Source organism: Streptomyces sp. NPDC047981 (assembly GCF_040653315.1).
Classification (GTDB): domain Bacteria; phylum Actinomycetota; class Actinomycetes; order Streptomycetales; family Streptomycetaceae; genus Streptomyces.
In genome coordinates, this window is sequence record NZ_JBEZNQ010000059.1 from 1 (window position 1) to 50,208 (window position 50,208).

A 50,208-nucleotide genomic window follows, 5' to 3' on the forward strand; every position below is an offset into this window, starting at 1 on the left:
GGGAGCTCCACCCGTGGGCGATCCCGCGGCGTCGGCGCGCGCCCGTCGCGGCGGCGAGCGGGACCGCGGCCGGGACCGTCTCCTCGCTCCCCGCACGTCGGGGCCACCGCGCGCGTTCGAGGACGTCGTCGCCACCGTGCACCGCCTGGTGGCCTCGCCCGACGCGGCCACCGCCTTCGTCTTCGAGGACGTCGACCACCATCTCCCGCCCGGGCAGCCCGAATCACAGCAGGGGTATCTGCGCCTGCGTGCCGCGATGACGGACGCCGTGACGCCCCGCTCGGCCCCGGGTCCGGCCCCGCACGCGCGCAACGCGGTCCTGTGCGCGGTCGGTGATGTGGGACGGCTCCCGGGCTGGTTCCACCTGGAGGACCCGAGGATCGCCGCGCTGCACATCGGCCCGCCCGACCCGAGCGAGCGTCGACTGTGGCTCACCTGGCTGCGCCGGTACTTCAACGGGGCCCAGGACTCCACGCGGACCGAGCTCGAAGCCCTGGTGGGGGCGACCGACGGCATGGCTGCCTGGGACATCGAATCCCTGGCCAGGACGTCGTGGCTGCGCAACGCGCCCTTGCGGAAGCCGGACAAGCTCCTGGAGCTGCACCGGCTCAACGTGAGCGTCGACCCGTGGACCCAGCTCGACCGGGAGACCGTCGCCGGGGCCGCCGAGGTCCTCGGCACCCGGGTGGTCGGCCAGTCCACGGCCGTGCGCGCCGTCGCCTCCGCCCTCCAGTCCGCCTTCGTCGGGGTCGACTTCGGCAGCTCGGGCGGCGCGCGCCCCCGGGGCTCGTTCTTCTTCGTGGGTCCGACCGGTGTCGGCAAGACAGAACTCGCGAAGTCCGTGGCCGAGTTGATGTTCGGTGACCAGAGCGCCTACGCCCGCTTCGACATGAGCGAGTACCAGCAGGAGCATGCCGCCGAGCGGCTGGCCGGGGCGCCGCCCGGCTTCATCGGGCACGAGCAGGGCGGCGAGTTGACGCGCCGGGTGCAGGAACGCCCGTTCAGTGTGCTGCTCTTCGACGAGATCGAGAAGGCCCACCCGAAGGTGCTGGACAAGTTCCTGCAGATCCTGGAGGACGGGCGGCTCACCGACGGACGCGGCCAGACGGCGTACTTCTCCCAGTGTCTGATCATCTTCACGTCCAACACGGGGGCGGAGCAGGTCCGGAGCCTGCTGGAGGAGCGGGGCGAGCTCTCGTACGCGCAACTGGAGGCGCACTTCAGCCGGGCGGTGGAGGAGAAGTTCCGGCAGATCGGCCGGCCGGAGATCTACGGCCGGCTGAAGCCCGGGGTGGTGGTCTTCGACATGCTGCGCCACGAGCACGTGGTGCGGATCGCCGACAGGCTGCTGCGCCAGCTCGCCGAGTCGGTCCGGGAGCGTCATCAGGTGGAGCTGGTCCCCGACACGGACACCCTCCACCCGTGGATCACGGAGCGCATGGCGGACCCCGAGCACCAGGCGTACGGAGGCCGGCAGATCCGCAACGAACTGGAGCTGGTGCGGGCGGCCGTCGTCAGCCATCTGCTGACGCACCGCCCGGAGCCGGGCAGCCGGATCCGGGTCGGCGTCGGGACCGACGGCACGGTACGGATCGCCCCCGACGGCACGGCCCGGTTCACCGACGAAGGGAGCGTACGAGCATGATCGCCATCGATCTCGGGCACCGCTTCGGGCGCCTCGCGCGGGTCGGCCCCGAGGGGGAACCGGAGGTGACCACGACCGACCTGGCCGGGGTGGACGGTGTCCTCGACCCTGGCCGCGCGCTGCCCCTGCTCGTCCCGTCCGGACCGGTCGACGCACGCGCCCTCCCCGTGGACCCGGACCACTCGATCGCGCTCGGCATCCCGGTCTCGGGCGGCCGGGAGGACGAGCTCCGGTACGCGGTGGAGCGGGCCGGCCTCGACGTCGCACGCGTCGTGCCGGAACCGGTGGCCGTGGCCCTGCACTACCGGGCGGTCGCGGAGGGCGTGGACCACACGGTCCTCGTCTGCGACCAAGGGGCGACGACGCTCGACCTGAGTGTCCTGGCGATCTCCCCGGACCTGACCGTACGCCTGGTCCGCGCCGTCAGCCTCCCACTCGGCGGTGTGCACTGGGACGAGGCGGTCGCCACCGGGCTCGCCGAGCGCCTGCCGACGGGGGTCGATCCGATGCGGGCGGCCGAGTCCCTCCGCCGGGCCCTCGACGGCTCCGACCGGGCCGTCGAGACCTTCGAGGACAGCGCGGGCGTGCGCCATGAGGTGACGCTGCACCGGAGCGACTTCGAGCGGGCGGTGACTCCGCTGCGGAACCGTCTGTTCGCCGCCGTCTCCGATCAACTGGCCACCGCGGAACCGGCCGTGGACACCGTACTGATGGCGGGCGGTATGTGCGCCGAGCCCAGGATGCGGGCCGAGATCGAGGAACTGCCCGCCGCGCAGGGGCTGACGGTACGCTGCGACCGCCCCGAACTGGCCACCGTTCTCGGGCTGTTGGCCCTCCACGACTTCGGCATCCTGCGGGTCGTCGCCGGGCCGGCCGCCCGGCCGGGGCGGGCGGAGACCGGATTCGCCGACTGGCGCGACACCTACCCTCGGGTGGGCGTCGGGCACTCCGAGGACTCCTCGCTCGACACCGAGCCGGGCGGTGCCGCGACCGACCCGGAGCCGCGCGCCGGGCGCCGGCGGGCGGAGGACCCCGAACCCAGGGGACGGCAGAAGGGCTCCCCGGTCGGCCGCGGAACAGAACAGGCACCGCCCCCTCCCCCGTCGGCCGCCACGACCGGGCGCGCGCCCACGGCGGACACCGGCGCGAGGCCGCCCGCGGCGGCCCCGTACGCCGGCCCGCTGAGCCCGCCGCGCACCGAGACGCCGCCCCCTGCTCCCCCGCCCGCCGAAACCCCGCCCGCCGAAACCCGGCCCGCCGAACCGTCGTACACACCGCCCTCGTCCGCCGACTCCCCTCACACCGTGTCCCCGCCCACAGAGGCCGCCACCGCCGACACCACTGGCACTGCCAGCACTGCCAGCACCACGGGCAGCAGCCCCGGCGGAAGCGACCCGTACGATCCCCCTGCCACGGCCCCCGCCCCCGCCGGCTCTCCTCTCGATCCGCAGACCGCGTTCGCGGTCCCCGTCGATCAGCTCCAGGCCATCCGGCGCGGCGACCATCTGCTCGTCCTGTGGGCGTGGCCCGCCGGCGCCCTGAGCGCGCGCGTCCGCTGGCGCCGGGAGGGAACCCTCGCCGGGGCGGGCCCCGGCCGAGGCGACGAGGTGTGCCGGCGCCGGGTGTACGAGCACGACGGCGGGTTCGACCTGGCCGTCGGCCGCGGGGCCGTCACCGTCACGGTGGAGGCCCTGGTCGCGGAGCTCGGCGACGGCTGCGAAGGAGCCTCGTCGCTGCTCGTCCCGCCCGCGCCGACGCTCGTGTCCTACGAGCCCAGCGTGCGCCGTCGGCTCACGGGCCGGTCGGCCTCGGTCACCTTCACCTCGGAGACCGGCTGCGACCTGCCCGGTGTCCGGATCGTCCACAGCCTCGGCCGGTTCCGTCCCACCAGCACGGCCGAGGGCACCGTCCTGCACGAGGTGCCCGCCCAACGTCTCCCGGCCGGCACTCCCCTGACCGTGGAGTTCCCGCTGCCCGCCACGCGCGGCCCGTCCTGGCTGGTCTGCTTCCCGGCCGACGCGGACGCGGGCACCGACACCGGCATCGACATCCGCCCTACGGCGCTGCACAGACTGCGAGTCACCTGATGGCCAAACGTCTCACCTGCCCCTACTGCTACGAGCACTTCACTCCGCGCGAGATCCGCTTCCGCTGCAACAGCCGTCTGAGCAAGACGGGCAAGCAGTGCGAGCGCCGCCGCGACGAGATCCTCGACCAGCGCAAGGGTCCGCGCCGCAGCCACGACCTCGGCCCCGACTTCGCGGCGGACGGGCGCAGGCCGACAGCGGTCTGCGCGGGCTGCGACGGCGAGACCACGTACCGGATCTGCCCGGTGTGCCACTCCGAACTGCCGGTTCAGTTCGGCATGGTGGACAACCGGCTGATCGCCATGGTCGGGCCGAAGGCGTCCGGCAAGACCGTCTACATGACCGTGCTCCTCCACGAGATGCGCAACCGGGTCGGCGAGGCGTTCGGGGCAGCCCTGATGGGTTCGGACGACGACACGATGCGGCGCTTCGGCTCGGACTACGAGGACCGTCTGTACCGCGACAACCAGATGTTCCCCGGCACCCAGACCGCCTCCACCACCCTCAACCGGGTGGACCCGCTCGTCTTCCGTTTCGGGCTGCGCCGACGCACCCTTCTCGGGGAGCGTCCGCAGCACACCGTCCTCTCGTTCTTCGACACCGCCGGCGAGGACTTCAGCTCCCGGGAGAACGTGGAGCTCAACACCCGCTATCTGGCCGGCGCCGACGGCATCGTGCTGCTGCTCGACCCGCTCCAGATGCCGGGTGCCCGCGACAACGCGCTGCCGGGTACGCCGCTGCCGGGGACGGAGGGCCTCGACACTCCGATCAACGTCCTCTCCCGGGTCACCAACCTCCTGCTCGCGCCGCGCTCCGGCCGATCGGCGCAGAAGATCGACACACCGATCTCGGTCGTCTTCTCCAAGATGGACGCCTTCTGGCACCTGCTCGATCCGGGCAGCCCGCTGCGCGACTACGCGCCCCCGCGGGACCGTTTCGACGTGAGCGACAGCCTCGACGTCCACGAGGAGGTGCGACGGCTCCTCAAGGACTGGGACGGGGTGGCGATCGACCAGCTGCTGGACAACCACTTCACCCGCTACCGCTACTTCGGGGTCTCCGCCCTCGGCCGCAACCCCACCCCCGACGCCCGGGTCGCGCCCACCGGCATCCAGCCGTACCGGGTGGCCGACCCCTTGCTCTGGCTGCTGAGCGAGTTCGGCTCGGTGCCGAAGGCGGGCCGGGGATGACGCGGTTCGAGCAGCTCTACTACACCTCCTGCGAGCACGGGCTCACCGGGTACTCCGGGTTCCAGTTCAACGCCGTGAGCGCGGGTGTCACCGTCGAGACCCGGCAGGCCGTGGAGGCTCTGGCCGGGTACGAGCCGCCCCGGGCCCTGGTGGAGTCGGACACCCCCGAGGAGCTGGAGCGCTGCCCGGTCAACCTCTGTTACCGGCCGTACGACCGGGCGGGGCGCCGTGCCACGGCGGTGTGTGTGCGGTACGTGGGCCGTGACTCCGCTCGCCGCTTCGGCAACTACTTCGCGCACGGCCTGCACAGCGAGGACTTCGCCACGGCGGCGGACGGAGTGCTCCCGATCGAGTGGTGGAACTCGCCGTCCTGGACGCGCGAGGTGTCACCGAGCACGGAGATCCCGGCCCTCGAGGCGCCCCTGCCGGGGCCGATGGACGTCCGGTCCGTGCGCGAGTTCCTGCGCGCCCATCCCCACGCGGACAGGCTGCCGGAGCTGCTGGCCGCCGTGTTCGCCGCGCTCGGCGAGCAGGGCTCGGTGGTGGTGGTCGACCGTTCGACCGACCGGATCGCGCACTGGTTCGCCGCCATCTCCTACCTGCTGCCTCCCCCGCTGGCCCGTGGGCTCTCCTTCGCCACCTACGTCTTCCGTCCGGCCACCAGTCGGCTGCACCTGATCGGCACGGTGCCCGAGGCCCCGCTCGTCTTCGGCCCCGACGACGAAGCGGCCTACACGGTCTTCGACTTCGCGCGCGGGACCTTCCCCGAGGTTCCCGTCGACTCCCTGGCCCGTCTCCTCACCAGGATCGGTGTCGGTTCGGTGCGGCCCGTCTGGTCCTGGACCGCGGACTACGTGCGGGGAGGGGAGGAGAGCGTGGAGGACTGGCACGCTCCCGTCGCCGCGGCGGCCGCCTCGGGGGGCATTCCGCTCACGGCGGTCGACGCCCACGCGGTGATCGACTGGCTGACCGGGGCCGAGCACCTGGGGGCGCGCCGGGCGGCCGTCGCCGCGGACATCCATCGGGAGCACCGCGACCTGGACGACCGCCGGCGGTCCGCGCTGAGCGCCGCCGCGAAGGCCGGTGGGGATCTGGCGGTGCATCAGGAGATCGAGGGCAAGCTCCACGCCTCGCGCATGGCGGCCTACGCGGCCGCCGCCGAGGACGCCGTCAGGCCCGTGCCCATCACCGACCCGGTGACGCGCGACCGGGCCACCGCGCTCTGGGGGCGTCTGATGGACGCCCCGGGTCGGACCCCGCGTGAGCGGACGCGCCTGCTGCTGTGGGCCGTGGGCGCCGGCCTTCCCGTACCGTCGGCGGTCCTGATCGTGCAGACGCTCACCCTGGCCAGGGCACTGCTCGGAACCCTCAACGCCGCCCCGAAACTGCGCTCGGAGGTGACCGACCTCCTCGCCTCCCTCCCGGTGATGCGGACATCCCTGGCGACAGCCGTGGAAGAGGTGCTGGAGCAACGCGCGGGACAGGAGCAGCTGTTCTCCCAGTTCCCCGCCGAACTGCTGCGGGAGGCCGACCTGGCGGACCGCCCTCTGCTCCAGGAGCACCATCTGCGCGCCCGGGCCGAGCGCCGGCCCGCGGAGACGGTCCCGATCATGTTCAAGATCCTTCGGATCCGTGCGCAGGCCTCGCCCGACGAGGAGCTGCTCCGCGGCCTGTGGCGGCAGTCCACGCGAACCTGGACCCATCAGGAGGCGGTCCGCATCGCCTCGGAGCTGCCGGCGGAGGGCCCGGTGGACGAGGCGGTCGGGAAGTGGCTGGAGCGCGCCCTGTGTCAGCCGATCGCGGACGACGACGCCTTGGAGGACTGTCTCCATCTGTGCCGGCTGCTCACCCGTCCGAGCCGCTTCGCCTGGCTGCCGCAGAGCGCCGGGGAGTACGTAGGGATCACGCTGGAGCTGGACGACTGGCTCCATGACGCGCGCGAGGCCACGGAACTCGTGGACGCGTTCGCCGTCCCGAAAGCCGGATCGTGGGCCGCCCCCGCGGCGCTCACACGCCTCCGTCTGGTGCCCGCCATGCTGCGCCTGCCCGCCGACTCCGCACGGCTGCGCGGGCGACTGACAGCGTTGAGCAACCGCGAACTGGATCGATACCTGTCGGCCGTGGGCCGGAAGGCGACGGGCGACAAGCCGATCGACGACATCGCGCTCAGCCATGTCGCAGCCGTCGTCGCGCTGCCCAGGGGGGCCATGGTCTCCCAGGCCCACGCCCAGCGGATCGAGGAGATCCGGACGGGGCCGGTGGGGCGCTGGCACGTCTCGGACCTCGCGCGGCTGGAGCGCGCGGTCCGGCCCCTGAGGGCCGAACTGGCCGACCGCTATGCCGAGGACGTCGAGGAACGACGGCGCCGCCCGTGGAGCCTGCCCCGGAACTTCCCGTTCGCCACCCGCCGTACGAAATCCGTGCCCTCCTCCGCCTCCACACCCGCTCCCGGAGGCGCACCCGACTCCCCGGCGGACGAGAACTCCCGGCACGAGAAGGAGCGGTGACCGGTCATGGCTGAGATCGTCACGTTCGTCCTCGTCCCCGCCGTCTACCTCGTCGCCCTCTGCGCCTTCCTGCCCTTCGTCCCGCTCATCGCCGCCCTGAGGGGCCTCGCCCTCGTGGTGCAACTGCTCGCCCGGTACGGGAACACGGTCGTCGGAGTCCTCCACCGGCGCACCCCCGAGTTCCGGACGCTGCCGCCCTACCGTCCGCAGGACGAGGAGGTGAAGGCGTACCGCAACTACTTCTTCGGGCCCGCCTTCCGCGACCTGCGCCAACTCCTCACACTGGCGCGACGGTCGTACGCCACCACCGTCCGCGACGCGTTCCGTGCCGTGACGTCACGGCAGTTCGTCGCTCCGACGCGCTCCCGCGCGGTGACCGTGCCGTACGGTGTGGCGCTGTACCTGGGGCTGAGCGTGGGCACGGTGCTCGCGCCGCCGCTGATCGGTCTGCTCCTGCTGCTGCACGCCACCGTCCTGACGCTGCTCTCGGCCGGGGCCCGGCTCATGGCCGGGGCCCTGCGGACGGTCGACCGGGCGTTCCTCGCGATGAGACGGCTTCGCTCCGGAATGCTCTGCCCGCACTGCTTCGAGCGCGTGCCCTACCCGGCGTACGACTGCCCCGGCGCCACCTGCCGCCGTCGGCACATGGACATCCGGCCGGGACGGTACGGCATCTTCCGGCGCCGCTGCGAGTGCGGAGGCCGCATGCCGACGCTGCTGATGCTGATGAGCCGGAACGCGCGGCTCCAGGCCTACTGTGTCCACCCGCACTGCGGCAAGCCGATGAACACCGACGCGGGCCACATGCCCGAGGTGGTGATCCCGCTCATCGGCGGACAGGCGGCGGGCAAGACCCAGCTGATGGCGGCCATGCTGCTGTCCCTGGAGCACGCGGCGGCGCACGGCGGCCCCTCGCTGAGCCTCGCCGACGAGGAGTCGGACGCCCACTACCAGGTGCTCCGCGAGGTCCTTCGCATGCGGGGCCACACCCGTGCCACCCAGCGGGCGCTGCCCCGGGCCCACTCCTTCGTCCTCGGCCGAAGCCGCTCCCAGCGGCTCGTTCACCTCTTCGACACGGCCGGCGAGAGGTTCGTCGATCGCGAGGACACGGACGCGCTGCGGTACGCGCGAGCGGCGCGGACCTTCGTCTTCGTCCTGGACCCGATGGCGGTCAAGGCGTTCTGGACCACGATGGAACCCGCTCCCGGCCCGCTCCTCGACCGCACCCTCGGCTCCACGGTCGACCCGGAGGAGGTCTTCGCCCGCTCGGTCCAGGCGGTGGCCGCGATGGGCGCGCCGCTGGACCGTTCCCGGCTGGCCGTCGCGGTGAGCAAGACGGACCTGCTCAGCGAGCACGGCCTGGCGCCGGCCCGCCCGGAGGACAGCGACGCCACCCGGACCTGGCTCCGCGAGGCCCTCGGCCTGCACACCCTCGTCCGGGCCATGGACCTGCACTTCCGCGAGGTCCGCTTCTTCCGCACGGCGGCCGTGGCCCACGAGGAGGCCGGTGTGGACGCCAGCGTCACCGAGTTCGTCGACTGGTGCCTGCGCGGCTGACCGCGAAGGGCCCGCACCCCCGTGGGGTGCGGGCCCTTGTGGCCGTGTGCGGGCTCTACGAGGCCGTCCAGTCCGCCGGGACCGGCAGGCCCCAGTCCTCGCAGGCGCGGACCATCACGGCGCGGACCTCCGGGCCCGCGTGGGCGTAGGAGAGCGGTCCGTCCCGGCCGATCAGGTAGTCGCCGGTCAGGCCGCCGAGAAACTCCCGTACGACCGGCTCGGGCGAGGCGGCGACCCGCTCCAGGAAGGAGAAGGAGCGCCGCAGCACCTCCGACCGCTCCGGGCCCGGCTCCGCCGCCAGGGCGGGCAGCAGGACATCGTTGAACAGGTCCCAGAGCAGGCCGTACACGTCCGTCCTGACCGTGTCCCCGTCCGCGGGGTCGCCGGTCAGCTCGACGGCCGCGCGGACCTTCTCCGCGACCGGCTCACGCATCTCGGGGAAGACGTCCAGCATCTCCCCGAGAAACGTGCGCGATGCGATCGGTTCCGTCACCACGTGCTCGATTTCCTTACGCGATACAGGCGGCCGGGTTGGCACACGGATCGGCGTTGAGCTCGTCCGCCATCCCCAGGGGGTCGAAGATATCCTCGACGGTCTCCCACAGGCCGTCCTTCACTCCGTGTTCCTTGATGTTCCCGGCCGCCCCGCCCACGCCGGTCAGAACGCCGCCGGCGATGCCGAACGACTTCATGAAGCCGCCCAGTCTGCTCGGGCTGCCCGTGGCCCTCGGCCTCGGTTTGGGAGACCGGTCCTTGGGATTGACGGCGAACTTCTGGCCGGTGATGTCGGACATGGCCTCGGCGCTCAGGGCGGTCTTGCGGCTGGCGAGGAGGCTTCGCTCCTTCTCCGGGTTCGCCTTCACGTTCGCCGTCATCCTGCCGTCGATGTCCTCGAGGTTCATGGCGTTCCAGAGGTCCTTCGCCTCGGCCATGGCGAGCTTGCGCTCGGAGTCCGTGAGGATGCCCTTGCCGGTGTCCATCCGCGCCTTGCGGTCCGCCTCCACGAGTTTGGACAGACGCGTCATCAGGTCGGGGACCTTGGGGACGTGCCACCTGCCGTTGACGGGCTTGCCGTAGTTCAGCTCGTGGATGAACGCCGTCGCGGCCTTTCCGTCACCGGTGATCTTCGACCCCGGCCTGACCTCCCGAAGGTAGATCGAGTTCAGGATCTTCTGGAACTCCGTGTGCTTCACCACCGGAGGCTTGGCGAGCGGCTTCTTCAGGCCAGGGTTGGCGTGCAGACCGATGCCGGTGAGCTGCATGAACATCTTCTTGACCTGCTTGAAGAGGCCGAAGAAGAACAGACCGGTCGGGTCGCTGTTGGTGATGGGGCTGTTGTTGCTGTACGCGTACCCGTTCATCTGCAGCGGGTCGGACAGGTCCACCACGGGGTCGGCGGAGATGAAGCGCCCGGTGGACGCGTCGTACTCACGCGCCCCGATGTGGGTCAGACCGCTCGGGCTGTCGATGCCGACGCCGAGGTACGACCGGCGGTCGACCCAGGCAGGCTTCGGTCCGCGCACCTCGCCGTAGGGCTTGAAGGCCCTGCGGGTGACGGGCTGGTTGGTGGTCTGCTCGACCGCCGTGGTGGCGGTGCCGAGGTGGTCGGAGAGCAGCACGGTGAGCTTGTGGCCGGTGGTCGCGCCGTTCACCGTGGACCGGACGACCGTGGGCGCGCCCTGCTGGGCGTAGCCGCGCGTCGCGCGGGTGATCTTCCCGGCGGCGGTGGTCAGTTCGGCGCCGTCCAGGTTCAGCACGCTCCCGGAGGGGGTGCTCTCCAGGATGCGGTTGCCGTCGGCGTCGTAGACGTACTTCGTCGTGACGCCGCCCTCGGTGAGCGTCGCGAGCTTGTTCTCGCGCGTCCACGTCAGGTCCTGCGTGGTGGTGGCGAGGTCGCGCTTGGTGGTGTTGCCGTAAGCGTCGTTGACGTACGAGCTGCCGCCGCCGGCCGGGGCCGTCGAGACCCAGGACAGGGTGTGGGGCTGGGCGGTGTACGACGGCGAGGTGCCGTTGCCCGTGACGAGCTTGCCGTACCCGTAGGTGAACGTGACGTCCTTGGTGGCGTCCTTGGTGTCGTGCTCGACCAGCGAGGCGCGGTTGCCGAGCAGGTCGAAGCGGAAGGACTGCCAGTAGGAGGTGGCGCTGGTGTCGAGGGTCCCGGTGGCGGGGGCGCCGGAGGCCAGCGAGGCCGTCAGCACGCTGTCGGGGCTCTCGCCGTCGGTCACCTGGTCGGGAGCCTCGGCCACCGGGCCGGTGGAGGGCCAGCCGTCCGTGCGCGGTCCCCAGGTGGCGCCGTTCGCCGCCTTGCAGCCGGTGCCGTCGCCCTGTGGCGTGAGGCTGGACGTCCAGGCCTGGGTGAGTTCGCCCATCGCGTCGTAGGTGAAGCACTGGGTGTCCCGCGTCGTGACCGTGCCGTCCGTCACCTTGCGGGCGAAGCCGGTGATGTTGCCCGCGATGTCGTACGCGTAGGTGCTGTCGGAGATCCGGTGGGAGTTCGCGGTCTCCCGGTCGGCGACCGTGCGCTGGAGGCGCCCGGTGTGCTGGTCGACGAAGTTGGTCGTCCACACGCGGTAGGGCTGCGGCCCGGTGACCGTGCGCAGCGGCTCCCCGTACGGCGAGTAGGTGATGTCCGAGGTGTACCAGGTGTGCCCGGAGGTCGACTCGGCGAGGCCGTCGCTGTTGTAGCGGGTGATGACCTTCTCCGTGGCGAGGCCGCCGGCGGCCGGCAGGGTCACCGAGAGCGGCTTGCCCGTCGGGGTGTAGCTGTAGGCGTAGCCGTACGTGCCCGAGACGCCGGTGGTCATGGCGTTGGCGGGGATCACGACCTGACGGCCGGTGGGCTGGTAGCGCGCGTCGAATCCGGTGACGCGGGTGATGTAGTCGCCGCTCGCGTCGTGACGGATCGAGGAGGACCGCTGGCCGATGCCGCCGGTGACGTCGTCGTAGGTGTACTCCTTGGTGGGCGCCGAGCCCGTCGTGCCCTCGCGGACGGCGACGACGCGGCCCAGCTGGTCGTAGGAGGTGTGGATCGCGCCCCGGAGGTCGGTGACGCTGGTCTGGCGGTCGGCCTTGTCGTAGCCGTAGGAGATGTCCCCGGTGTCGGGGTCCGTGGCGGAGGTGATCCGGCCGCGGGCGTCATGGGTGTAGGTCCAGGCGTTGCCCGCCGGGTCGGTGACCTTGGTGCGGTTGCCGCGGGCGTCGTAGCTGTAGCGGGTGTCGCGCCAGCGGCTGGTGGCGGTGTTCGTGTAGTGCTGGATCAGGGTGATCCGGCCACGGGCGTCGGTCCAGGTGTTGGTGGCCGGCATGGCGCCGCCGGCCGGCCGGCTGTAGGTGTTGGTGTCGCCGTAGGTGGTCGTCGACCAGAACGCGGTGTCGCCGCCGTGGTAGGTCGTCGCCCTGACGGGCCGCTCCAGACCGTCGTAGCGCGTGCGGACCAGGCTCGGGACGAGCGCGTCGGACACCCGCTTGAACTGGGCGGCCTCCGGCTCTCCCTTCGCCACGTACGCGCCGGTCTGCTCGCCGACCAGGCCGTGGTCGTTGTAGCGCGTGTCGACGATGATCCGGCCGGGGCCGTGGGCCTCGCGCTGGGTCTGGACGGCGCGCATCAGGCCGTCGTAGACGGTGACCTGCTTGGCGTAGGTGCCGTCGTCCTTGATGCTCTGCGTGGTCACGGCCGTCGGCCTGGTCACCGTCGCGGAGGTGTCGGCCATCTGGTAGCCGATCATGACGTCCGGCGTCTGCGTGCCGGAGGAGCGGCCCGTCGACCAGCCCTTGACCAGCCGTCCGAAGGCGTCGAACTCGCTCCGGACGACCTTGCCGTTGGGGTCGGTGACGGTGAGCTCGGAGCCGCGGCCGGGGTCGAAGGTGCGGACGGTCGCGTGCCCCTTGGGGTTGATGACCTTGACGCTCGTGACCGCGCCGCCCGTGTCGCCGGGGGTGTACTGGGTCTCGGTCGTGCCGACCTCCGGCTCGGTCACCTTGCGGGTCCGGCCCAGCGGGTCGTACGTCGTCGTGGTGACGACGGAGTGCGAGGTGCCGGCGCCGTCGATCTCGGCGCTGGAGGTGACGAGTCCCTTGGACGGGGGAGCTCCCCATGCCTGGTCGTCGTAGGAGATGCGGACCGAGCTGATCAGCTGCGTCGCCGGGTCGGCGGACGCCTGGGTCGCGCACGAGGTCGCCGTCTTACGGGTCGACGAGGGAGCGCCGATGATGTGCGCCGTGGTGTTGTGGAGCAGCGTCGTCGTGGTGCAGTTGTAGTCGCTGAGCGTCTCGCCCGTGCCGTTCGGCTTGACGACGGCCGTCTGCATCTGGACGGGGATGCCCCAGTCGGGGTCCGCCTCCGTCTCGGTGCGGACCGCCTGCCAGCCGCTGCCGACCGTCTGGATCGCGTCGGAGCGCTGCACGCCGGTGCGGTACGCCTTGAGCGGCGGCAGGCCGCCGTCGCGGGTCCGCGAGGCGGTCTCCTTGGACCAGGGGAACGTCAGGGTGCGCTTGACGATCCGGCCGCCGGATCCGTCGTACGCGATCGTCTCGGCGGGCATGCCCGCGTACTGCGCGGCGTCGTCCGCCACGAGCGTGACGGCGTCCTTGGAGTCCTTGACCACGCCGCCCGCGCCGCGGAAGTACCGCACGACGGAGCGGGACTGGGTCTGCGGGCTGCCCGTGGTGGGGGTGTTCTTGCTGCCCTTGACCGTGGAGACCTGCCGGTAGCCGCGCCATTCGCTGTAGGTGCGCAGGGCGGGCTTGGTGAACTCGTCGTCGCTCTTGGCCCAGGCCGCGTCGGCGTAGTCGTAGCGGTGGGTGATCCGGTCGGAGACACCGGTGATGCGGTCGGTCTCGGTCACCGTGTGCACGACGTACTTGTTGAACCAGGCGAGGGCCGGCTTCTCCACCTCGCCGTCCGGGGACCAGCGCAGCGGGAAGCAGGTGCCGTGGTTGTCCTCGGGTGCGACGGTGGGCTGGACCTTGCAGCCGCCCTTGTACGTGACCTCGATGTCACCGCCGTGCTCGGTGGAGACGGCGCCGATGCGCGGGCGGGTGAAGCCGGGGCGCGCGTCGGTGCTGCTGCGGGGGACGAGGTTGGGGAGCTGCTTGTCCTTCAGGTAGCCGCTCAGCGGGTGCGCGGTTCCGGTGCCGACGATGTACGGCTTGAAGGAGACGCCGGACTTGGAGAGCAGGGTGCCGCTGGTGTCGCCCGGCTTGAAGCCGTAGCGGGTCACGGAGTTCAGCCACAGGCCCGGCGCGGTGTCGTACCAGTCCCGGGGGAACGAGTGGTTGAGCAGGAAGGTGTCCACCTTGGCCAGGCCCGTGGTGCCGGGCCGGTGGGCGTAGGTGGTGATGCCGCCGAGCCGCAGACGGTTCCAGAACGAGGGGAAGCCGGGGCAGAGCTTCGAGCCCGACTTGCAGTTGAGGTTGCCGGGGCTGTCCCACCAGGGGCGGTAGGAGGCGGGGTTCTTGGTGTCGTCGAACTTCTCGGAGGCGCAGACCGTGTCGTCCTGCACGCACCGCTGCCAGAGCAGGAAGTCGATCTTGGCCGCCGGCTCGGCGCCCAGCGCGCCTTCGCGCAGGCCGTACTCGATGGAGTCCGGGAGGCCGCCGCGGTCGTACTTCTCCGGGGTCTTGAACTTCTTGTTGACGGCGTAGTAGTTCGTCGACTTGTGCCAGTTGACGATCATCACGTTGCCGTGGACGTCGACCACCTTGTCCAGGCCCCAGTGCCAGGCCTGCTGCTTGGTGGCGTCGTCGTTGCAGCGGGAGGCCGCGAAGGTCTCGGCGTGGCACGGCTCACCGGGGTGGTTGCCGAAGACGGGGACGGTGAAGACCGACTGGGTGTCGGCGTGACCGTCACCGATCTTGTTCAGGCCGTAGTAGTACCGGGTGCCGTCGGTGGTGGTGACGACCCAGTACTCGCCGTTGTTGTCGCCGTTGGTGCCACCGGTCTTCAGCTCGACGCGGGTGCCGTCGTCGTGCTGCGGGCGGTAGATGTTGCTGGTGCCCTCACGGACCAGTTCGAGCGTCCGGCCCTGGTGGGACATGACGGCGTTGTACGAGACCCAGCACAGGTCGGAGGTCTTGGCCTTCTTCGCCGTGTTGTTCGGCTCGCCGGCCGAGGTCGCCTCGCGGTCGTCCTTGCAGGTGCGGTAGCGGCGCTCGATGTGGCCGGGGTCGTAGTCCCAGCCCTCGCCGATCCAGGAGGCCTGCGGGGAGGAGGTGGCCGTCCTGCCGTCCACCGCCTGGGAGTTGTAGTCGAAGGAGATCTCCGGCGAAGGACCGGCCGGCGCGGACGGCACCGCGACGGGGTACGACCAGGTGAACGCGCCGGAGGAGGTCCCGGCCTCCCACTTGCCGTTGGAGATCAGCGGGGTGGCCCGGAAGGAGCCGCCTTCGCCCATGCCGGAGTCGACGGCGCCGACGACGGCCCGGTCGCCGCTCGCGGCGACCTGCCGCACGCCGGCGGAGCGGACGTAGGAGGCCTGGAAGACGCCGGACGGCGGGGTCACGGCGCGCGGGGCGACGGCCGGGGTGACCGTGCCGTCGGCGGCGGTGTCGACGGTCGCCGTGATGGTCCTGGTCCTGGTGTCGTTGACCGTCTCCAGCTCGTCGTAGGTGCGGCACTCCTCGACGTCCGGGGTCGTGAGGTAGCACTCGGGGAACTGGACGAACGTCAGCCGGGAGGCCCAGTCGGCGCCGTAGAGGTTCTGGTACGCCTTGTAGTCGAGCTGCACGGAGACCGGGACGGAGCCGGTGGCGGGCGCGGTCACGGTGACGACCGCGCCGTCGACGCTGTCGGCCTCGGGCGCGGTGCGGGGGTAGACGCCGACCTCCCACGTGCCGGTGGGCGTCGCGGCGCCGGGCGCCTGGCCGAGCTTCACGGGCAACGTGCCGACCGGCTCGAGCTCGGCCTGGGTGACGGTGGAGCCGGCGGTGGCGCGCGCGGTGGAACCGGTGATGGAACCCGCAGTGGCGCCCGTGGTGAAGGCTGCCTGACGCACGCCGCCTTCGCCGGAGGCGGCGGAGACCTGCTGCGGGGCGGGGTCGCCGAAGGTCACGGCGGCCGTGCCGCCGGCCGGCGGGGTCGCGGTGCCGGCCGGAGCCTCCTCCTGGTCGGCGGGCGGCGCGGCCGCGATCGTGTCGAGGCCCGCGTTCCGGGTCGCCCCGTCGACCTGCTTCTCCTCGGGGAGGTTCTCCAGGACCAGTTCCTCGCGAGGCACTTCGGCCTTGGACGGGTCCGGCGGCAGGGCGGCGGCCTGGGTCGGCAGAAGCGTCAGCAGCAGAGCGGCGCCTACGGCCGGAACCACTGCGGTACGCAGGCGCTTTCGGCGCGCGGACAGGAAGGCAGGCACGGGTGGGGTCCCCCCGGACGACATGAAGCGGCGCCTGGGCGGACCGCAGGTGAGGCCAGTGAACGCGGCAATTCTGTGTGTGAGTTGCGGATAAAGACCAGACGGAAAGTGATCACGTGGTGATGATCACAGCCATACTTCGGTCGAATGGGAACAGCACCGCTCGAACCATTTCAGGGGACCCGCAATCGCCAGTCCGACGAGGTAAGCGGCGTTTCCCGCCGCGCCGGACCAAGCGCAATCAACTGCCTCAATTCCCGGAGATTTTCGTCCGGATATCGGGCGGGAACGTCCCTCTCGTCCGTCGCCCCCCGCTCCTCACGCCCGGTCGCACGGCCGACCGGGCCTGGCGAAAGGCATCCGCCCCCGTGCGGAGATCTTGTGAGCGTCGCGTGACGACTGATCCCCCGTAAGCCATGATCTGCAGGCATCCGTCACGCCGTGGCGCGCTCCGCCGCGCCCGCGTGACCAGCCACAGGAGCCCGGTCGGCCGTCTGCCGTACGCCGGTTCTCGAGGGGGAAGGAACCTCGCTCATGACGAGCAGATGGCGCCGCGTGCCCGGGCGTCGACCGGTCGCGGCCGTGGCGGCCGCCGTCGTGGTGGCCTCGGGCCTCACGTACGTCGGACTCGACAGCGGTCCCGAGGACCGTCGTGCGGACGCGGCCCCGCGCACCAGGACCGGCGCTCCCCTGAGCGAGTCCGACGCCGGCGCGCTGGCCCGGAAGACCGGCAAGGCCGTCGAGGCCACCGCGATGCGCACGGCGTACTCGACCACGTGGGCCAGGCCGGACGGCCTGATGCAGCGGCGGATCCACGCCAGCCCGATCCGCGCGAAGGTCGACGGGGTCTGGAAGGCGATCGACACCGATCTGAAGCGGGTCGACGGCGGCTGGGCGACCGAGGCCACCAACGTCGGCGTCCTCTTCTCGGCCGGTTCGAAGGGCAAGGGCGGGCAGGGCCAGGAGGGCGAGCGCGCCTCGCGGGCCGGTGCGCAGCGCGTCCCGCTGCTGCCGGGCACACCGGCCGGCGCCCCCATGGCGGCCGCCGCCGCGGGCAACGTGCTCGCCACCCTCACCGTGAACGGCCACGACATCGTGCTGACCTGGCCCGACGCCGTGCCCACCCCGATCATCGACGGGCCCCGCGCGCTCTATCCGGAGATCCTGCCCGGCGCCGATCTCGTGCTCACCGCCGACGACGGGGGCTTCGCCCAGCTCCTGGTGGTGAAGAACCGTCAGGCCGCGGCCGACCCGCGCGTCGCACGGCTCGCGTACGGGCTGTCCTCGCCGGACCTCAGCTTCAGGCTGGACCCGACCACGGGCGTCGTCTCCGCCACCGACACCGGAGGCCAGGACATCGCCGAGTCCCCCACGCCGCTGATGTGGGACAGCTCGGGCACGCCCACGTCCACCGACGGCGGGGGCGGCACCAGCGCCTCCCCCACGGCCTCCGAGGTGATCCCCTCCGAGTCGCCGGTCCCGACCGGTGAGCCCGAGGAGACACCGACCGCCTCTGCGGAGCCGACGGACGGCATGAACGACGGCGACCAGGGCGACACCTTCAACGAGGTGCTTCCGGAAGCCACCGACGAGGCCGCGGATCCGTCCGTGATCGGGGAGATCGAGGGGTCCGCGCCGCCCGTCCCCGCCGAGCCGACCCCCGAGCCGACGCAGACCGGCTCGGCGGCGACGCTCACGCTGCCCGGGGTCAACGGCCCCCAGCCCGACTCCAAGGGCACCCTCGTCGGGACGGACCTGGAGGGCTCGGACTGGGTGATGACCCCGGACCAGGACTTCCTCGGCGACCCGTCGACGGTGTACCCGGTCTTCATCGACCCCTCGGTCAAGAAGCACACGAACGACTGGACGACGGCCTACAGCCGGCACCCGAACGCGAGCTTCTACAACGGCAAGAACTTCAACAAGGGCGGCACGCACGAGGCCCGCGTCGGCTACGAGTCCGACACCTGGGGCACCTCGCGGTCGTACTTCAGCATCGACTGGGACCCGGACCTGAAGGGTTCCACGGTGCACAGCGCCAAGCTGCGCGCCCTGGAGACGTACTCGTGGTCGTGCAGCGCGCGCAGCATGACCGTGCATCTGACCGGCTCGATCAGTTCGAAGACGAACTGGAAGAACGCGCCGTCGATGAACAGCGGCAACAAGATCGGCGGCGGTAGCTTCGCGCACGGCTGGAAGTCCTCCTCCTGCCCCGACGAATGGGTCGCGTTCGACGTCAAGTCCTCGGCGAAGAAGGCCGTCGACGGCGGCTGGAAGACGATGACCGTCGGGTTCAAGGCGTCCGACGAGGGGTCCCAGTACTCCTGGAAGAAGTTCCAGGCCAACGGCGGCCAGGACCCGTTCGTCGACCTGTCGTACAACCGCCCGCCGACGACCCCGACCGGTCTGGTCCTCGACCCCAACGAGGTGCGCTGCGACACCACGTCCCCGTACCTCAACGTGGGCGCCTCCTCGATCACCCTCTGGGCGAACAGCACCGACAAGGACGGCAACCTCCAGTCGCTCCACTTCGAGCTCTGGCCGACCGGCGGCTCCACCACCAACCTGCTCGGCAGCAAGGGCAAGGTGTCCGTCGGCAGCCAGACCGGCTCGGCGAAGGTCCACACCGATCCCTTCTCCACCAGCGGGCTGAAGAACGGGACCACGTACTCGTGGCGGGCCAAGGCCGTCGACAAGTTCGGCGCGACCTCGTCGTACTCGCCCAGCAAGACGCCGTGCCGCTTCGTCTTCGACAACTCCAAGCCGTCGTCGCCGACCGCGACCTCGGCGCAGTTCCCGGACGCCGACGCCAAGGACAACGGCTTCGAGAACGACTCCGAGGACTCCAAGTGGAGCACGGTGAAGTTCGGCACGGCCGGCTCCTTCACCTTCAAGGCGGCCCAGACGGACGTGGTGAAGTTCGAGTACGGCTTCAACCAGGCGTCGTACCCGTTCTCGGTGGCCCGGACGAACGGCGCGCCCGTCACGACGGCGACCACCGTGAGCAACGTCAAGCCTCCGCTCGCCGGGCCGAACGTGCTGTACGTACGGGCGGTCGACGACGCGGGACACCCGTCGGAGCCGACGAAGTACCTCTTCTACGTGACCCCCAGGGACCAGGCGGACCAGCCGGGCGACTTCACCGGTGACAAGCTGCCCGACCTGATGGTCGTGGACGGCAACGGCAATCTGCGCCTGTACCCGTCGGAGTCGACCACCGACCTGCTGAAGGGCACCGGCGACCTGGACTACTCCATGTCGGGCTCCTACCGCGGCAACCCGGCCAAGGACCCGAACGGCGACGACGGACTCCCGCAGTACGTCTCGGCGCCGTCCGGCTACTGGAAGAACACCCTGATCACCCACCTCGGCGACGTCTACGGCGGGGACGGTCTCCAGGACCTCGTCGCACGCCGCGAGGGCAAGCTGTGGGTCTACCCGGGCGACGGGTACGGCGGCGTGAACATCGACAAGCGACAGGAGATCCTGCTGCCGTCGAACGCGCCGGCGCCGGACACCATCACCCAGATCGTCTCCGCGGGCGACGCCACGGGCGACGGCAAGACGGACTTCTTCCTGAAGGTCGAGGACGCGCTGTGGGCCCTCGTCGGCTACAACGGCGCGAGCATCGAGACGGCCGTCCGGCTGTCCAGTTCGCCCTGGCTCGAGCGGGACATCGTCACCGTCCAGGACATCACCGGCGACGGTGTGACCGACATGGTCTACCGCACCGACGTGTCGGGCCGCCTGCTGCTCCGCACCGGCAAGAAGGACTCCGACGGCAGCGGCGTGGACATCATGTCCCTGGCCTCCGCGGCCAACTCCGCGACCGGCACGGACGACCAGTACGGCGCCTCGGGCTGGGGGCGCAGCAACATCCGGTTGTTCTACGGCACCCCGGACGCCAACGGCGACTCCATCCCCGACATCTGGACGCTGCGGGTGGACGGAGCGGTCCGCTTCTATCCGGGCAGCCGAGTGGCGCTGGCGGGCAGCGGTGTCGAGATCGTCGGCAACAGCGACGGCGTGGGCTGGAAGAACAAGCTCGCCATCGGATGACGTGACGCGCGCCTTCCACACCGGTGGGGCCCGGCCGACTCGGCCGGGCCCCACCGGGCTTTTCGGTCGTCCGGTCAGCGTGCCAGTCGGGCGAGCGCGGCGAGGACCGGCGCGACGCCGTCCTCCGCGGCCAGCCGGCCGGCCAGCGCGTGGGCGCGCGCCCGATGGGAGCCGTCCTCCGTCGCCCGGCGCAGGGCCGCGGCCAGGGCCCCGGAGGTGAGCCGGCGCAGCGGCAGCACTCCGGGAGCCGTACCGAGGGCGGTGAGCCGGGACGCCCAGAACCCCGCGTCGAACTGGACCGGCACCGGAACGGAAGGCACCCCGGCCCGCAGGACGGCGCCCGTCGTGCCCGCTCCCGCGTGGTGGACGACGGCGGCCGTCCGGGGGAACAGCGGTGCGTGCGGGACCTCGTCGACGGTCAGGATGTCGTCGCCGACGGCGTCGAGACCCGCCCAGCCCCGCTGGACGATCCCCCGCACTCCGGCCGCGCGCAGCGCGGTGACGATCTCGCGGCTCACCCGCTCGGGATCGGGAACGGTGGCGCTGCCGAGACCGACGAAGACCGGCGGGGCTCCGGCGGCGAGGAACTCCTCCACGTCCTGGGGCAACCGCCCGGTCTCGTACGGCCACCAGTACCCGGCCACGTCGAGCCCGGCGGGCCAGTCCCGGGGCCGGGGGACGACGAGTTCGCTGTAGCCGTGCAACACCGGCGCCGCCGGCCGTCCCCGGGACCGGCCCGCCGCCACGAGGCCGTGCCGGCGCCGCAGTGACCGTACGGCGTCGGCGAACAGCAGCTCCACCGTCGCCATGACGGCCCGTCCGCTCACCCGGTTTCCCACGGTGCCCAGGGATCGCGTCCCGAGGACCGGGGCGGGGAACTCCCCGGTCGGATGCAGCGGCTGGAGGTGCAGCCCCAGGGCCGGCACGGACAGGCCCTCGGCGATGGCGTACCCGAGTGGCCCCAACGCCCCGCCGACCAGCAGGACCTCGCCCTCCCGCGCCACCTCCACGAGCGCCGCCGTCATCTCGTCGGCCGCTCCCCTGGCCATGGACGCCAGCCGTACGAGCTTCCCCGCACCGGTCCGCGCGTCATGCAGCCGTCGCCCCCGCGCGGAGCGCAGCTCGGCCCGCGGGTCCACCGGCAGCGGATGAAACCGCACCCCTGACCCGGCCACCAGCGGCTCGAACATCGCGTGCGTGGCCAGCGTCACCTGATGCCCGGCCCGCACGAGACCCGCCCCCAGACCCGTGTACGGCGCGACATCGCCCCGCGACCCCGCCGTCATCACCACGATGCGCACCCGGCCAGTGTGCCCGACAAAACCCCCACACCACAGAAGACCGGCCGGGTACCGTGCCGTTGACAGCCGTCACGTCAGGACGACGCACCCCCGCCCCTCCAGCTCACCGAGGAGCGGCAGGCGGGGATCGACCTCGTTCCACCGCAGATCCAGCGCAGGTGCTCGATCCTGTTCCCACGGAGCGACGCGGATCGCCGACGGTCCGGACGAGAACAGCATCGAGGTCGGTGCGGTCCACCCGTGATTCCTCCGACACGCCCTGGGCCGCTGAGTACTACGAGGACGACGAGTCGCACAGCGCGCCGGGGCAGGCCTCCTGGCGTTCGGCTACCAGGACCCGGCCGCCGGGGCGGGCGCGGGCGTCCGGGTGTGGCGGCCGGACAGGGCCATGCGGTTCCATGTGTGGCGGCGTCCGCGGATCGCGACCGAGTAGGCGTACATCACCTCCGGGTCGCACATCCCGGGGATGTACGAGTCACCGAAGTGGTGGGCGTCGAATCCGGCCTCCTTGGCGTTGAGCGCCAGCTGCGGCACCACGTCCGCGTGCGCGCCCTCCTGGCTGGTGCCGATCGCGCCCATCACGACCGCCCCGGCGCCCTGCACCGCCGCGACCGCCTCGGCCGCCAGCTCCCGGGTCACGCCCGGCAGCGTGCCCGGCAGCGGCATCACCACCCCGTCGGCCCCCGCCTCGACGAGCGCGGTCAGCCGCCCGGTGGTCACCCGCTCGGGGTACCCGGCATGGTGCATCTTCCCCGACCAGACCGCCGCGTCGTCCCCCAGCCCGGCGCGCAGCTCCTCGGTCACCCGCGCCATGGCCTCGTACGAGCCGCCCGTACCCGGGTTCGCGGTGACGCACAGCAGCGCCGCGCCCATGCCGACCAGCCGCTTGGCGTACTCGGGCTTCGCCCGGCGGATCTCCGGCACGTCGCCCGGCTCCAGGTTCACCCCGATCGGTCGGCCGATCACCTGCGCCAGCTCGGTGAAGGAGGCGAACTCACCCAGTCCTGGCAGCCGCAGCCGCTCGCCGTCCCAGGCGCGCTCGATCAGGTTCAGTACGACGATGTCGGCGCCGAAGGCGGCGACCAGCTCGGCGTTGTGCACGCCACGGCCGTCGGGGTACGGGGAGAGCGCGGCCCGCTCGGCGAAGACCTCGGCGACCATGGTCCGCCCCTCGGCGGCCGCCACGGCCCGGGTCAGCGCCCGCCCTCGCAGGGCGGCGAGCTGGTCGCGGTCGAGGTCGAGAATGCGAGGTTCAGTCATGGTTCGACCCTAGCTGGCACGGAATGACGCAAAGCCTGCCATTCGGAAGGAGTGACAGGGCCTTCGGTCCCGATCCGAGGGAGCCCGAGAACGATCAGGGAGTCGGGACGACAGGATGTGCACCTGCCGCGCATCTAGGCGGCGAGAACCTTGTGTCCTTGCCCGGATGCGTACCGTGAACGCCGGGAGCCCTGGCCGCGATGTGGTGCTACAACTGGGGTTGTGAGCCCGTCTCGTCTCTCGTGCCCGGCGTACCTGTGCGGTCGAACCTAGGCAGAAGATTCGGAAGCGTCGCCGGACAGGTCTTCGTCCTTCAGGTGGCGATCGTGGTGCTGCTCGCCGCCGGGGCCCTGCTGGCTCTGGTGCTGCAGTCGCGGTACGACATCGACCGTGAAGCGCGCAGCCGGTCGGTTTCGGTGGCTCAGACCTTCGCGAACTCCCTGGGCCTGCAGGAAGCGCTGAGGTCGCCGGACCCGTCCGCGATCCTGCAGCCCCTCGCCGAGGAGACACGCAAGGACGCAGACGTGGACTTCATCGTGGTGATGGACACGAACGGCATCCGCTACAGCCATCCCCAGCCCGAGCGCATCGGCGAGCGGTTCGTCGGCACCATCGAGCCCTCACTCGCCGGCCAGGTGCACACCGAAAGTGTGGAGGGGCCGCTCGGCAAGGAGATCCAGGCCATCGTCCCGGTCACCGCGCCCGGGGGTGAGGTGATCGCCCTGGTCTCGGCGGGTCTGACGGTGGAGAGCGTGACCGGCGTCGCCGACCGTCAGCTTCCCGTCATCCTCCTGGCCATCGCCGTCGGTCTGGCTCTGGCCACCGTCGGCACGGCGCTGATCAGCCGAAGACTGCGCCGCCAGACCCACGGGCTCGGCACGCAGGAGATGACCCGCATGTACGAGCACCACGACGCGGTGCTCCACTCCGTCCGGGAAGGGGTGCTGATCACGGACGGCGAAGGACGACTACTCCTGGCGAACGACGAGGCCGGACGGTTGCTCGGCCTCCCGGACGACGCCGAAGGGCGCCCCGTCGACGAGGTCGGCATGGATCGCCGCATGGCGGATCTGCTGCTGTCCGGCCGGGTGGCCACCGACGAGGTGCTGGAGGCCGGGGACAGGCTCCTCGTGGTCAATCAGCGGCCCACGCGCCCGCAGGGCTCGGCGGTCACCATCCGCGACTCCACCGAGATGCAGCTCCTGAGCACCCGGGCGGAGACGGCCCGCAAGCGGCTCAAGCTGCTGTACGACGCCGGCGGTGACATCGGCAGCACCCTCGACGTGGTCCACACCGCGAAGGAACTGGCCGACGCCGCCGTTCCCCAGTTCGCGGACTTCGTGACGGTCGACCTGGCCGACCCGGTACTGAAGGGTGACGAGCCCGGCCCAGGCGCCGACATGCGGCGGACGGCGGTCAGCGGCATTCGCTCCGATCACCCGCTGTATCCGCTCGGTAGCCTGATCGCATTCCTGCCGTCCACGCCGCAGGCCCGCGGATACGGCACGGGCACAGCCGAACTCGTGCCCGATCTCCATGATGCGCCGGGATGGCACGCGCAGGACGTGCCGCGGACATCGGCGATCGTCGGCTACGGGATCCACTCGCTCATCGCCGCTCCGCTGAAGGCCAGGGGCGTCGTGCTCGGGGTGGTCAACTTCTGGCGGTCGCAGAAGCCGGAACCGTTCGACGAGGACGACCTGTCCCTGGCCGAGGAGCTTGTCGGCCGCGCCGCGGTCACCATGGACAACGCCCGCCGCTACACCCGCGAACACAATCTCGCCGTGACGCTCCAGCGCAGCCTGCTGCCGCAGGATCTGCCCGAGCAGAGCGCGGTGGACGTCGCGCACTACTATCAGCCCGCCCAGTCCGGAGTAGGCGGTGACTGGTTCGACGTGATCCCGCTGCCGGGCAGTCGCGTCGGGCTGGTCGTCGGAGACGTCGTCGGGCACGGCCTGCACGCCGCGGCCACCATGGGGCGGCTGCGCACGGCCGTGCACAACTTCTCCTCCTTGGATCTGCCGCCCGACGAACTCCTCGCCCGGCTCGACAACCTCGTCCAGCGCATGGACCAGGAAGGCGACAGCGCGCCCTCGGACAGCGGTGTCCTGGGCGCGACCTGCCTGTACGCCGTCTACGACCCGGTCTCCCAGCACTGCACCATGGCGCGGGCGGGGCACATGCCACCGCTCGTGGTCGCCCCGGACGGCACGACAACAATCTCGGAACTGCCGGCCGGCCCTCCGCTGGGGTTGGGAGGCATGCCGTTCGAGACCATGGAACTGCACCTGGCGGAAGGCAGTCAGCTCGTCCTGTACACCGACGGCTTGGTCGAGGAGCGGAGCCGGGACATTTCCGTGGGTGTGGAGATGCTGCGCACGGCGCTGAGCCACCCCGACCGAGACCCGCAAGCCACCCGCCGCGCCGTACTCGACGCCCTGCTCCCCGGCCGGCCGGCCGACGACATCGCGCTGCTCATCGCCCGGACACGCACTCTGGGCCCCGGCCGGGTCGCAGAGTGGGACGTACCGTTCGACCCGAGCGAGGTCGGCGCCATACGCGGCCTCGCGGCCGAGAAACTCGAGGAGTGGGGCCTGCAGGAACTCGCCTTCACGACAGAACTGATCCTCAGTGAGCTCATCACCAACGCCATACGGTACGCCGCCGAGCCGGTTCGGGTTCGTCTGTTGCACGATCGCACTCTGACCTGCGAGGTGTGGGACGGCAGCAGTACCGCCCCGCATCTGCGGTACGCCGCCACCACGGACGAGGGAGGCCGCGGACTGTTCCTCGTCGCCCAGCTCAGCGAGCACTGGGGCACCCGGTACACACCGGAAGGCAAGGTCATCTGGACCGAACAGGTCCTGCCCGCCGCTGATGGTGCACTCTCCTAGACCGCAGACCGGCCACCAGGTGTCGCGACAGTCCGTCCTCGCTGGCCCCAAAACGATCGAGGGGCCGCTTCAGATCCTCTGAAGCGGCCCCTCGACCTGCGACTTCGAAAAGTCGGGACGACAGGATTTGAACCTGCGACCCCTTGACCCCCAGTCAAGTGCGCTACCAAGCTGCGCCACGTCCCGGTGCCCGTGCCGCCGAGGTGATCCCCGGTGGCCGCGTGCAAGAGAACATTACCTCACTCCGCGTGGCCGCGGGACGCACCCCCGGGACGTGGCGGGGGCATTCGCGCAGGCCGGGTGGGTCGGGGGGAGAATGGGCCGGTGGACAGGACGCCGAGGGACCGGGACGACGAGGGGCGGGCGCGCAGCGGGCGGCCCCGGGACGGGCTGGGGCGGCCGCTGCCGTACGGGGCCGAGGGGGTGCCGCGGCAGCCCGAGGGGGTCGTGCGGACCCCGGCCGAGACCGTGCGGGAGGCGCAGGCGCTGCTGGACGCGGGCATGCCGTTCCACGCGCACGAGGTCTTCGAGGACGCCTGGAAGAGCGGCCCCGCCGCGGAACGGGACCTGTGGCAGGGGCTCGCCCAGCTGGCGGTGGGGCTCACGCACGCAGCCCGGGGCAACGCGCAGGGTGGTGCGCGCCTGCTGCTGCGCGGGGCCGCGCGGATCTCCGGGCAGGACGATCCGTACGGGATCGACGTCGGCGGACTCGTCCGCTGGGCTCGGGCGTTGGCCGAGCGCGCCGACGAGGTGACGGACGCCGCCGCCGAGGCTCCTCGCCTGCTGCTCCCCTGACGGCGGGTCACCACTCCAGGGGGAGTTCCAGGGGCGAGCGGTGGATCAGGGTCGGCCGCATCACGACCTCCTCGTCCTCGGCGAGCCGCAGACCGGGGAAGCGGCGGGTGAACAGCTCCAGGGTGATGCGGAGTTGGGCGCGGGCGAGTTGCGACCCGGGGCAGCCGTGGGCGCCATGGCCGAAGCCGACGTGGCGGGTGGGGCCGGCGGGCCGCGTGATGTCGAAGGTGTCGGCGTCCGGGTGGCGCGCCTCGTCGCGATTGGCGGAGCCGTAGGCGACGAAGACCGTCGCGCCTGCGGGGAGTTCGGTGCCGGCGAGGGCGACGGGCCTGGTCGTCGTGCGGCGGAATCCCTGGACGGCGGTGTCGTAGCGGATCGCCTCCTCCACCGCGCCGGGTATGAGGTCGGGTCGCGAGCGGAGCAGCTCCCACTGGTCGCGGTGGCGGAGGAGATGGAGCAGGGTCGTGCCGATCAGCGCGGTGGTGGTGAGGTGGCCCGCGATGAGGAGGTTCTGCAGGTTGGCGACCAGTTCCGCGCGCTGGTCCACGGTGAGTTCGGGGCTCCCGTCCGTCGCCACGGACGCGACCATCAGCGAGCAGAGGTCGTCGCGCGGGTCGGCGTGCCGGGCGCGGGCGTAGCGGTCGAGGAGGTGCTGGAGCGCGACCACGTCCTCGGCGGCGGCGAGTTGCTCGTCCTCCGGCAGCGGGCGGAAGAGGAGTTGCTCGGCGCGGTGGCCGCCGTGGACGGCGGTGGGCACGTCCTCGGGCGCGAAGCCGATGAGCCGGCCGACGACGGCCCCGGGCAGCCGGCCGGCGTAGGACGCCATGAGTTCGGTGCGGCCGTCGGCGGCGAAGCCGTCGACGAGGGCGGTCGCGACCTCGGCGGCGTACGGAGTGAGGGCCGCGACCCGCGCGGCGGAGAGGCCCCGGTTGATCGGGGCGCGGTGGCGGCGGTGGGCGGCGCCGTCGGTGGAGACGACGGTGGGCCGCGCGGCGAAGCCACGGGCGAGGACCCCGAAGGCGGCCGGTGAGGGCAGGACGTCGGGCCGCAAGGACCGGGCCGAGGAGAAGTCCTCCGGCCGCAGCAGGACCTCGCGGACGTCGGCGTCCCGGGCGACCAGCCAGGCGTCGAGTTCGGGTACGAAGGTCAGTCCTTCGGCCTGTCGCGCTCGGGCGTAGAGGGGGTACGGGTCGCGCTGCAGCGCATCGAGCAGTTCGTGGGGTGCGGACGTCGTCGGGTCCACGCGGCGCCTCCTGTGGGGGGAAGGTGCGGAGCTCGGGCGGGCCGTCGGTGGAGCGGGTGGGTGGTGGATGTGCGGCCGGTCGCCCGTCCCCCATGGTGACCGGCGGCGGGTGCGCGTGGCTACGGTCAGTTGGCGGTCAGCGCGCGCTCCAGGACGGAGGTATGGCTGACGGAAGGGTCCTTGGCGGCGGTGAGGAGCGTGACGGGGCCCCGCGCGGCGAGGCCGCGCAGTCGGTCGAGGGCCTCGGCGGCGGCCGGTTCGGCCAACTCGTCCTCGTACCGTCGGCAGAACTCCTCGTACGCGTCCTCGCCCTCGCCCTGCGCGGCGTGGTACCAGCGGCGCAGTTCCGTGGAGGGGGTGAGCGCCTTGGGCCACTCGTCGACGCGGGCGTCGGTCTTGGCCAGTCCGCGTGGCCACAGCCGGTCGACGAGGACCCGGACACCGTCCTCGGGGGACGGGGGTTCGTAGATCCGTCGGACGCGTACGTCGGGCGCGGAGGAAGGCATGGGTCCAGGGTGCCCGACGGGCGGGGCGCTCACCTCTCGGCGGCGCGGCCCGTCGGCATGAGCGCGGGGAGCAGGACGGAGTCCACGAAGACCCGCATGGTCGAGGCGTCGGCGAACCGCTCCTCGAAGAGCCGCTCGATGCGGAGCATGCCGAGGAAGCAGGGCGCGACGAAGCCGACGGCCGGGTTGTCGGCGTCGATCTCGCCGCGCTCGACGGCCCGGCGGAGGATCTCGTCGAGCGCCGCGATCTCGGGGCTGATGACGGTCTCGCGGAGGGCGGCGCGCAGGTCGGGGTACTGGACGTAGGCCTGGCTGACGGCCTCCATCAGCTCGGCGTCCCGGTCGCGGCGGGTGGCGGCGGCGTGCGCGGCCTCGCGGAGGTCGCCGGCCAGGGTGCCGGTGTCGATGCCCGCGAAGAACGTGCAGCGCTGCTTGGCGAGGGCGGCGGTGACGAGCTTGGGCTTGGTCCCCCACTGGCGGTAGAGCGTCGCCTTGCCGCACTTGGTGCGGGCCGCGACGCCCTCCATGGTCACCGCGTCGTAGCCGCCCTCGCGGAGCAGGCAGAGCACGGCCTCGTACAGCTCGGTCTCCCGCTCGGGGGTGATCTTGCTACGGCGGGCGGCGGCGGTCGCGGCCTGCGTGGACATGGCTTCCTCCCGGACAGCTCTCTGCACATACGAGAGTAGGGGGTGCACAATCGAGACGCAAACGTATCGAGACGCTTGCGTCTCGATGAATTCGGATCTAGGCTTCCTCCGTTTGCTGCCGAATTGACGGATTGACGCACGATGCGAAGGGGCCGCGCCATGGCTGCCGGGATACGCGGGACCCGGGGGACACCTCCCGCCGAACCGGAGGCGGAGGCGGAGGCCGAACCGGGGCCGGTGTCCCCACCGGAGGCGGAACCGGAGCCGGCGCCTCCCGGGCCCGCCGCTCCCCCGCGGCCGCCCCTGCTGCGCGAGCTGCTGCTCGTCACCGCGCTCTTCCTCGTCTACAAGTTCGGCCGGCTCTTCGCCAACGGCCACGAGCTGCGCGCCTTCCACAACGCCGACCTGATCTGGGACGCCGAGCGGACGTTCCACCTCCCCGGCGAGGGCGCGATCCAGGCACTCCTCCTGCACGGCGACGGCGACGCGCTCGTCCGCGCGGCCAACACGTACTACGCGGCGGTGCACTTCCCGGCCACGATCGCCTTCCTCGCCTGGCTCTACTGGCGTCGGCCGGCCCACTACCTCTGGTCCCGCCGCGTCCTCGCGCTCCTCACCGCCGCCGCGCTCGCGCTGCATCTGCTGATACCGCTCGCACCGCCCCGGATGCTGGCGGCGACCGGGCTCGTCGACACGGCACGCGTGTACGGACCGTCGGTCTACGGCGCGACGCCCGAGACCGACTCGATGGCGAACCAGTTCGCCGCGATGCCCTCGCTCCACTTCGGCTGGGCGCTGATGGTGGCGATCGGCCTGATCGTGGCGGGTCGCGGGCGGCTGCGGTGGCTCTGGCTGCTGCATCCGGCGCTGACCCTGCTGGTCGTCGTCGGCACCGCCAACCACTACTGGTTCGACGCGCTCGCGGCGGCAGCCCTGCTCGGCCTCGCGCTCGCGCTCGTCCGGCCGCCGGGCGAGGCTCCCACCGACCCCGCCGCCCCTGCCACCGCCCCCGGCTCCGCCCCACCGCACGCCACGGCTCCCCGCCCGGCGGAGGCGCTGCGATGAACGGCCCCGACGGCACGGTCGTCGCCGTTCTGCTCTCCCTGGTCTCCACGGCCGGGTACGCCTTCGCCGCGGTCGCCCAGTCCCGGCTCGCCTCGTCCTCGACCGGCGGCCGGGGCGCGCTCCGCGCGCTGCTCGCACGCGGCCAGTGGTGGTGGGCCGTCGGCCTCAACGCGGCGGGCGCGCTCGCCCATGTGGCCGCGCTGCACTACGGCCCGCTGACGCTCGTTCAGCCGCTGGGCGCGCTCACGCTCGTGGCGGCGCTGCCCCTGGGCGCGTACTGCGCGCGGCGCCGGGTCACCCGGGCGGAGTGGCGCGGCGCGCTCCTGACCCTGGCCGGGCTCGTCGCCCTCGTCTCGGTCACGGGACCGGCGGCCCCCGGCGACGCCCTCACCCTCCGCGAGGCCCTGTTCGTCGCGGGCGCGACGGCCCTCCTGATCGCCGCCCTGGCGTCGGGGAGCCGGTACGGGGCGCTGCGAGGCGGGCGGCGGCGCGGACAGGGGCTCGGCCACGCCGCTGCCTCCGGGGTCGCCTCCGGGGTGGGTTCCGCGCTGACCCAGACGCTCACGGCCGCGCTCGCGCGGGAGTTGCCGGGCGGGGCGCCGGCCTGGTGGCAGACCGCCCTCGTCGCCGTCCTGATCTCCGCGTTCGCCGTCGGCGGGCTGCTGCTCTCGCAAGCCTCCTACCGGGGCGGTCTCGCCGCACCGCTGGCCGTCGTGAACCTCTCCAATCCGGCCGCCGCCGCCGTCATCGGCGTGGCGCTGCTCGGTGAGACCTTCCGCGCGGGCGCCTGGGGCTGGCTGGTCGCGGGCGTCGCCTCACTCGCGGCGGCGCGGGGTGTGGTGCTGCTGACGGCGGGCGCGGGGACGGCACCCGAAACCCCGGCGCCCTCCCCTGTCGTGGCGACCTCGGGGCCGCCCCTGCCCACCCCTCGCACCGACGACTCGGCACCGGCGGCGGCACAGGCACCAACCCCCGCCGCCGTCGGCTGACGGCCACCCCCTCCACGCTGGATAGCTGGACTATCCTCAAAGTGGAGGATAGAACTCCCCGTAGCCGTGTCGAGACGATGGGAACGGTGGAAGCCTTTGCGCCTCTCCGAGTTGAGCGACCGCGGCGGCGTGTCGGTGGCCACCGTGAAGTACTACCTGCGCGAGAGACTCCTGCCGCCCGGCACCCCGGTCACCGCTCGGCAGTCGGAGTACGGCGAGGAGCACCTGCGCCGACTCCGCCTGGTCCGGGCCCTCCTCACGGTCGGCGGGATGACGATCCAGCAGGCCCGGGACGTCCTGGCGGTGGCGGACGACCCGGCCTTCGGCCGCCACGAACGCATCGGCGTCGCCCAGTACATGCTGGGCCCCCAGATCACCACGCCCGAGACAGCCGACCCGGAGCGCGCGGCGTGGGACGAGGTCTTCGCCGAGATGCGCGGGCTGCTCACCGAGATGGGCTGGCAGGTCTACGACGAGGCCCCCGCGCTCGCCGCGCTCACCCGGGCGGTCCTGACGCTCCGCGAGCTGGGCTACGGCGGCACCACCGAGCACATCCGGCGGTACGCCGAGGTGATGCACCCGATCGCCGCCGAGGAGTACGCGGTGATGGAGGACTACCCGGTCCTGGAGGAGGCGATCGAGGCGGCGGTCGCGTACACGGTGCTGTACGAGCCGATCATGCTGGCCCTGCGCCGCCTGGCCCACGAGGACGTCTCGGCCCATCTGTACCGGATCCCGCCGGCCCACCACCCGGAACCCGAACCACCCGCTCCGCCGCCTCACCCCGAACCGCGCCCCGAACCCCGCCCCGAGTCCGGCCCCGCGCCCGGCCCCGCATCCGGCCCCTCGTCCGACCCCGATCCCGAGCCGCCCATTTCGTCATCTTGACCAAAAGAAGCCGCACCCCCTATCGTCAACATGACGACAAGGGGGAATCATCGATGGCCGACATCACCCGCCGCGCCGGCTGGCGCCACCTGCGGTCCGCTCCGACCGCGCACATCCGCCACCACCGGCGCGGACGCCTCGTCCACGACGGCACGGGGCTCAGCTTCTGGTACCGCTCACTCTCCGCCGCACTCTCCGAAGTACCGGTCAACGACCGCGAGCTGGCGATGGCCTTCCACGCCCGTACCGCCGACTTCCAGGACGTGAGCGTGCAGTCCACCGTCACGTACCGCGTCGGCGACCCGGAGGCGGCGGCCACCCGGCTCGACTTCTCCATCGACCCCGACACGGGCGCCTGGCGCGGCGCGCCCCTCGAACAGATCGCCACCCTGCTGACCGAGACGGCCCAGCAGCACGCGCTCGACGTCCTCGCCCGCACTCCGCTGGCCGCGGCGCTCGTCGACGGGGTGGCGGCGGTGCGGGACCGGATCGCGGACGGGCTCGCGGCCGAGCCGCGGCTGCCCGCCACCGGGATCGAGGTCGTGGCGGTCCGGGTGGTGGCGATCCGTCCGGAGCCGGAGGTCGAGCGGGCGCTGCGTACCCCCGCGCGCGAGCAGATCCAGCAGGAGGCCGACCGCGCGACCTACGAGCGCCGCGCCGTGGCCGTCGAGCGCGAGCGCACCATCGCCGAGAACGAACTCGCCAGCAAGATCGAACTGGCCCGGCAGGAGGAGCGGCTCGTCGACCAGCGCGGCACCAACGCGCGGCGCGAGGCGGAGGAGAGCGCCGCCGCCGACTCGGTACGCGCCGAGGCGGAGGCCGCACGGAAGGTCCGGCTCGCCCGGGCCGAGGCCGAGGCGGCGCGCGAGGTCGGCGAGGCGCAGGCGGCCGCCCAGGCGGCCTGGCTCCGGGTGCACGCGGAGGTCGACGCGGGCACGCTGCACGCCCTCGCGGCGACCCGGGCGGCGGAGAACCTGCCGCGGATCGAGAGCGTCACGGTCTCGCCCGACGTCCTGACCGCACTGCTCGGCAGGCTGGGCGGCGGTGCGGGCGGCAGCGGGACGGGAGGGGCCTCGTCGTGAGCCTGGCGCCGCGCGCGGTGCTCGTGCACCGCACCACGGAGTACGAGGAGTTGCTCGCGCGGCACGGGACGCACGGCCAGGCCGCGTTCTTCCTGTCGAGCCGGGGCCGGAGCATCGAGGACGTACGGCGCCGGCACGAGCGGAACCTGCGGGGGCTCGCGGACGTGGCGGCGGCCGTGCCGCTGTCGTGGCGGCACGCGCGCGTGGAACGGGCGGATCTCGACCGGTTCCTCTTCGGCCCCGAGGACGTCGTCGTGGTCGTCGGGCAGGACGGCCTGGTGGCCAACGCCGCCAAGTACCTGTCCGGCCAGCCGGTCGTCGGCGTCGACACCGACCCGGGCCGGAATCCGGGGGTACTGGTCCGGCACCGGGCGGCCGACGCGGGGGCGCTGCTGAGGGCGGCGGTCACACCGGCGGCCGGGGCTGACGAGCTCACGATGGTGGAGGCGGTGACGGACGACGCGCAGCGGCTCCTGGCCCTGAACGAGATCTACCTCGGTCCGCCCAGCCACCAGACCGCGCGCTACACCCTCGCGGTCGAGGGAGTGGAGACGCCGCCCGAACCGCAGGCGTCCTCGGGCGTGCTGGTCGGTACCGGAACGGGGGCGACGGGCTGGCTGCGCTCCCTGTGGCACGAGCGCTCCAGCGACCTGACGCTCCCCGGCCCGACGGCCCGCCGCCTCGCCTGGTTCGTCCGCGAGGCCTGGCCCTCCCCGACGACGGGCACGACGCGGGTCGAAGGGGCGCTGACCCCCGGCACATCGCTCCGTCTCACGGTGGAGTCGGATCGCATGGTCGCCTTCGGCGACGGCATGGAATCGGACACCTTGGACCTGACGTGGGGCCAGACGATCCGGGTGGGCGTTGCCGCGACGACCTTGCGGCTCGTGGGCTGAGCCCGGCACGGGCCGCGGCCGGAAACCGTCGTCGCGGCCACCGGGCGGACCGGCGGGTCGCTATGCTCGGGGCGCTTTGCCCGGTTCTGACACCCTCTCCGCCACTCCCCCGGCCCACGACCCGGGGTCTGCGGCCCCTGGCCCCGCGCCCCCGAAGGAACCTCATGACGCTCCCCGCCACCGGCTCCCTCCAGGTCTCCCGCGCGACGCTCCAGGACTGGGCGGTCGTCCGCCGGTGGTGCGTCGACGAGGGGTGGAACCCGGGTGTGTCGGACGCGGACGCGTTCTTCGCCCAGGACCCCGAGGGGTTCTTCCTCGGGCGGGTCGACGGTGAGCCCGTCTCGGCGATCTCGGTGGTCAACTACAGCGACCGGTACGCCTTCCTCGGCTTCTATCTCGTCCGCCCCGACCTGCGCGGACTCGGCCACGGTCTGGCGACCTGGCGCGCGGGGCTCGCCCACGCCGGGGACCGGTCCGTCGGGCTCGACGGGGTGCCGGACCAGCAGGACAACTACCGCCGCTCCGGGTTCTCCGCCGTCCACCGCACGGCACGGTACGTGGGCGAGCCCAGCACCCCGGACTCCCCCGGCGCGCCCGACCCGCACATCGTCCCGGCCCGCGACGTCGCCCCCGAGGCCCTCGCCGCGTACGACAGCGCGTGCCACCACGCCGACCGGCCCCGCTTCCTCACGGCCTGGCTGGCCACTCCCGGCCACCGGGCCCTGGCGCGGGTCGTCGACGGGCGCCTGACGGGGTACGGCGTGGTACGCCCGGCGGAGGACGAGGCGCGGATCGGTCCGCTGTTCGCCGACACGCCCGCCGACGCGGCGGCGCTCCTCGACGCCCTCGCGGCCGAGGCGCGGGCGTTCGGCTCGGACCGGATCGCGGTCGACATGCCCGAGGCCAATCCGGCGGCGGCCCGGCTCGCGCTCGACCGGGGCCTGGAGCCGTCGTTCGAGACGGCGCGGATGTACACCGGTCCGGTCCGGCCGATCCCGCGCGAGCGGGTCTTCGGCATCACGACCCTCGAACTCGGCTGACCTTCCCCTCCCGTCTCCCCCCTCCTCCCGCCTCCTCCCCTCCCCTCCCCTCCCCTCCCGTCTCCACCCCCCTCCTCCCACGGTGCCGGCCCCGGGTCCTCCTCCCAGGGCCCGCCCCGGGGCACCCAGCTCGTCACCCGGGCGCGCGCGTTGGCCGCGCGCGCCCCTCCCTCGTGCGTGCCGCGCGCCCTTCCCCGGCCGTGTCCTCCGCACTCCCGCCCACCCCCTCGGGGTTCGGGTCGGGCCCTCCCTCGACCCCCTCGGGGGGCGACAAGGGTTTTCCCCGTATCGGGTTCATCTCGTCGTTCCCTACTGTCTGCCGCACCGGCATCCCGACCCTCCGGCCCACCCGACTGTCAGGTCCATGTGGAGCGGTAGGTAGGGTCCGCCGGTGGCGGCCTTGACCCGGGCCGTCGTGTCGCCGGTGGCGGCGCACGGGCTCCCCAGCCCAGGGACCGACGGATCGCGACCCCACTTCGCCCCGTGGCTCCCGCGCCGCCGCCACTGCTCCGCACCTACGTCGTGCTTGAAAGGGAACACCTTGAACAGTTCCAGGCGGAGAGTCATATCCGTCGTGGTCGCGAGTGCCGCGATCGTCGGCGCCGCTGCCACCTCCTCCGGGGCGTTCGCCGCCGCCCCGGCCGCTGTGACCCCGAAGCCGGCTCCGGCCGCGCAGGCGATGACCGCCCTGCCGAGCGCCCCGGTCGAGAAGGTCATCGTCACCTACAAGGCGAAGACCGCCGAGGCCGGCTCCAACGAGGCGGTCAAGACCGACGCCCGGGACAAGGCCGCGAAGACCGGCGAGAGCCTCGCCTTCGAGCGCCGCCTCGCCGGCGGTGCCGCCCTTGTCGACCTGGGTGGCAGCGCCACCAAGCAGGACGTCACCGAGGTCATGGACGCGTTCCGCGCCGACCCGCAGGTCGCCTCGGTCGAGCCCGACATCCGCGCGTACGCGATGGCGGTCACTCCGAACGACACCGACTACGCCAAGCAGTGGGACCTCTTCGAGGCCACCGGCGGCATGAACGTTCCCACCGCCTGGGACAAGACGACCGGCTCCGGCGTGACCGTCGCCGTCATCGACACCGGCTACGCGGCCCACACGGACCTCGCGACCAACGTCGTCAACGGTTACGACTTCATCTCCGACTCCGCGGACGCCCGCGACGGCAACGGCCGTGACGCGAACGCCAAGGACGAGGGCGACTGGAACGCCACCGACAACGAGTGCGGGGTCGGCTCCAAGGCCTCCAACTCCTCGTGGCACGGCACCCACGTGGCCGGCACCATCGGCGCCGTCACCAACAACACCAAGGGCATCGCGGGCATCGCGTACAACGCGAAGATCCAGCCCGTGCGCGTGCTCGGCAAGTGCGGCGGTTCCTCCGCCGACATCGCCGACGCGATCACTTGGGCGTCCGGCGGCTCCGTGCCGGGCGTCGCCGCCAACGCGACCCCGGCCAAGGTCATCAACCTGAGCCTGGGCGGCGCCAGTTCCACCTGCCCGAGCGTCTACCAGAACGCGATCAACGGCGCCGTCTCGCGCGGTACCACCGTCGTCGTCGCCGCGGGCAACAGCAACGCCAACACCTCCGGCTTCACCCCCGCGAACTGCTCGAACGTCATCACCGTGGCGTCGACCAGCCGTGAGGGCAACCGTTCGTTCTACTCGAACTACGGCTCCATCGTGGACGTGGCCGCGCCCGGCGGCGAGACCCGCCGCGGTACGGACACCCCGGGTACGGTCACCACGCCGCAGAACGGCATCTACTCCACGCTGAACTCCGGCACGACGACCCAGTCCGCCGAGAACTACGCGCCCTACCAGGGCACCTCGATGGCCGCGCCGCACATCGCCGGCCTGGCCGCGCTGCTGAAGTCGGCGAAGACGACCCTCACCCCCGCCGAGATCGAGTCCGCGATCAAGGCCAACGCCCGCCCGCTGCCCGGCACCTGCACCGGCGGCTGCGGAACCGGTATCGCCGACGCCGCGAAGACCGTGGACGCCGTCACCACCACCACGCCGCCCACGGGCACCGTCTTCACGAACGCGACCGACGTCACGATCGCCGACAACACCACCGTGTCGTCCACGATCAACGTCACCGGCCGCACCGGCAACGCCCCCGCCGCCCTCAAGGTCGGCGTGGACATCAAGCACACCTGGCGCGGGGACCTGGTCATCGACCTGATCGCCCCCGACGGCACGGTGCGCAACCTGAAGGCCTCCTCCGGCTCGGACAGCGCCGACGACGTGGTCACCACGTACACGGTCGACGCGTCCAGCGAGGTCGCCAACGGCGCCTGGAAGCTCCAGGTCCGCGACGTGGCCTCGGGTGACACCGGCTACATCAACTCGTGGAGCCTGACCTTCTGAGCCCCACCTGAACCACCCCCCACAACAGCATTATTGCTGGTCAGCGACGCGCTCGTGGTCTACACCACGGGCGCGTCCTGGCGTGGGGGCCGCGACCCGCTGTCCGTATGCCGGACAAAGGGCCTGGACTGCGCCAGCACGCTCCGTATCCTCATGCCCCACGGGGCTCACGGGCCGGGCCCCGAGTGCCGGAGGGGGGTGGACAGGTGAGGGAAGCGCCGCACCCTGCGCCGCGTCCCGCGGGCGTGGGCGGACCTCCTGCGCCGGTGGGCCGGCAGGAACTCCTCTCCCGGCTCGAACGCGTCCTCAACTCCCGGGGCCGGGCATTCCTCACCGGCACCACGGGCGTCGGCAAGACGGAGGTCGCGCTCGCCGAGGCGGCCAGGACGGAGGCCCGGGGCGAAACGGTCCTGTGGCTGGCGACCCTGCCGGCCGACCGCGAGATACCCGGCGCCGCGGCGGCCGCCCTCGTCGCCTCGGCGGCGGCGACCGTGACCTGGCCTGGGCTCCCCGACCCCACGGCGCAGGGCGAGCCGAAGGCCTCGGCGGGTGAGGCCGCGGTGCCCGCGCAGCGGACCGACCTGGCGTCCGGCGTCTTCGACGGGCTGCCCGGGCCGCAGCGGACCGCCGTCGCGATGCTCTGCCGGGAGGCGCCGCTGCAGGACGGCGGCTGGGACCCGATCGCGCTGCGCCTCGGCCTCGCGCAGATCCTGCGGGCCCTCACCGCGCGCGGCCCCGCGCTGCTCGTCGTCGACGGCGTGCAGCACATCGACACCGACAGCGCCGACCTGCTGCGTTTCGCCCTGCACCTGGCCCCGCCCGCGCTGCGGGTCATCGCGGTCGAGACCCCGGAGGCGTACGGCTCCGAGGACGGCCACGACACCCGGCTCTGGGTGCCGTCGGAGGCCGACATCCTGCTCGTGCCGCCACTGCACGCCGACGAGATCGCCGAGCTGCTCATCCACCACCGGCTGCCGTCCCGGATGGCCGGCCGCATCCACAAGGCGAGCGGCGGCAACCCACGCCTCGCGCTCGCCGTGGGCCGCTCGCTGGCCGACGCGCGCACCCCCGTCCACCATGCCGAGGCGCTGACCCTGTCCGGCCGGGCCCGGGACCTGGCGCGCCAGCTGCTCGGCGCCGCGCCGCCCGCCGTACGGGAGACGCTGCTGCTCGCCGCCCTCGCGCTGCGCCCCACGGCGGCGCTGATCCGCCGGGCCGGACGCCCCAACGCGGAGGCGGACCTCGCCGCCGCCGAGCGGGCCGACCTGGTCTCACTGGCCGAGGACGGCACGGTCGCCTTCACCGCCGGCTTGCTCCCCTCCACCCTGGTGCACGACGCCTGCTGGGCGGAGCGCAGCGCCGGGCACGCGGCGCTCGCCGGGGTCGTGGACGACTCGGTCGAGGCGGTACGCCACCGGGCGCTCGCCACCGACATCCCCGACGAGGCGCTGGCGGCCGAGGTCGCCGCCGCGGCCGATCTGGCGCGGCGGCGGGGCAACAGCGCGCTCGCCGCCGAACTGGCCCTGCTCGCCGCCGAGTCGACGCCGGTGCTGCACGCGGCGCAGCGGATCAGCCGGCTCGTGGACGCGGCCGAGGAGGCCGCCAGGGCCGCGCGGGCGGACCTCGCGATGCGGGCCGCGAGCGATCTGCTGGCCCGCGACGCGTCCCGGTCCGACCGGGTACGGGCCCGGCTCGCCGTCCTGGACACGGCGGGGCAGGGTCTCACCGGCCTGGACGAGATGTACGTGCACGCGATGGAGGACTCGGAGGGCGACACCGCGCTGCGGGCCGGGGTGCTGCTCCGACTGGCCGTCAAGTACGTGCTCGCGGACGGCGATCCGCTGCGCTCGCGGGCCGCCGCGGTCGAATCGGCGGCGCTGGCCGCCTCGGTGGGCGATCCCCGGACGGCGGCGCAGGCCCTGACGGTGCAGGCACGGATGGACCGCGCGCTCGGGGCCTCCGACGCGGAGTCGGTCCTGGCGCAGGCGCGGGGCCTGGAGATGGCCGAGCGTCCGCTGGGAATCCGTAACGCGGCACAGATCCTGACGATCCGCCACGCGCTCTTCGACGACCGGCTCGTCGATGCCCGTGACCAGCTGAACGCGCTGCTGCCGCTGGTGCAGCGGCGCGGTTCGGTGGAGGACACGATCGAGCTGTTCTCCACGCTCGCCGCGATCGAGTCCCGGATCGGGGCCTGTCCGGCGGCGCTCGTGCACGCGGGCCAGTCGCTCGCGCTGACCCTGGAGGCGGGCCTGTCCCCCGGGCCCGCGTGGTACACGCTCGCGCTGGCGGAGACTGCCGGCGGCAGCTTCGCCCGGGCCGCGAGCTACGCCAGGCGCAGCGTGCAGGCCTCGGAGGAGGAGGGCGACCGGGTCTTCCTCTCCCGCAGCCTCTACGCCCTGGGGCGGGTCCAGCTGGTCGACGGGGATGTCGCCTCCGCCCTGGAGACCCTGCGCCGGGTGCAGGCGAACGAGCGGGCGCAGTCGACCGTCGATCCGTCGATGCTGCGGTGGCACGAGGAGCTGGCGGAGGCCCTGCTCGCCAACGACGCGGCGCAGGAGGCGGTGGATCTGCTGGCCGGGGTGCGGCCGGTTGCGGAGGAGCTGGGCCGGACGACCGTGCTCCTGGGCTTCGACCGGGCGCAGGCCCTGTACCTCGCCGGGTGCGGGCGGACGGACGAGGCGGCGGAACTGCTCACCGCGACCGCCGAGCGGTTCGCTGCGGCGGGGCTGCCGCTGGAGCAAGGGCGAGCGCTGTTCTCGCTTGCGCGGGTGGAGCGCAGGCGCAGGCGCCGCTCGGCGGCGCAGAGCGCGCTGCAGGCCGCGGCCACCGCTTTCGAGCGCGCGGGGGCGGCTCCCTGGCTCGCCCTGACGCGGGAGACCCCGGCCGGGGACGACTCGCAGCCGGCGCTCTCGTCGCTGACCGACGCCGAACTGCGCCTCGCGCATCTGGTGGGGCAGGGCGCCAGCAACCAGGAGGCGGCGGCCAAGCTGTATCTGAGCGTGAAGACGGTCGAGGCCCGCCTCACCCGGATCTACCAGAAGCTGGACGTCCGCTCCCGGGCCCAGCTGGCCACGGCGCTGCGCGGCTGAGCGGCGCCACGACCGGCGGGGTCGTTCCGCGCGCCGTGGCCGGACCGTTCGCGCCGTTCAGGCCGTTCAGACCCTAAGGCCCTTCAGGCCCTTCAGACCGTGAAGGGCCGCTGGCGCAGGAAGGTGGGTGGCGGGGCTCCCGTCGTGTAGAGGTTGGGGCTCTGGGTGGCCGGCAGCCGGCTCTGGATGGCGCGGTGGAAGGAGCGGTAGCCGCCGCGGAAGGCGCCGGAGTCCCAGACTTCCAGAAGCGCGCCGGTGAAGGCGCCGTTGGCGTCGCCGTCGAGGGAGAACTGGTTGTCCTGGCAGCCGGAGATCAGGAGCGCCGTCGCCTGGGACGTCTCCCCGTTCGGGGAGTCCTTCGCCAGGGAGCGCTGCAGGTCCTCGAAGAAGCCCTGGTCGCGCGCGTAGATCTCCTGCTGGCGGAAGGGCGGCATCAGGCGGACGCCGGTCTCCGGCGTGGCGGCCCCGGGCATCTCGATGGCCGTGCCGCTGTGGCAGCAGTCGAGCAGGGCGACGATCCGTACGCCGTCGGCGAAGGCCCGGAACTCCCGGTTCACCTCGTCGTCGAGGAACTGCCGGTCGTAGAGCACGAGCGTCTCGTCGAGGGAGTCGGCCTCGTCGTCGTCCCCCGTGGTGTCCGGCACCTGACCGCCGTGGCCCGAGTAGGTGAAGAGCAGGATGTCGCCGGGGCCCAGACTCCCCGCGGCCTCGCGGAGCGCGCCGGTGACCTGGTCGACGGTGCCGTCGGGGGTCAGCAGGACGGTGTCGGAGAAGCCCGCGGCGCCGGCCAGGGCGGCCATGTCACGGGCGTCGTTCTCGCAGGCGTTGAGGGCGCCGTCCCAGCCCTCGTAACGGGCCGGGTCGACCTTGTTCAGTCCGACGTGGACGGAGATTCCGGCGGGCATGGGGTGCCTCCTTGAACAGGGTGAGGAGGGAAGCACCGGGCGGCTGATCGAGTGGCCTCTGCGCCCGGTGCCGAGCGCGACCCTTCGGGCGCGGTACTTACATCGTATGAAACCGACCGATCCCTCGCCTTCCACACCGCATCCGCGCGGGGGCGCACCGCGCCAGGACTCGCTCGCCGACCGCACCGGCTACGACGAGGACTTCCTCGGGCCGACCGTGCCGCTGGCGCTGCCCGTGCGCACCTCCGTGGAGACCGTGATCCTGCCGTACACCCATTTCACCGTGGTCTTCCGGCCCGACCGGCGGCTCGCCGCCTCGACCGCCGTCTGCATCGACGGCGGTCAACTCGCCGAGGACGTACCCCGGGACGACGTCTGGCTGTTCGATCCCCGGCTGCCGAAGGAGCAGCAGACCGGCAACGACGTCTACAAGAACAACAGCCTCGACCGGGGCCATCTGGTCCGTCGGCTCGATCCGGTGTGGGGCCCCGCGGCGGTCGCGGGACGGGCCAACACCGACAGCTTCCACTACACGAACGCGGCGCCGCAGTCGGACGTGTTCAACCAGGGCAAACAGCTCTGGCAGGGGCTGGAGAACCATCTGCTGGACCACGCGGCGGAGTTCGACCGGCGGCTCACGGTGTTCACGGGGCCGGTACTGCACGACTCCGACCCGCCCTACCGGGGCATCCAGGTGCCGTTGCGCTTCTGGAAGGTGGCCGCCTTCATGCAGGACGGGGCGCTCGCCTCGACCGCGTACGTCCTGGACCAGAGTCCGGATCTGAGCCGGGACGCGGAGCGGGCGCTCGCCGGGGCGAAGGCGGGCGCGCCGCCGCCGCTGGGCCCGTTCCGGACCTTCCAGGTGCCGGTCTCGGACATCGCCGAACTCACGGAGCTGGACTTCGGGCCGCTGCCCGACGTCGATCTGATGCCGCCGTTCCGGTCGCCCGAGGAACGCTGGCGGCGCCTGGAGTCGCTCGACGACATCATGCTGCACAGCTGACGGGGGCGGGCCGTCCGGCTTCCGTGCGTCGGCTTCGGCACGCGGGCTCCGCCGGTTCGGCCCGTGGCCCGTTTGCCACGGTTCCCGCCCGGTGAAACCATGACAGAGAGGACAGTCGGGACCGCCGGGCAGGTGCGGTATGCCGCTCACCGATACGGAGTGGGGACTCGTCACCAGTTGGGTGCGTGAGTACCTCCTGGACACCCCCGACCCGGCCGGCCGGCTGCGGGGCGTCGGGCTTTCGCCGGAATTCGTCGGGACACTCGTGCTCACCCCGGACCACGACGCGAACGCGCGTCTGGTGGTCGGGGCGGCACGCAGGGACATCGCCCACCAGCGTGCGCTGCTCGACGCGCTGACCGGGCTCGACACGCTCACGGCGGCCGGGAACGCCGAGGCGCGGAGCCTGCTGCGACGGCTGCGGGAGGACGAGGAGCTGCTGCGTTCGGCGCGCGACCCGTTCGGCACGCTGGTGCTCGCGAACGGGACCGAGGTGTTCATCGACCGGGCCGAGCTCCGCGAGAAACTCCGCGGGTTCGTCGCCGATCCGGAGCAGACCGTGCTGGTCGTCGACGGTGAGCCGGACAGCGGACGCTCGTACTCGTACCGGCTCATCCGGCATCTCGGGCAACACTGCGGCTTCCGTCCCGTACGGATCACGCTCTCGCGGACGACGACGGCGGCGCGGCTCGTGGAGCGGCTCTCCGAGTTCGTGGCGGGCCCCGGAGTGGACCGAGCGCCGTTGAACCCCACACAGTTGAACGATCCACTGCCCTCCGTCGACGACGCCGTGCACCGGATCGTGAGCTGGGCGACGGCCGCCGAGGAGCGCTTCTGGCTGGTGCTCGACGAGTGCGACAAGCTCGACCCGACCTCGGACGCCTGGGACTGCATCGGCAAGCTCGCCCTCGCGGTCTACGAGCACACTCCGGTACGGCAGGACTCCGTACCCCGGCTCGTCCTCCTCGGCTACTCCCCGGCCATGCGCCAACTCCCGTACGACATCCGCAAGAACGAGTGCCGGGACACGGCACGCATCGCCACCGAGGACGATCTGCGCGCGTTCTTCCGGGAGTTCTTCGGACAGGAGCAGCCCCCGCCCGACCCCGAGACCCTGACGCGCCTGGTGGACGTGGCGGTCACCGAGGTGCTGCGGACGGTCGCGTCGGCCGGTGGTGACGCGCCGGGCGACGACGCGACCGGGGCGGGCTCGGCGGCCGGGGCCGGCTCGGACGTGGTCGGCTCGGCCGGGGCCGGCTCGCTCGTGAGCGGCTCCGCCGGGGTCGGCTCGGCCGCTCTCGGCTCGGAAGGGGCCACCGACAGCTACATGCGCCGGGTCTGCACGGCGGTGGAGGAGACGGTACGGCTCTCCCGCGCCCTCGCCCCCGGCGACGACGCCCCCGAGCGGCTGCGGGAGGCGATGCGCAGCGCGGCCGACCGGCCGCCGCCGACCGCCACGCTGCCCGAGCTGCGCAGGGCCTACCGCGAGGCGGCCTGCCTCCTGGACGAGTTCGACCCCGCCCTGCTGCGCCTGCCCGGCGAGAGCGTGCCCACCCGGCGCGCCGTCCTCGCCCTCGTCGACGACTGCACCGCGCTGGCCTCGCACCCCACGCAGACCTGGGTCCTGAAGCCGGAGGTGCGCGAGGCGACGCTGAGTTCCTTCGCGACACCCGAGGCCGCCCGGCGCGCCCTGGAGGCGGCCATCGGCGCGGCGTCCGGCGCCCCGCCGGCCGCCGAGGGCACCGCGCACGCGCCCGGCGAGGGCGGATGCGGCGACGGCACGGCCCACGGAGAACCGTGCGACGGAGCCCGGCACCCTGGGCTCGGCACCGAGCGCGCCGCGCTCGCCCTGCTGTCCGGCGTCCCCGCCGACCTCGACGCGCTCGCCGGAATCGACGGGCTCGACGGACTGGGCGTCGAGGGACTCTGCGACACCCTCCGGGCGGTCCTGTGGGTACGCCGCATCCCCGGCGTCACCGGGCTTCCGGACATCGACGACCTGCAACACCGCCTGGAGCGGGCGCGGTTGCTCGAACCCCTCGAACGGCTGATCGACGGGCCCGTGCACGGGCGGCAGCGCGAACTCGACGCCCTGCGTGCGTACATCGCGCTGCCCTCCGAACCGGCCGAGCCGCCCGTCCTCATCCACGGCATCGGCGGCATCGGCAAGAGCACCCTGCTCGCCACGTTCCTCGTCGAGAGCCTCCGCGACTCCCCCACCGGATTCCCCTTCGCCTTCATCGACTTCGAACGCCCGACGCTCTCCATCCACGAACCGGCCACGGTGCTCGCCGAGGCCGCCCGCCAGCTCGGCATCCAGTACCCCGCCCACCGCTCCGCGTTCGACGCCCTCGCCGACGAGTGCGAGGAGACCGCGGCCTCCCAGCGGGGCGAGCGGAACCAGCTCGACGAGCTGTACCAGCTGTCCGCCACCCGGGCGACCCTCGGCCGCGACTACTCGGCCGGCTTCCACTCCCGGGCCAGCGCCCGCGAACAGGAACTCGCTCGGCATGTCGGCGAGTTGGTCGCCGAGGCTGTCGCCACGCCCCCGGGCGAGGACGACCCCCCGCTCGTGGTCGCCTACGACTCGTTCGAGGAGGCCCAGTACCGCGGCTCCCCGGTCCTCGGCCGGATGTGGGCCATCTGGTCGGCGCTGCGCGCCGCGTACCCCAGGCTGCGGTACCTGGTCGCCGGGCGCGCCCCCATCGAGCACCCGGCGAAGGTCCTCACGCCCCGCACCATGGAGCTGGGCGAGCTGGACCAGCAGGCCTCCCTGGACCTGCTGATGTCCTGCGGGGTCGACGACGAGGACGTCGCCCGGGACCTCGTCGACCGGATCGGCGGACATCCGCTCAGCCTCAAACTCGCCGCGCGCACCACCGTCCTGCTGGGCGCGGGCTCCGAGTCGCTCGGCGACCTGCTGCGCAGCCTGCCCTCGCGCCGCCGGTACTTCCACCACCAGGTGGATCAGATGCTCATCCAGGGCACGCTCTACGAGCGCATCCTCAACCACATCGCGGACGAGGCCATCCGGGCCCTCGTGCAGGCGGGTCTCGCGCTGCGGGTGATCACCCCGGAGCTGGTCCGTGACGTCCTCGCCGAACCGGCGGGCCTGGCCGTCGACTCGGCGCACGACGCCCGTACGCTCTTCGGCCGGCTGGTCTCGCGGCTCGACCTGATGGAGCCTGCGGGACCGCAGGCCGTGCGGCACCGGGCGGATCTGCGCTCGATCATGCTGCGGCTGTCCGACAGCGCGCGGACGGACCTCATGCGGGCCGTGGACCATCTGGCGGTGGAGTACCACGCCGCCCGCGAGGGCCCGGCCGCGCGCGCCGAGGAGATCTACCACCGACTGCGGCTCGGCCAGAACCCCCGTGCGGTGGAACGCCGTTGGGAGCCGGGCGTGGCCCCGTACCTGACCGGCGCGGACCGCGACATGCCGCCGCGCTCGGCCGCGTTCCTGCTGGGCAAGCTCGGCGGCCACGTACCCGACCGGATCATGGCCGAGGCCGACCAGGAGGACTGGGAGCGCATCGCGTCGCGCGAGGTGGAGGACCTGCTCACCCAGGGGTACGTGGAGGCGGCGGCGGAGCGGCTGGCCGAGCGCCGCCCCTGGACGCCGTGCAGCAGGCTGCACGGGCAGCTGGTGGAGACCCTGGCCCGGTCCGGGCGGGTCACGGAGGCCCGGGCGACCGCCGAGCAGGCCGTGGACCTGGCGGCCGAGGCCGGGTGTGCGAAGACCCGCCTCGAACTGCTCCAGCTGTCCGCGCGGCTGGCCCAGGACGAGGGCGACCTCGTCGAGGCCGACCACGACCTGCAGGAGGCGGAGGACGTCGCCGCGGGGCTCGGCCTCGCGCACGAGTCGATGGGGGTCCTGGTGGCCCGCTCGCGGCTCGCGGCGCTCTCCGACGAGGGTTCCGCCGAGATGGACGTACGCCTCGCCCGCACGCTGCGCGGCATGCCGGACGAGGAGCTGGCCCGGCAGCCCGCCCTCGCGCGGGCGGCGGCGGCCACGGCCTCCCGGGTGGATCCCGCCCTCCTGGAGCACACGCTGCGTCTCGTGGGCCTGCCGGCCGACGACGAGGCGGTGGTGGCCGCCCTCACCCGGTGGATCGACGCGGCGATGACCGACGAACCGCAGCTGCGTGAACCCCTGATCCGGATCCTGGAGTCGGCGGCGGGCACCGCGGACGCGACACCCCCCGCACCGGCCGTTCCCGCCGCGACGAGGACGTCGACGGGCAGCCACGCGGTCCCCCGCACGGCCCGGATGACGCGGGAGGAGGTCGAGCGGGCGCTGCGCCAGGCGCGCGGACGCGGGACGCTGGACAGCGTCGCATGGCGGGTGCTCACGCTCCGCGACGCCAAGGGCGACCTGGTCGAGGGGGTCGCAGCGGCCATGGACGCGGGCGCCCCCGACCGGGGTCAGGGCGCGGAGCCCGCCGGCGGCGGGGACGGCCGGGGCGTGTGGTCCAGGCCCCCGCCCGACGCGTCCGAGGGCGCGGTCCGCGGCGTGCCGTATCTCTCCGCCGAGGACCTGGTCCGCGTCCGCAACGCGGCCCTCGACGCGGGGCTCGGCGAGGACGGCGTGCGGCGGCTGCTGTTCACGGGGACGAGCGCGCACTTCCGGGCCAGCCTGCCCGCGATGGACACCCCGCTGCGGCAGATGCACTCCGACCTGGATGTGATGAACCAGGTGGAGCGGTTGATCGACGGAACGGTGCCGCTGGAGATCTGGCTGCACAACGCGATCGCCCAGACCGTCGACGCGGCGCCGCTCACGGTGCTCCAGCGGGCGCTCGACGACGTGGCGCGGGACGCCGCCGGGGAGCCTGACCTGCCCGCCGGGCCGCTGCCGGCCGAGACCAAGGAGGAGGTCATCTTCCGGGACGACACCGTGCCGTTCGAGTTCCTGCAGGGCGGCGTCCTCGCCGGCTCGGCGGTGGCGCGCCTGAAGGTCCCGCCGTTCGAGTCGGGCCGGCCGCTCCAGCCCGCCTATCCGCACGCGGGCACCGGCTGGCTCATCGCCCCCGAACTCCTCATCACCAACCACCACGTCGTGAACGCCCGTACCCGCTCGCCGGGGGTGCTGCTCCGGGTCGCCGACGACGACCTCCAGCTCCAGGTGCGCAACTCCCGCTCGCGGTTCGACTACGGCGCCGACGAGGCGGAGACCCTGGAGGCCACGGCGGCCGCGCTCGTCGCCTGGGACGAGGGGCTCGACTTCGCGCTGATGCGGCTCTCGCCCGGGCTGCCGCCGCGCCCGGTGCTGCGCGTGGCGACCGCCCCGCTGCTCCTGACCGGCTCCGAACCGGTGGCGGTGAACATCATCCAGCACCCCGGCGGGCAGCCCAAGCGGGTGGCCCTGCGCAACAACCTGGTCTTCGAGGCGGACGAGCGCGACCTGCGGTACTTCACCGACACCCGCAGCGGCTCGTCCGGTTCGCCGGTCTTCACGGACGACTGGACGGTGGTGGCGCTCCATCGCGGCACCCGCAGGGTCGAGGAGGTCCACTACCAGGGCAGGACGACGGCGTTCGTGAACGTCGGCACGCAGCTGAGCCGGATCCTGTCCCATCTGAAGGAGAAAGCACCGGAGTTGTACGAGGAGATCGGCGCCGCGCAGTCGTTGCCGGGCCCCGAGACCCACATGTGGGCGGCGTGAGCCCGGCGCGCGGCGGGGCGAAGGCGCCGGCCGCGAGGACGAACGGAGAGGCGGAGGTGGCGGAAGATGGAGACGCGGGTGGCGTACGGATCACCGGTCGCGACGGACCCCGAGCGGGTCTTCGACGACCTGGCGGGCGTGGCGGCGCGGGTGCGCCGGCACCTGGAGGCGGAGATATCCGAATCGGCGGCCGAGCTGCCGCCGGACGAGGCGCCGGCCGGCCAGATCGCCCGGTTCGCCCAGGAGGAGCGGGCCCGGGTCCTGGAGGCGGGGGCCGCCGGCCTGGAGAAGCTGGCCGCGCACCGGGCGGACGAGATCGACGAGGACGAGTACTTCGGCGTGGAGGCGATCGTCCTCCTGGAGGGCCGGCCGGCGATCCTGGTGCAGGGCCAGAACTTCGCCGCTCAGGACGGTGACTGGTCGGTCCTGGAGGCCGGGCGGGCCGCGATCCGCGAGTCGATCGCCCGCGTGGGCCGGGTCGAGGTGACCGGCCACCCGAGCCTGGACTGGGTGGGCACGGCCTTCCTGGTGGGACCGCGCACGGTGATGACGAACCGGCACGTGGCGGTGGAGTTCAGCCGCGCCGTGGACGCGGGCTGGTCCTTCCAGCAGGGCATGTCCGCGCGCGTCGACCCGGGCGAGGAGCTGCCGACGGACCCGGCGGCGGCAGCGGGGTTCGGGGCGGGGGCGGGAGCTCCGGCGTACGAGGTGACCGACGTGATCGGCATCCACCCGGACGTCGACATGGCCCTCCTGCGGATCGAGCCGCCAAACGGCAGCCCGCTGCCGACCCCGCTCGCCGTCGCCGCCGACGCGCCCGCGAGCGTGCCCGGACGGCCGGTGTACGTGGTCGGGTACCCGGCCTGGGACGGACGGCGCAACGAACCCGAGTCGATGCGGCGGATCTTCATGGACGTGTACAACGTCAAGCGGCTCCAGCCGGGTACGGCGACCGAGTTCACCGCCGGCGGCCTGGTGATGAAGCACGACTGCTCGACCCTCGGCGGCAACAGCGGCTCCCCTGTCTTCGACCTCACCGACCATCGGGTCCTCGGTCTGCACTTCGGCGGACGCTACCGGCTGGGCAACTTCGCCGTGCCTCTGTGGGAGTTGATCGACGACCCGCTGCTGCAGCGGGCGGAGGTCAACTGGGTGTGAGCGTCGAGCGGGTGCGGGTTCGGCCCGCGCGAGCACCGGATCACGTCGCTGAACTCCCGCGCCGTGTGGGAGAGTCGGGCGCGTACGGAGGGCAGACGGGGGCTTGGGGGACGGCGTGGCGCGGGTCATCGACGGCCGGTTCGAGCTGGTGGCGCGGCTCGGCGGCGGCGGTATGGGGTTGGTGTGGCGGGCCCGAGATCTGATGCTCCGCCGCGACGTGGCGCTGAAGGAGGTACGGCCTCCCGACCCGGCGCTCGCCGAGTACGACCCCGCGGGCGCCCGTGCCCTGCGCGACCGGGTCCTGCGCGAGGCGAGGGCGCTCGCCCGCGTCACCCACCCCCATGTGGTGACGATCCATCACATCGTGGACGGAGGGCCGGAGTCGTACCCCTGGCTCGTGATGGAGCTGGTCACCGGCGGCTCGCTGCAGGACCGGCTGGACCGGGGCAGGCTCACGCCCGGCGAGGCGGCCACGCTCGGGCGGGGGATCCTGACCGGGCTGCGCGCCGCGCACGCGGCCGGGATCCAGCACCGGGACGTCAAGCCCGCGAACGTTCTGCTGCGGCCGGACGGCTCCCCGGTCCTGACGGACTTCGGCATCGCGGCGTTGCACGGGTCGACCGCCCTGACCGCCGCCGGTTCCCTCATCGGCACACCCGACTTCATGGCCCCCGAACGGGTCGGCGGCGAGGAGGGCGGCCCGGCGGCCGACCTGTGGTCGCTGGCCCTGACGCTCTACGTGGCCGTGGAGGGACGGAACCCGCTGCGCCGCTCCGGGACGCTCGCCACCCTCGCGGCGGTCCTCGGCGAGGACGTGCCGCCCCCGCGCGAGGCCGGCCCGCTCACGAGGGCGCTGACAGCCGTCCTCGTACGGGACCCGTCGGCACGCCCGGACGCGGCGGCCCTCGACGGGCTGCTGGCGGAGGCGGAGGACGCGGGGCGCACGGAGGAGTCGGGACGCGCGGAGGGCGCGGGGTGGGCGGAGGACTCGCGGCGGGCGGCGGATGCCGCGGC

At 72.9% G+C, this 50,208-nt stretch carries 28 protein-coding genes and 1 tRNA gene; 20 read left to right on the forward strand and 9 right to left on the reverse strand.

Translation table 11 applies throughout. The features are described from left to right. From AB0E14_RS28490 to AB0E14_RS28510, 5 genes are all read left to right on the forward strand, one after another. Nucleotides 1-1,645, forward strand: a 1,645-nt coding sequence (locus AB0E14_RS28490; protein ID WP_362424184.1) for an AAA family ATPase, incomplete at its 5' end; no start/stop codon positions are given. Further along, complete coding sequence (locus tag AB0E14_RS28495; RefSeq protein WP_362424187.1) at nucleotides 1,642-3,732, forward strand: Hsp70 family protein; 2,091 nt, start codon at nucleotides 1,642-1,644, stop codon at nucleotides 3,730-3,732. The genes AB0E14_RS28490 and AB0E14_RS28495, both read left to right, overlap by 4 nt. Further along, nucleotides 3,732-4,922 (forward strand): hypothetical protein, encoded by a 1,191-nt coding sequence (locus AB0E14_RS28500; protein WP_362424190.1) that lies wholly within the window; start codon nucleotides 3,732-3,734, stop codon nucleotides 4,920-4,922. Before AB0E14_RS28495 ends, AB0E14_RS28500 begins: the two co-directional genes overlap by 1 nt. Then, on the forward strand, nucleotides 4,919-7,429 hold the full coding sequence (locus tag AB0E14_RS28505; protein WP_362424193.1) for a GTPase-associated protein 1-related protein: 2,511 nt from the start codon (nucleotides 4,919-4,921) through the stop codon (nucleotides 7,427-7,429). Before AB0E14_RS28500 ends, AB0E14_RS28505 begins: the two co-directional genes overlap by 4 nt. A 6-nt stretch (nucleotides 7,430-7,435) precedes the next feature. Beyond that, nucleotides 7,436-8,986, forward strand: a complete 1,551-nt coding sequence (locus AB0E14_RS28510) for a hypothetical protein (RefSeq protein WP_362424196.1) — start codon at nucleotides 7,436-7,438, stop codon at nucleotides 8,984-8,986. A 55-nt stretch (nucleotides 8,987-9,041) separates the two neighbouring features. Here AB0E14_RS28510 and AB0E14_RS28515 read toward each other — a convergent pair whose 3' ends face one another. Together AB0E14_RS28515 and AB0E14_RS28520 are read right to left on the reverse strand one after the other, a co-directional pair. Further along, nucleotides 9,042-9,482 carry a hypothetical protein gene (locus AB0E14_RS28515; RefSeq protein WP_362424199.1) on the reverse strand — a complete coding sequence of 147 codons (441 nt, stop codon included), beginning with the start codon at nucleotides 9,480-9,482 and terminating at the stop codon, nucleotides 9,042-9,044. A 13-nt stretch (nucleotides 9,483-9,495) separates the two neighbouring features. Further along, complete coding sequence (locus AB0E14_RS28520) at nucleotides 9,496-16,353, reverse strand: RHS repeat-associated core domain-containing protein (protein WP_362424202.1); 6,858 nt, start codon at nucleotides 16,351-16,353, stop codon at nucleotides 9,496-9,498. Between the two features lie 510 nt (nucleotides 16,354-16,863). On the opposite strand from AB0E14_RS28520, the gene AB0E14_RS28525 reads away from it, so the two are divergent. Continuing rightward, nucleotides 16,864-20,388: a DNRLRE domain-containing protein gene (locus AB0E14_RS28525; protein WP_362424205.1), complete on the forward strand. Its 3,525-nt coding sequence runs from the start codon at nucleotides 16,864-16,866 to the stop codon at nucleotides 20,386-20,388. Nucleotides 20,389-20,462: 74 nt separating this feature from the next. Here AB0E14_RS28525 and AB0E14_RS28530 read toward each other — a convergent pair whose 3' ends face one another. Then, nucleotides 20,463-21,674 carry a glycosyltransferase gene (locus AB0E14_RS28530; protein ID WP_362424260.1) on the reverse strand — a complete coding sequence of 404 codons (1,212 nt, stop codon included), beginning with the start codon at nucleotides 21,672-21,674 and terminating at the stop codon, nucleotides 20,463-20,465. Between the two features lie 342 nt (nucleotides 21,675-22,016). Continuing rightward, nucleotides 22,017-22,949 (reverse strand): hypothetical protein, encoded by a 933-nt coding sequence (locus AB0E14_RS28535; RefSeq protein WP_362424208.1) that lies wholly within the window; start codon nucleotides 22,947-22,949, stop codon nucleotides 22,017-22,019. A 317-nt stretch (nucleotides 22,950-23,266) separates the two neighbouring features. Here AB0E14_RS28535 and AB0E14_RS28540 point away from each other — a divergent pair, with 317 nt between their 5' ends. Continuing rightward, nucleotides 23,267-25,843, forward strand: a complete 2,577-nt coding sequence (locus AB0E14_RS28540; protein ID WP_362424211.1) for a SpoIIE family protein phosphatase — start codon at nucleotides 23,267-23,269, stop codon at nucleotides 25,841-25,843. A 112-nt stretch (nucleotides 25,844-25,955) separates the two neighbouring features. Here the strand turns inward: AB0E14_RS28540 and AB0E14_RS28545 are convergent. Then, nucleotides 25,956-26,029 (reverse strand) — tRNA-Pro (locus AB0E14_RS28545). Nucleotides 26,030-26,167: 138 nt separating this feature from the next. Here AB0E14_RS28545 and AB0E14_RS28550 point away from each other — a divergent pair. Then, on the forward strand, nucleotides 26,168-26,638 hold the full coding sequence (locus AB0E14_RS28550; protein WP_362424215.1) for a DUF309 domain-containing protein: 471 nt from the start codon (nucleotides 26,168-26,170) through the stop codon (nucleotides 26,636-26,638). A gap of 7 nt (nucleotides 26,639-26,645) precedes the next feature. Here AB0E14_RS28550 and AB0E14_RS28555 read toward each other — a convergent pair whose 3' ends face one another. The 3 genes from AB0E14_RS28555 to AB0E14_RS28565 form a co-directional block, all read right to left on the reverse strand. Then, nucleotides 26,646-27,881, reverse strand: coding sequence for a cytochrome P450 (locus tag AB0E14_RS28555; RefSeq protein ID WP_362424218.1), 1,236 nt, complete (start codon nucleotides 27,879-27,881; stop codon nucleotides 26,646-26,648). 125 nt (nucleotides 27,882-28,006) lie between these two features. Beyond that, nucleotides 28,007-28,387: a DUF488 family protein gene (locus tag AB0E14_RS28560; protein WP_362424221.1), complete on the reverse strand. Its 381-nt coding sequence runs from the start codon at nucleotides 28,385-28,387 to the stop codon at nucleotides 28,007-28,009. Between the two features lie 29 nt (nucleotides 28,388-28,416). Beyond that, nucleotides 28,417-29,034 carry a TetR/AcrR family transcriptional regulator gene (locus AB0E14_RS28565; RefSeq protein WP_362424225.1) on the reverse strand — a complete coding sequence of 206 codons (618 nt, stop codon included), beginning with the start codon at nucleotides 29,032-29,034 and terminating at the stop codon, nucleotides 28,417-28,419. A 159-nt stretch (nucleotides 29,035-29,193) separates the two neighbouring features. Between AB0E14_RS28565 and AB0E14_RS28570 the strand changes: the two genes are divergently transcribed. The 8 genes from AB0E14_RS28570 (at nucleotide 29,194) to AB0E14_RS28605 (ending at nucleotide 40,463) form a co-directional block, all read left to right on the forward strand. Next, on the forward strand, nucleotides 29,194-30,099 hold the full coding sequence (locus tag AB0E14_RS28570; RefSeq protein WP_362424228.1) for a phosphatase PAP2 family protein: 906 nt from the start codon (nucleotides 29,194-29,196) through the stop codon (nucleotides 30,097-30,099). Next, nucleotides 30,096-31,088, forward strand: a complete 993-nt coding sequence (locus AB0E14_RS28575) for a DMT family transporter (protein WP_362424231.1) — start codon at nucleotides 30,096-30,098, stop codon at nucleotides 31,086-31,088. The genes AB0E14_RS28570 and AB0E14_RS28575 overlap by 4 nt, the downstream gene beginning before the upstream one ends. A 111-nt stretch (nucleotides 31,089-31,199) precedes the next feature. Beyond that, nucleotides 31,200-31,976 carry a MerR family transcriptional regulator gene (locus AB0E14_RS28580; protein WP_362424234.1) on the forward strand — a complete coding sequence of 259 codons (777 nt, stop codon included), beginning with the start codon at nucleotides 31,200-31,202 and terminating at the stop codon, nucleotides 31,974-31,976. Nucleotides 31,977-32,029: 53 nt separating this feature from the next. Beyond that, nucleotides 32,030-33,058 (forward strand): SPFH domain-containing protein, encoded by a 1,029-nt coding sequence (locus AB0E14_RS28585; protein ID WP_362424236.1) that lies wholly within the window; start codon nucleotides 32,030-32,032, stop codon nucleotides 33,056-33,058. Then, nucleotides 33,055-33,954, forward strand: coding sequence for a hypothetical protein (locus AB0E14_RS28590; RefSeq protein ID WP_362424239.1), 900 nt, complete (start codon nucleotides 33,055-33,057; stop codon nucleotides 33,952-33,954). The genes AB0E14_RS28585 and AB0E14_RS28590 overlap by 4 nt, the downstream gene beginning before the upstream one ends. A gap of 164 nt (nucleotides 33,955-34,118) precedes the next feature. Continuing rightward, the gene (locus tag AB0E14_RS28595; protein WP_362424242.1) at nucleotides 34,119-34,994 is read left to right on the forward strand and encodes a GNAT family N-acetyltransferase; all 876 of its coding nucleotides are present in this window, start codon (nucleotides 34,119-34,121) and stop codon (nucleotides 34,992-34,994) included. Between the two features lie 679 nt (nucleotides 34,995-35,673). Next, nucleotides 35,674-37,371 carry a S8 family serine peptidase gene (locus AB0E14_RS28600; protein ID WP_362424263.1) on the forward strand — a complete coding sequence of 566 codons (1,698 nt, stop codon included), beginning with the start codon at nucleotides 35,674-35,676 and terminating at the stop codon, nucleotides 37,369-37,371. A 266-nt stretch (nucleotides 37,372-37,637) separates the two neighbouring features. Beyond that, entirely contained in the window at nucleotides 37,638-40,463 is a 2,826-nt protein-coding gene (locus AB0E14_RS28605; protein WP_362424245.1) for a LuxR C-terminal-related transcriptional regulator, read from the forward strand. Nucleotides 40,464-40,555: 92 nt separating this feature from the next. Here the strand turns inward: AB0E14_RS28605 and AB0E14_RS28610 are convergent, their stop codons facing one another. Then, nucleotides 40,556-41,368 carry a caspase family protein gene (locus AB0E14_RS28610; RefSeq protein WP_362424248.1) on the reverse strand — a complete coding sequence of 271 codons (813 nt, stop codon included), beginning with the start codon at nucleotides 41,366-41,368 and terminating at the stop codon, nucleotides 40,556-40,558. A 106-nt stretch (nucleotides 41,369-41,474) separates the two neighbouring features. Between AB0E14_RS28610 and AB0E14_RS28615 the strand changes: the two genes are divergently transcribed. The 4 genes from AB0E14_RS28615 to AB0E14_RS28630 form a co-directional block, all read left to right on the forward strand. Continuing rightward, on the forward strand, nucleotides 41,475-42,371 hold the full coding sequence (locus AB0E14_RS28615) for a DNA/RNA non-specific endonuclease (RefSeq protein WP_362424251.1): 897 nt from the start codon (nucleotides 41,475-41,477) through the stop codon (nucleotides 42,369-42,371). A 139-nt stretch (nucleotides 42,372-42,510) separates the two neighbouring features. Then, the gene (locus AB0E14_RS28620; protein WP_362424254.1) at nucleotides 42,511-48,036 is read left to right on the forward strand and encodes a trypsin-like peptidase domain-containing protein; all 5,526 of its coding nucleotides are present in this window, start codon (nucleotides 42,511-42,513) and stop codon (nucleotides 48,034-48,036) included. Between the two features lie 66 nt (nucleotides 48,037-48,102). After that, nucleotides 48,103-49,194 (forward strand): serine protease, encoded by a 1,092-nt coding sequence (locus AB0E14_RS28625; RefSeq protein ID WP_362424257.1) that lies wholly within the window; start codon nucleotides 48,103-48,105, stop codon nucleotides 49,192-49,194. Between the two features lie 172 nt (nucleotides 49,195-49,366). Next, nucleotides 49,367-50,208, forward strand: an 842-nt coding sequence (locus AB0E14_RS28630) for a serine/threonine-protein kinase (protein ID WP_362424266.1), incomplete at its 3' end; no start/stop codon positions are given.

Coding starts and splice junctions, on each gene's coding strand:
- AB0E14_RS28495 (WP_362424187.1), top strand. CDS start 1,642: ATGATCGCCATCGATCTCGGGCACCGCTTCGGGCGCCTCGCGCGGGTC.
- AB0E14_RS28500 (WP_362424190.1), top strand. CDS start 3,732: ATGGCCAAACGTCTCACCTGCCCCTACTGCTACGAGCACTTCACTCCG.
- AB0E14_RS28505 (WP_362424193.1), top strand. CDS start 4,919: ATGACGCGGTTCGAGCAGCTCTACTACACCTCCTGCGAGCACGGGCTC.
- AB0E14_RS28510 (WP_362424196.1), top strand. CDS start 7,436: ATGGCTGAGATCGTCACGTTCGTCCTCGTCCCCGCCGTCTACCTCGTC.
- AB0E14_RS28520 (WP_362424202.1), bottom strand. CDS start 16,353: ATGTCGTCCGGGGGGACCCCACCCGTGCCTGCCTTCCTGTCCGCGCGC.
- AB0E14_RS28525 (WP_362424205.1), top strand. CDS start 16,864: ATGACGAGCAGATGGCGCCGCGTGCCCGGGCGTCGACCGGTCGCGGCC.
- AB0E14_RS28530 (WP_362424260.1), bottom strand. CDS start 21,674: ATGACGGCGGGGTCGCGGGGCGATGTCGCGCCGTACACGGGTCTGGGG.
- AB0E14_RS28535 (WP_362424208.1), bottom strand. CDS start 22,949: ATGACTGAACCTCGCATTCTCGACCTCGACCGCGACCAGCTCGCCGCC.
- AB0E14_RS28560 (WP_362424221.1), bottom strand. CDS start 28,387: ATGCCTTCCTCCGCGCCCGACGTACGCGTCCGACGGATCTACGAACCC.
- AB0E14_RS28565 (WP_362424225.1), bottom strand. CDS start 29,034: ATGTCCACGCAGGCCGCGACCGCCGCCGCCCGCCGTAGCAAGATCACC.
- AB0E14_RS28570 (WP_362424228.1), top strand. CDS start 29,194: ATGGCTGCCGGGATACGCGGGACCCGGGGGACACCTCCCGCCGAACCG.
- AB0E14_RS28575 (WP_362424231.1), top strand. CDS start 30,096: ATGAACGGCCCCGACGGCACGGTCGTCGCCGTTCTGCTCTCCCTGGTC.
- AB0E14_RS28585 (WP_362424236.1), top strand. CDS start 32,030: ATGGCCGACATCACCCGCCGCGCCGGCTGGCGCCACCTGCGGTCCGCT.
- AB0E14_RS28595 (WP_362424242.1), top strand. CDS start 34,119: ATGACGCTCCCCGCCACCGGCTCCCTCCAGGTCTCCCGCGCGACGCTC.
- AB0E14_RS28600 (WP_362424263.1), top strand. CDS start 35,674: ATGACCGCCCTGCCGAGCGCCCCGGTCGAGAAGGTCATCGTCACCTAC.
- AB0E14_RS28610 (WP_362424248.1), bottom strand. CDS start 41,368: ATGCCCGCCGGAATCTCCGTCCACGTCGGACTGAACAAGGTCGACCCG.
- AB0E14_RS28615 (WP_362424251.1), top strand. CDS start 41,475: ATGAAACCGACCGATCCCTCGCCTTCCACACCGCATCCGCGCGGGGGC.
- AB0E14_RS28620 (WP_362424254.1), top strand. CDS start 42,511: ATGCCGCTCACCGATACGGAGTGGGGACTCGTCACCAGTTGGGTGCGT.
- AB0E14_RS28625 (WP_362424257.1), top strand. CDS start 48,103: ATGGAGACGCGGGTGGCGTACGGATCACCGGTCGCGACGGACCCCGAG.